The sequence below is a fragment of the Pseudomonas sp. SWRI111 genome, from assembly GCF_014268555.1.
GTDB classification, from domain to species: domain Bacteria; phylum Pseudomonadota; class Gammaproteobacteria; order Pseudomonadales; family Pseudomonadaceae; genus Aquipseudomonas; species Aquipseudomonas hamedanensis.
Genome location: NZ_JABWQQ010000028.1, coordinates 1 through 57,671 on the forward strand (window position 1 = coordinate 1; position 57,671 = coordinate 57,671).

Annotated in this window: 48 protein-coding genes and 1 tRNA gene; 23 read left to right on the forward strand and 26 right to left on the reverse strand. The window is 58.9% G+C overall.

Translation table 11 applies throughout. From position 1 onward, the window contains the following. Positions 1 to 348: 348 nt before the first annotated feature. Positions 349 to 972: a hypothetical protein gene (locus HU755_RS23980; protein WP_186637236.1), complete on the reverse strand. Its 624-nt coding sequence runs from the start codon at positions 970 to 972 to the stop codon at positions 349 to 351. Between the two features lie 6 nt (positions 973 to 978). Next, positions 979 to 2,016: an ImmA/IrrE family metallo-endopeptidase gene (locus HU755_RS23985; protein ID WP_186637243.1), complete on the reverse strand. Its 1,038-nt coding sequence runs from the start codon at positions 2,014 to 2,016 to the stop codon at positions 979 to 981. Positions 2,017 to 2,501: 485 nt separating this feature from the next. Here HU755_RS23985 and HU755_RS23995 point away from each other — a divergent pair, with 485 nt between their 5' ends. Further along, positions 2,502 to 3,065, forward strand: a complete 564-nt coding sequence (locus HU755_RS23995) for a sce7726 family protein (RefSeq protein ID WP_186637249.1) — start codon at positions 2,502 to 2,504, stop codon at positions 3,063 to 3,065. Here the strand turns inward: HU755_RS23995 and HU755_RS24000 are convergent. From HU755_RS24000 to HU755_RS24015, 4 genes are all read right to left on the reverse strand, one after another. After that, positions 3,046 to 4,071 carry a hypothetical protein gene (locus HU755_RS24000; protein WP_186637251.1) on the reverse strand — a complete coding sequence of 342 codons (1,026 nt, stop codon included), beginning with the start codon at positions 4,069 to 4,071 and terminating at the stop codon, positions 3,046 to 3,048. The two genes, HU755_RS23995 and HU755_RS24000, sit on opposite strands and share 20 nt — an antisense overlap. A gap of 354 nt (positions 4,072 to 4,425) precedes the next feature. After that, positions 4,426 to 5,271: a hypothetical protein gene (locus HU755_RS24005; RefSeq protein WP_186637255.1), complete on the reverse strand. Its 846-nt coding sequence runs from the start codon at positions 5,269 to 5,271 to the stop codon at positions 4,426 to 4,428. A gap of 358 nt (positions 5,272 to 5,629) precedes the next feature. Continuing rightward, entirely contained in the window at positions 5,630 to 5,842 is a 213-nt protein-coding gene (locus HU755_RS24010) for a hypothetical protein (RefSeq protein WP_039590745.1), read from the reverse strand. A gap of 23 nt (positions 5,843 to 5,865) precedes the next feature. Continuing rightward, positions 5,866 to 6,387 carry a hypothetical protein gene (locus HU755_RS24015; RefSeq protein WP_186637257.1) on the reverse strand — a complete coding sequence of 174 codons (522 nt, stop codon included), beginning with the start codon at positions 6,385 to 6,387 and terminating at the stop codon, positions 5,866 to 5,868. Positions 6,388 to 7,447: 1,060 nt separating this feature from the next. On the opposite strand from HU755_RS24015, the gene HU755_RS24025 reads away from it, so the two are divergent. Beyond that, positions 7,448 to 8,431, forward strand: a complete 984-nt coding sequence (locus HU755_RS24025; protein WP_186637263.1) for an SH3 domain-containing protein — start codon at positions 7,448 to 7,450, stop codon at positions 8,429 to 8,431. A 110-nt stretch (positions 8,432 to 8,541) separates the two neighbouring features. On the opposite strand, the gene HU755_RS24030 is transcribed toward HU755_RS24025, so the two are convergent. The 5 genes from HU755_RS24030 to rpsU form a co-directional block, all read right to left on the reverse strand. Continuing rightward, positions 8,542 to 8,618: transfer RNA gene (locus HU755_RS24030), tRNA-Ile, on the reverse strand. Between the two features lie 15 nt (positions 8,619 to 8,633). Continuing rightward, entirely contained in the window at positions 8,634 to 12,380 is a 3,747-nt protein-coding gene (locus tag HU755_RS24035; RefSeq protein ID WP_186637266.1) for a bifunctional diguanylate cyclase/phosphodiesterase, read from the reverse strand. Positions 12,381 to 12,506: 126 nt separating this feature from the next. Next, complete coding sequence (gene rpoD, locus HU755_RS24040; protein WP_186550898.1) at positions 12,507 to 14,351, reverse strand: RNA polymerase sigma factor RpoD; 1,845 nt, start codon at positions 14,349 to 14,351, stop codon at positions 12,507 to 12,509. 67 nt (positions 14,352 to 14,418) lie between these two features. Next, positions 14,419 to 16,383, reverse strand: a complete 1,965-nt coding sequence (gene dnaG, locus HU755_RS24045; protein ID WP_186637365.1) for a DNA primase — start codon at positions 16,381 to 16,383, stop codon at positions 14,419 to 14,421. A gap of 486 nt (positions 16,384 to 16,869) precedes the next feature. Then, the gene (gene rpsU, locus HU755_RS24050) at positions 16,870 to 17,085 is read right to left on the reverse strand and encodes a 30S ribosomal protein S21 (protein WP_002551877.1); all 216 of its coding nucleotides are present in this window, start codon (positions 17,083 to 17,085) and stop codon (positions 16,870 to 16,872) included. A gap of 199 nt (positions 17,086 to 17,284) precedes the next feature. On the opposite strand from rpsU, the gene tsaD reads away from it, so the two are divergent. Continuing rightward, entirely contained in the window at positions 17,285 to 18,310 is a 1,026-nt protein-coding gene (gene tsaD / locus HU755_RS24055) for a tRNA (adenosine(37)-N6)-threonylcarbamoyltransferase complex transferase subunit TsaD (protein ID WP_186550900.1), read from the forward strand. A gap of 23 nt (positions 18,311 to 18,333) precedes the next feature. Here the strand turns inward: tsaD and plsY are convergent, their stop codons facing one another. Beyond that, positions 18,334 to 18,903 carry a glycerol-3-phosphate 1-O-acyltransferase PlsY gene (plsY, locus tag HU755_RS24060; RefSeq protein ID WP_186550902.1) on the reverse strand — a complete coding sequence of 190 codons (570 nt, stop codon included), beginning with the start codon at positions 18,901 to 18,903 and terminating at the stop codon, positions 18,334 to 18,336. A gap of 74 nt (positions 18,904 to 18,977) precedes the next feature. Here plsY and folB point away from each other — a divergent pair, with 74 nt between their 5' ends. Together folB and folK are read left to right on the forward strand one after the other, a co-directional pair. After that, complete coding sequence (gene folB, locus HU755_RS24065) at positions 18,978 to 19,334, forward strand: dihydroneopterin aldolase (RefSeq protein ID WP_186550904.1); 357 nt, start codon at positions 18,978 to 18,980, stop codon at positions 19,332 to 19,334. Continuing rightward, a complete protein-coding gene (gene folK / locus HU755_RS24070; RefSeq protein ID WP_186550906.1) occupies positions 19,325 to 19,843 on the forward strand; it encodes a 2-amino-4-hydroxy-6-hydroxymethyldihydropteridine diphosphokinase in 519 nt (172 codons plus the stop codon). The genes folB and folK overlap by 10 nt, the downstream gene beginning before the upstream one ends. Before the next feature lie 84 nt (positions 19,844 to 19,927). Here folK and HU755_RS24075 read toward each other — a convergent pair whose 3' ends face one another. The 11 genes from HU755_RS24075 to HU755_RS24125 form a co-directional block, all read right to left on the reverse strand. Continuing rightward, positions 19,928 to 21,157, reverse strand: coding sequence for a multifunctional CCA addition/repair protein (locus HU755_RS24075; protein WP_186637281.1), 1,230 nt, complete (start codon positions 21,155 to 21,157; stop codon positions 19,928 to 19,930). 63 nt (positions 21,158 to 21,220) lie between these two features. Continuing rightward, complete coding sequence (locus HU755_RS24080) at positions 21,221 to 22,783, reverse strand: SpoVR family protein (protein WP_186621009.1); 1,563 nt, start codon at positions 22,781 to 22,783, stop codon at positions 21,221 to 21,223. Next, a complete protein-coding gene (locus HU755_RS24085) occupies positions 22,780 to 24,051 on the reverse strand; it encodes a YeaH/YhbH family protein (RefSeq protein ID WP_039757709.1) in 1,272 nt (423 codons plus the stop codon). Before HU755_RS24085 ends, HU755_RS24080 begins: the two co-directional genes overlap by 4 nt. 120 nt (positions 24,052 to 24,171) lie before the next feature. Next, positions 24,172 to 26,094, reverse strand: coding sequence for a PrkA family serine protein kinase (locus HU755_RS24090; RefSeq protein WP_186621008.1), 1,923 nt, complete (start codon positions 26,092 to 26,094; stop codon positions 24,172 to 24,174). A gap of 296 nt (positions 26,095 to 26,390) precedes the next feature. Beyond that, on the reverse strand, positions 26,391 to 26,720 hold the full coding sequence (gene glpE, locus HU755_RS24095; protein ID WP_186637288.1) for a thiosulfate sulfurtransferase GlpE: 330 nt from the start codon (positions 26,718 to 26,720) through the stop codon (positions 26,391 to 26,393). 33 nt (positions 26,721 to 26,753) lie between these two features. Further along, entirely contained in the window at positions 26,754 to 27,635 is an 882-nt protein-coding gene (locus HU755_RS24100; protein ID WP_186637289.1) for a symmetrical bis(5'-nucleosyl)-tetraphosphatase, read from the reverse strand. Then, a complete protein-coding gene (gene apaG / locus HU755_RS24105) occupies positions 27,635 to 28,015 on the reverse strand; it encodes a Co2+/Mg2+ efflux protein ApaG (protein WP_186637296.1) in 381 nt (126 codons plus the stop codon). Before apaG ends, HU755_RS24100 begins: the two co-directional genes overlap by 1 nt. Before the next feature lie 112 nt (positions 28,016 to 28,127). Beyond that, complete coding sequence (rsmA, locus tag HU755_RS24110) at positions 28,128 to 28,946, reverse strand: 16S rRNA (adenine(1518)-N(6)/adenine(1519)-N(6))-dimethyltransferase RsmA (RefSeq protein ID WP_186637297.1); 819 nt, start codon at positions 28,944 to 28,946, stop codon at positions 28,128 to 28,130. After that, the gene (pdxA, locus tag HU755_RS24115; RefSeq protein WP_186637305.1) at positions 28,943 to 29,932 is read right to left on the reverse strand and encodes a 4-hydroxythreonine-4-phosphate dehydrogenase PdxA; all 990 of its coding nucleotides are present in this window, start codon (positions 29,930 to 29,932) and stop codon (positions 28,943 to 28,945) included. Before pdxA ends, rsmA begins: the two co-directional genes overlap by 4 nt. Continuing rightward, positions 29,929 to 31,251: a peptidylprolyl isomerase SurA gene (surA, locus tag HU755_RS24120; protein WP_186550920.1), complete on the reverse strand. Its 1,323-nt coding sequence runs from the start codon at positions 31,249 to 31,251 to the stop codon at positions 29,929 to 29,931. The genes pdxA and surA overlap by 4 nt, the downstream gene beginning before the upstream one ends. Further along, on the reverse strand, positions 31,226 to 34,027 hold the full coding sequence (locus tag HU755_RS24125; protein ID WP_186637308.1) for an LPS-assembly protein LptD: 2,802 nt from the start codon (positions 34,025 to 34,027) through the stop codon (positions 31,226 to 31,228). The genes surA and HU755_RS24125 overlap by 26 nt, the downstream gene beginning before the upstream one ends. A 130-nt stretch (positions 34,028 to 34,157) precedes the next feature. On the opposite strand from HU755_RS24125, the gene HU755_RS24130 reads away from it, so the two are divergent. The 3 genes from HU755_RS24130 to HU755_RS24140 are packed head-to-tail and all read left to right on the forward strand — an operon-like array spanning position 34,158 to position 36,614. Continuing rightward, entirely contained in the window at positions 34,158 to 35,177 is a 1,020-nt protein-coding gene (locus HU755_RS24130; protein WP_186637311.1) for an aminoglycoside phosphotransferase family protein, read from the forward strand. Further along, entirely contained in the window at positions 35,174 to 35,845 is a 672-nt protein-coding gene (gene murU, locus HU755_RS24135; RefSeq protein ID WP_186637312.1) for an N-acetylmuramate alpha-1-phosphate uridylyltransferase MurU, read from the forward strand. The genes HU755_RS24130 and murU overlap by 4 nt, the downstream gene beginning before the upstream one ends. A gap of 1 nt (position 35,846) precedes the next feature. Beyond that, entirely contained in the window at positions 35,847 to 36,614 is a 768-nt protein-coding gene (locus HU755_RS24140) for a TerB family tellurite resistance protein (protein WP_186637313.1), read from the forward strand. A 123-nt stretch (positions 36,615 to 36,737) separates the two neighbouring features. Here HU755_RS24140 and HU755_RS24145 read toward each other — a convergent pair whose 3' ends face one another. Continuing rightward, a complete protein-coding gene (locus HU755_RS24145) occupies positions 36,738 to 37,727 on the reverse strand; it encodes an alpha/beta hydrolase family protein (protein WP_186550925.1) in 990 nt (329 codons plus the stop codon). Between the two features lie 74 nt (positions 37,728 to 37,801). Here HU755_RS24145 and HU755_RS24150 point away from each other — a divergent pair, with 74 nt between their 5' ends. The 10 genes from HU755_RS24150 (at position 37,802) to trpE (ending at position 50,338) form a co-directional block, all read left to right on the forward strand. Further along, the gene (locus HU755_RS24150) at positions 37,802 to 40,198 is read left to right on the forward strand and encodes a transporter substrate-binding domain-containing protein (RefSeq protein WP_186637314.1); all 2,397 of its coding nucleotides are present in this window, start codon (positions 37,802 to 37,804) and stop codon (positions 40,196 to 40,198) included. Between the two features lie 84 nt (positions 40,199 to 40,282). Further along, positions 40,283 to 40,912, forward strand: a complete 630-nt coding sequence (locus HU755_RS24155) for a response regulator transcription factor (protein WP_116028308.1) — start codon at positions 40,283 to 40,285, stop codon at positions 40,910 to 40,912. A gap of 338 nt (positions 40,913 to 41,250) precedes the next feature. Then, complete coding sequence (locus tag HU755_RS24160; protein ID WP_186637315.1) at positions 41,251 to 42,375, forward strand: ABC transporter ATP-binding protein; 1,125 nt, start codon at positions 41,251 to 41,253, stop codon at positions 42,373 to 42,375. 48 nt (positions 42,376 to 42,423) lie between these two features. Next, complete coding sequence (locus tag HU755_RS24165; protein WP_186550928.1) at positions 42,424 to 43,467, forward strand: ABC transporter substrate-binding protein; 1,044 nt, start codon at positions 42,424 to 42,426, stop codon at positions 43,465 to 43,467. A 259-nt stretch (positions 43,468 to 43,726) separates the two neighbouring features. After that, positions 43,727 to 44,974: an ABC transporter permease gene (locus tag HU755_RS24170; RefSeq protein WP_186620993.1), complete on the forward strand. Its 1,248-nt coding sequence runs from the start codon at positions 43,727 to 43,729 to the stop codon at positions 44,972 to 44,974. A 12-nt stretch (positions 44,975 to 44,986) separates the two neighbouring features. Beyond that, positions 44,987 to 45,811 carry an ABC transporter permease gene (locus HU755_RS24175; RefSeq protein ID WP_186550930.1) on the forward strand — a complete coding sequence of 275 codons (825 nt, stop codon included), beginning with the start codon at positions 44,987 to 44,989 and terminating at the stop codon, positions 45,809 to 45,811. Positions 45,812 to 46,034: 223 nt separating this feature from the next. Continuing rightward, a complete protein-coding gene (locus HU755_RS24180) occupies positions 46,035 to 47,183 on the forward strand; it encodes an iron-containing alcohol dehydrogenase (protein ID WP_186637316.1) in 1,149 nt (382 codons plus the stop codon). 114 nt (positions 47,184 to 47,297) lie between these two features. Beyond that, positions 47,298 to 47,972, forward strand: coding sequence for a ribulose-phosphate 3-epimerase (rpe, locus tag HU755_RS24185; RefSeq protein ID WP_007918813.1), 675 nt, complete (start codon positions 47,298 to 47,300; stop codon positions 47,970 to 47,972). Continuing rightward, the gene (locus HU755_RS24190; protein ID WP_186637319.1) at positions 47,969 to 48,787 is read left to right on the forward strand and encodes a phosphoglycolate phosphatase; all 819 of its coding nucleotides are present in this window, start codon (positions 47,969 to 47,971) and stop codon (positions 48,785 to 48,787) included. Before rpe ends, HU755_RS24190 begins: the two co-directional genes overlap by 4 nt. Positions 48,788 to 48,856: 69 nt before the next feature. After that, entirely contained in the window at positions 48,857 to 50,338 is a 1,482-nt protein-coding gene (gene trpE / locus HU755_RS24195) for an anthranilate synthase component I (protein WP_186637323.1), read from the forward strand. Between the two features lie 171 nt (positions 50,339 to 50,509). Here the strand turns inward: trpE and estP are convergent, their stop codons facing one another. Further along, complete coding sequence (gene estP, locus HU755_RS24200) at positions 50,510 to 52,417, reverse strand: esterase EstP (RefSeq protein ID WP_186637333.1); 1,908 nt, start codon at positions 52,415 to 52,417, stop codon at positions 50,510 to 50,512. A 408-nt stretch (positions 52,418 to 52,825) separates the two neighbouring features. On the opposite strand from estP, the gene HU755_RS24205 reads away from it, so the two are divergent. The 4 genes from HU755_RS24205 (at position 52,826) to HU755_RS24220 (ending at position 56,137) form a co-directional block, all read left to right on the forward strand. Beyond that, positions 52,826 to 53,419, forward strand: a complete 594-nt coding sequence (locus HU755_RS24205) for an aminodeoxychorismate/anthranilate synthase component II (RefSeq protein WP_186637337.1) — start codon at positions 52,826 to 52,828, stop codon at positions 53,417 to 53,419. A gap of 9 nt (positions 53,420 to 53,428) precedes the next feature. Next, positions 53,429 to 54,478, forward strand: a complete 1,050-nt coding sequence (gene trpD, locus HU755_RS24210) for an anthranilate phosphoribosyltransferase (protein WP_186637340.1) — start codon at positions 53,429 to 53,431, stop codon at positions 54,476 to 54,478. Then, positions 54,475 to 55,314 carry an indole-3-glycerol phosphate synthase TrpC gene (gene trpC / locus HU755_RS24215; RefSeq protein ID WP_186620985.1) on the forward strand — a complete coding sequence of 280 codons (840 nt, stop codon included), beginning with the start codon at positions 54,475 to 54,477 and terminating at the stop codon, positions 55,312 to 55,314. The genes trpD and trpC overlap by 4 nt, the downstream gene beginning before the upstream one ends. 121 nt (positions 55,315 to 55,435) lie before the next feature. Continuing rightward, entirely contained in the window at positions 55,436 to 56,137 is a 702-nt protein-coding gene (locus HU755_RS24220) for a lipoate--protein ligase family protein (RefSeq protein WP_186637342.1), read from the forward strand. Here the strand turns inward: HU755_RS24220 and crp are convergent. Then, on the reverse strand, positions 56,134 to 56,778 hold the full coding sequence (gene crp, locus HU755_RS24225) for a cAMP-activated global transcriptional regulator CRP (RefSeq protein ID WP_186550939.1): 645 nt from the start codon (positions 56,776 to 56,778) through the stop codon (positions 56,134 to 56,136). The genes HU755_RS24220 and crp overlap by 4 nt on opposite strands. A 237-nt stretch (positions 56,779 to 57,015) precedes the next feature. Between crp and HU755_RS24230 the strand changes: the two genes are divergently transcribed. Continuing rightward, a complete protein-coding gene (locus HU755_RS24230; protein ID WP_186620984.1) occupies positions 57,016 to 57,438 on the forward strand; it encodes an OsmC family protein in 423 nt (140 codons plus the stop codon). Positions 57,439 to 57,671 lie beyond the last annotated feature (233 nt).

Genomic DNA, 57,671 nt, shown 5'->3' on the forward strand with positions numbered 1-57,671 from the left:
AGAAAAATGCCCGTATCTTGCGATACGGGCATTTTCTTTAACCGGCCAGCAGAATGCTAGGTTTTCACACAGTCTGATTCAGCGCGGCTTTTAATTTGGTGGGCCCACACGGACTCGAACCGTGGACCAAAGGATTATGAGTTGCTGGACGAGCAGTTATGCCTAGAGAAATCGTTCGAATGTGAACGTAGGTTGGCATAGCTGGAGAGCCCGTGGTTACTGATGTAGAACGTAATTTTGAGAAGGTTGCGCAAGCTGGGCACTGTACTGTGATTGTACTGCGTGCGTATCTCCAAAGCCCAGTTCGGCCGCTGAGCATCAGCTTTTCATTACATCTCTGGTGCTGACTTATGGCAAAACATATTTTCCGTTTGTCGACCGCTTAAGGGCGGCCATATAGCTTTGCAGTGCGTCGAGCACGTTAGGTTGGGTCGATGGTGTACTACGACCAAACGAGTTGCTAGCCGAGATGTCAACGTCGGGCCTGCTGCGGACCTTTTGGGAGACAATATGGAAATCACCGTCGCGTACCATCAGATAAAGCGACTCTTCCAGGCAAATTAGGCGCCCCCAAAGGGCATCGATCACCGCGACCCCGTCCACCTTGGAGAGCGCGACGAAAGCCCGCTTGTCGCCGCTTATGAGCTCCGATTCCGCATCCTCCCAAAGCGCGGCGAAGAGGATGGCTTCCCCGGTATCGATGTCCGGTCGATTTAGCTCCAGCAGCGGGTTTGCTGTCGCCGCAGACACTTCCACTTCATGAGCGGATGCAATAAGCCGTTTCGCCAGCTCAACCGCATTGATGGACCCCAACCTTGCAAGCGACTTGGTATGGTCAGCAAGCTGAAGTTGAAACTTCAACTGTGGAAGCACTCCGAGCTCGTGCATCGAACAGCCGAGCGCCGCGACCAGTTCATTGAGCAGTTCGTATTGGCAAAGCTTCCGTGCGGCGTCGCTATCAAGCAAGTACAAGTACGATCATTCCGGCAAGCCCTGCATGGTCAGGAGGTGCTCAGCGCTTTCCGCACCGATCGTATTCAGATCAACATTTGTTATAAATTTTTCACGCACCAGCTCGACTGCGCTAACACGTTGCTCAATGAAGTTCAGCGCCTGCGTGGCCTTGATCCAGTCATCGTGATCTTTTGCGTACGAAAGTATTAGGTGACCCGGATCTATACCGGTTGCGCGCCCCAATCCCATCGCCTGGGCTGCCAATGTCGCGGAGGACATCTGCCTCGGTACACGACGGACGATGTCCAAATCGCCGTTACGAATTAGCGCTAGGGCGAATTCGTCTGCCTCGTTTTCCTGTGCATCACGCGACAGCTGAGCGCGGCCCTCTAGACCTTCAGCAACCTGGCTGATCTCCTCATCGATGAGAGCACCATTGTCTCGTACGTGTCGACAGACTATGTGGGCAAGTTCATGTGCCAGAACGAAAAGCTGCTTCGAGTGTTGAGCATACTCGTACCCCAGCAGAATGGCCGGGCGACCGTCGACCATAACTGCCATCCCGGTCATGCGCTTTTTTTTCTTCGGTATATCTTTGAGGAACAGTACCGGGATCCCGTGCGACCAGCAAACGTCAAGCAACCCTTCAAAGTTCATGCAGCTTCCACTGCCAGCCTCCCGAGCCATGGCATGAATGGCCATGGGGTCACTTGGTAACTCTCGGTACGAGTTGAGAGCTGCGCGCACCGCAATGCGTGCCAGCGCAATGCCAAGCGTCGCTGCGACATTGAGCTCAGCGGCATTCGTGTCCGCTCGATGTTTGAAGTTGGTGTGTGGGGAGTGAGTGTTTATCGAAAGATTGCCGTCCTGGCCGAAGAAGACGTCGAGCCCCAAGCGCTGCTTGACAATGAGAGCAAACTGAAGGGCGCCTGCGCTGGTTTTCAACAGGCTATTGTCCCACCACTCGGGCAGCATGCGATTCACGAAAGTCTTCGGATAGCCAGCGGCCTGTAGACACTCATAAGCAGCTTTAACGGTTATTGGAGTCTTTGCGTCTTGCATGTGCAGCCTCCTATAACGTTTCTTCCGGTGGCTATCTTCTCATGCCGGCGCGGCTATGCGCAAAAAGTAGATCAGCAAGCCGACATGCATGTTCCTCGCTTCCATCCCAGACCGCCGCCAATGCCTCCATGAGTACCACGCTTTTGCGAGGGTCCAGTGTGGTTTCAAATGTTGAAATATTGGCATATTTGCATAAGAATATTAGCGTTTTAGACAGCCGTTTCGGCTTTCCGAACAGGTTACGGTGGATCTGAGACTGGTTTATTCCCGTCGCTTCAGCGATGGAAATGGTAGTAAGCATGCCTCTGCTAACGAAGAATTTCCGTAGCTCTGACGTGACCTGGTGGGTTGGCTTGGTAGCGGTCATACGCAATTTTAAGCATAATTGCATAAAAAAGATAGATCCTAATTTATTACATGGCGTCGGAAGGGCAACGCAATGAAGCCGCCTTTGAGGCATAATCAAGAACTCTTAGGTATCAAGCATGCTCGAATCCGAAATTAAACTGGCCCTCACTGACCACCTCTCCAAGGCGGCGACCGTCCCTTTGCATTTTCTCGAAGAAGTCGAAATCAACGGCGGTGAAATTCGAGCCGACTTGGTGCAGGTTTCGGATATGCACTGCTACGAGATTAAAAGTGAATTTGACTCGCTGAAGCGCTTGGTCGGCCAAGGGTCGCGCTACGGCCGAGCGTTTGATCAGGTCACTCTTGTGACTGCAGAGTGCCACCTAGACAAAGCAATGCCGATGCTCCCTCTGTGGTGGGGCGTAATTGTTGTGCCAAAGGAGAAGGGGCGCGCGCTTCGCCAAGTCCGCAAAGCCAAACTCAATAGAACACATGAGTCCGAGGTCTTGGTTACCTTGCTGAAGCGTGAGGAAGCCCTGAGCATCCTTGAAGAGCAGGGCATCACGCGAGGCTTCAAGAGCAAAAGCCTCTACGTGATCCATGCGAAGATTGCCGAATTACTGCCACTCAAGCCCCTACGGGAGCAAGTGAGACTTCGCCTGATCCAGAGGGCGTCGGGCGTTATAGATATTGCTCTTTGAGCACGTAGGCTACGTGGTGGCTCCATCCCTCGGTGATGTGGTAGTGCCCACACTTTTTCAGCTTTTGAGGTACGTTCGGATCAGCGCGTTGCTCGAGTAGGTCATCTCCGAACGAATATCCTTTACCCTTGAAGTCTGCGTAGGTGTTCACCAAGATCTGAGAAAGCGCGACAGAGTCCGGGGCGGTTTTCCCAGGTGCGCGGAGGATTAGCCAGTTGTCATCGCGTGTATATCTTATTGCGAGACTGTTGCTACGAAGCTCTAAAGCCTTCTCTGTCCATTCCGGTGATAGGGTCCCATAATCCCCGTAACCGATTTTCACGTCTGGCACGCTCGCTGTCACATCCTTCCAAAATCCCCAATCCTTTCGATCAAACTTGCCAGAGCCTGTTTTTACCGATGCAAGGCTTGCCGGAAATGCACCCGAGATCAGATGCACAGTCGCGAATCCAATGCTGCACAGTGCTCTCATGCTTTGTCCGAAAACCGTTACTTCTGCCGCCGTCCAGGTCTTTGGGCTAACTCCTAGGTCTACGAAAAGCTCAGCCTTGCGTCCAGCGGCTTGGAGCGTAGTGAAACTGCCAGTGACTAGCTGCAGAGTCTGTGGCGTTATTGCAAGCGATCCCAGTCGAACGCGAATTGCAATCGAGGGTAACGATGCAGTTGCCTGCAGGAAAGGCTGCCCGAGAGTCGCAAGAAATGTCGGGCCAATAACCGGGGAGACGGGCAGCTGCGCTGCAATGGCAGTTTGCAGAAACGCCATCAGCTCTGCTTGACGCGGTACGGTCAAGTCCCCACTCGGGTTGGCGTAGTCAACGTAAACCTCATGTGGCCAAACTGTTTTTAGATTTTTGGTCAGGTTTAAATGCTGTTTTGAGGTCCGCACCTCAATGCACGGCTTCACACGAGGCAGCAGCACAGCATCAACTTTTTCGAGCGCGCGCTGCTCGTAAGCCTGCCATTTGATGATAGGGATATAGTGAGGATGTGTTGCGTAGTCGCTCATGGCGCCTCCTGGCCTGGTGGGAATCCTTGATGGCATTTAGCCAACTTTGCAGGCGATGCTACTCCGATTGGTCTCCAAACAAAAATAATACTTTAGGTGGTGGTCAGGTCTGGGAGAGGTCTTCAGATCGAAGGAACGAGCTATTGTTAGCGTCATGCGCTTTAAGGGCGGTTTGCAGTCGCACCACGAGCATCATTGTCAGATTGTCCTGCGCTTGAAGCGTTTGTCATCAGGCTGTCCGCATGAGCCTTTTTGTCAAGGCCCCTCTGTTTCTGAAAGCGTAAGGCCGCTCGGGAGTGGAGAGATTAAGATTTTTATATGCTAAAGCCCTCCGGTTTATGTTCGATTTACGGCCTATCTAAGGTCATTCATGACGCCGCTGATGGCGCCTACGTAAGTTTTTATGCCGTTTTCTTCCAAAAAATGCGCGCACTGTGCGTAGGTGTAGCCCTCTTGACGCAGCCGCGTAAGTTCGGGAATGAATGGTTGTAACCTGTCTCGAAGTGTTGCTTTTCGCTCAGGCGGCTTTACATTTTGCATGAACTGCTCAGCAGTGATCCGTAGAGTTTCTTCCTCTTTACCGTCATTCTCGCTTTCTACGTTTGCTTGGTAGATAGAGTAGTGTTGTTGAAAAATATAAGGCTGTACATCGAATAGTGCGGTCACCTGTTGTGCCAGATGGCGGACTGCTGATGCTACAGAGTCGAGCGCATCTCTTTCACCGTCTTCCAAATCATATGAAGCTCTAATGCTCGCAACCACATCTGCTACGCCTGTCAATAGTTCGCTTTGAAGAGTTTGGCCTATTTTGTCTAGATCGCTACAAACTTCCATGCAAACGCTATTGATTAGTTCTGTTCCAGATACCTCTGATGGGCTTTTCTTAATTTTGCTATCGGATAAAGAAAGTCTTAAAGCAACTCTCAACGCCTTCGAGTCACCGTCAGCTACTAGCATTTCATGCCCGAACATCTTGCAGGCAATGAGAAAACGTCCAATAAGCTGTCGTTGGGTGGGATTGAATTCTTTGCGTGTGATATCTAATAAACTAACGGCTGCATCGAGCTCTTCAAACACCGTGGCGCACATGCCGGTTGATGCCTTGGTTGGAAATTTTATTTCTGGGAAAAATTTGCCCACTGCATCACCTCTATCATGATATGCGTTTTTGAGCCAGTTTCCAGCGGCTGAGGCTGGCATTCTGGAGCTCGGAAACTATTTCGGTATGTTTATATATATAGGTTAGGTTTGAAAAGAAGGGGAGGCTACACTGCGCGCGCCTAGCGGCTTACCCAAAGGGGCGCTGCCCCTCTGGACTCCTGCCCTCGCCGGGAGGCAGGAGTGCAGGGGAAAGAGCTCCCTGCACCACTGCAATGAGGGTAATAACCTGCCTCAGCGTCAAGGGTCCGCTTCGCCGGAATCCTCGCCCGGTCCCGGGGCTTCGCTCCGGGCTGCGGCCTCCGGTTCCGCCCTTGACGCCGATTAAATCCAGAAAGCATTAGAAACGGCCACCCTGACATGCCCTGCGTCAGCCCAAGGGGCTCGAACAGGACATCACTTAATGTGCCTGACCCAATCTTTGCACCGCCTCTCTCAAGTCATCCAAGAACCGAATGGTCATTCCTGGGCCAACCTGGCTAACCGAAAATTGGACGACTAATTCTCCAAGTCCTGCCATCAATACCTGCGCGGGAATGCCGGGATTCTCGTTTGCAAAGCGCTCCATTACGTCAACCATTTGATTTCGCAGTGCAGTGGCTTTGTCGCGCATCGCGAGTGAGTCCGTTGATGATGTCACGAGTTTTCCCCCAACTGATCGAAAGGAAGGTACGCGTTACCATCGAACCCGGAGTCGTCACCTGGAACGATCTGTATGGTCTGGTAGTCGCCGTTCTGATCGACGTAACCCACGCCAAAAGCGTGGGATAGTGACCTGGCAGCCATGTACGCTGCAGTAGCCTTCCCCACAACGGCGTAGTCGTGTCCTTGGAAAACTCTTGCAAGAATCCCGAGTGCAGCGCTGTTACGGTCGTTCTCCGAGCGCAAGAAGCTGATGAACTCAGCTTGTTTCAGCGCCGCATCTGGTCGGATATGGCGATCAACGCCATCCTGGGATTCGATGCCCGCCAGGAAAGCCAGCTCTCCCGGTTTCTCGATGAATAGAACATCCGTAAAAACCTTATTCAGAACACCATGGCGCACTGCCTTGATGTCGGCTGACCAGTACTCCTCTACTCCATTTGGCAAGGTGGCGATGAGCTGACAATTTTTAGCAGCAAAAGCAATGGGTGGGGTGGCGCTGAAATTGTTCTGCATGGCGGGTCCTAAGTCTATTTCGAGAATTGCAGCCCTGCATGGGCATCCCTTCGTTTGCGAATCTAGATTAGCTCGCATCTTGGAGTTTGCCCTGATGACTATGTGCCTTGAGGACAGCAAGAGCCGCGTTTATCCGCTCCCCGAAAATTTCGTCATGACGAAATTTTTTAATAGGTAAAGAGTAGAATTCACAGCATCTGGATTTGAAGGTAGGGACGGCAGATGGACAAAATCATCATCCCCAAATCTCTGATACTGAACGGCGGCGTAGAGAGAAAGCGGTTAACTACGCACGTTCATCCGTTGGTTTAGAGGGCTTCTATCTCAGCAAGAACGACGAGAAACACGCAAGGTGTTTCATCAATGGAGAAATTGATTTGACTGAGTTCGTGATACGTCGCGATGGGGCACGCTAGGAACTGTAGTGTGGGTTTTGATCGTGCGCCGGAATCGGCGTCAAGGGCGGGGCGAGGGTGCCGAGGGCAAGGATTCGCGACCCGAAACAGGGAAAGCCCGGCCGCCCAATCAGCGCGAATATGCTAACGAAGCAGAGATGGCGTATTTGAACGGTGAGCAGATTGATCATCTGCTGACCCATCTAGCCACGCTGGAGGGCGTTACGCTGTTGATCTCTGAGGTGTGCTTGGCGGCTGGTGCGCGCTTGGGGGAGTCGGAGGCGCTGCAGTCACGCTAGGTGCGCAATCGGTAGATTTACTACAGTAAGACGAAGTCGAGTAAGAATCGGACGATTCTGATCTCTGAAGCGCTTGAGAAGCGGTTGAAGAAGGCGTTGCCGTTCAAGCCATCCTACGATGCCTATCGGCGGGCAGTGGTCGCGATTAATCTGGATCTGCCAGCGGGGCAGTTGACGCACGTTTTAAGGCATGCGTTTGCTAGTCATTACATGATGAATGGCGGGGATATTATTACGCTGCAGAATGTTTGGGGCATGCGACGCTGGCGATGGCGCAGAGGTATGCGCATTTTAGTCCGGGGCATATGGCGGGGGTGGTGGAGTTGAAACCGTTGGCAAGAATCCATGCTAAGAAGGGAGGTGCCTATGAGTGAGGACCGTAAAAATTCTTCGTCAATTGGGGCGATCCAAGCAAATTATGCGATTGGGGCGGCCGTAAAAGAGTTAACTGTTTCGAGAGAAATTTATCAGCTCGGCGCTGCTGTAAAGTCCATTCTTGGTATCACTCAAACGGTGTTGGGTAATAAAGAGTTTCTCAAGTTTACAGAAATAGTGGGTCGGGTGCGTTTTAACGTGGTTCGAGAACTTGCTACTCCCAACTCTGAAATTGGGAAAACATTCAAAGCAATCAATGAACTAAATTTGGCACTGAATCATGCCGCCGTGTGGCCTGACTCCGATTTGAACAAGGCGCTAATGTCAATCGGTAAGATTGGCGAAGCGTGGAAAGCTACTGCTCCGAAAGTAATGAGTAATCTGATTAAAGAACATTATGAGCTGTATGGCTTAATTCGTTCTGGTCAGATTTCCCTAGATCAAATTTCTTCGGGAGTCGAGGAGGCAATTTCTAGGGGTGAAGCATTAGACGTAAATGACGGTCCGGTAACTGAGGAGCATCGCTCTGACGCGTTGAAAGAAATTATTACTGCATTTTTGAGCGCAGGAAGTCTTAAAGGGAACTCTTCGCCGTCGTTACAGTTTTTTATTGCTTTTGTGATTGTTTTGACTTGGGTTTTCGCGGCGCTCAATCAAGGATTCGAACTTCAGAAAAATTTCAGTGACAATTTTACTTCCGCAAAGACACCGGCTGAAGCTCGATCTCTTGCGAGACATCCGCCTGTTGGCGTCGATAAAGAGAAACTCGTTGGGTTTCGCGTTCTGGTTGGGGATCGCGTCTCCTTGAGGGAGGGACCAAGTCAAAAGTATTTGTCTACAAAGCAGCTTCCAATTGGGGCATTGCTGCAGGTCCTAGACGCTTCTGAAAAGTCGTGGCTCATGGTTTCCGTGGTCGAGGATGGGGAGATCTACGAGGGTTGGGTGCTGCGCGGGTACACAAAACCGATCCGCTGAGGAAATCAGGGTGGACATTTTGTGAATACTTTTGATATTAGAAGGGGGTAGAAGGGAGAGGGGCGGAGGGTATAGATAAGCAAAAGCCACGTAATACGTGGCTTTCAATTTGGTGGGCCCACACGGACTCGAACCGTGGACCAAAGGATTATGAGTCCTCTGCTCTAACCAACTGAGCTATAGGCCCTCAGTAGGCCGCGGATTATAGCGACGGTTTCGCGGCTGTGCTATCCGAAAAATCCGATACGGTTACTTGCAGAAACGTGGCGGCGAATTCGTCCGGTGGTAGCGGCAGGCTGACGATGTAGCCTTGGATCTGTTCACAGCCCTCAGTGGCGAGGAATTGTTGTTGCGCCTGGGTTTCGACGCCTTCGGCAATGACGGTGAATTGCATGCTCCGTCCCAGCGCAATGATGGCGCGCACAATCGCTGCGTCGTGGGGGTCGTCGGGCAGGCCACGGACGAAGGACTGGTCGATTTTGAGGATGTCCAGGGGCAGGCGCTTGAGGTAACTCAACGAGGAGTAGCCGGTGCCGAAGTCGTCGATTGCCAGTTGTACGCCGAGGCGTTTGAGTTGATGCAGGACCGCCAGTGCCTCTTCGGCCTGACTCATGATGAAATTCTCGGTAATTTCCAGTTGCAGTAATTCCGGCTGCAGGCGGTTGTCGCTGAGCAGTTGCTCGATGCGCCCGAGCAAGTTCGGCTGGCGCAATTGCGCACCCGCGAGATTCACCGAGAGCGGGCCGAGACTGTCGTAGACCTGGTTCCACTCAAACATCTGCCGGCACGCGGTTTCGAGGACCCAGTCGCCGATCTGCATGATCATGCCGTTTTCTTCGGCCAACGCAATGAAGTGCTCCGGCGGGACCTCGCCGAACGTTGGATGCCGCCAGCGGATCAAGGCTTCGGCGCCGACCAGGCGGTGGTCGATGAGGCTGATTTTTGGCTGGTAATAGAGGAACAGTTCATCACGCTCGATTGCCCGGCGCAGTTCGTGTTCCAGGGCGACGCGTTCACTGGCCTGGGCGGTGAGGTCGCGGGTGTAGCTTTCGACGCGGTTACGGCCCTTGGCTTTGGAGCGGTACATCGCCGCGTCAGCGTTCTTCACCAGGGTAGCGACATCGCAGCCATCGCGAGGATAGAGGCTGGTGCCAATGCTGGCGCTGATGAAAAACTCATGTTCACCGGCCTGGAACGGTGCGCTGAAGCAATTGAGCAGTTTGGTCGCGATGTTGTCGGCATCGCTGGCCTGTTGCAGACCGGGCAGCAGGATGATGAATTCGTCGCCGCCCAGTCGAGCGACCGTGTCGATGTCACGCAATTGCTCTTTCAAGCGCACCGCGATGCCTTTGAGCAGCAGGTCGCCGACCGGATGGCCAAGGCTGTCATTGATGTGCTTGAAACGGTCCAGATCCAGAAACAGCACGGCACCCAGGCTGCCGTTTTCCTGTTGACTGTTCAGTGCCGCCAACAAGCGGCTTTCAAACAGCGTACGGTTCGGCAGGCCGGTGAGCGGGTCATGGTGGGCCTGATAGTCGAGCCTGGCCTGGGCGTGTTTGAGGCTGGAGATGTCGGCGAACACCGCGACAAAGTGAGTGATGAACTTGTCACGGTTGCGCACGGCGCTGATGGTCAGCCAGCTAGGGTACAGCTCGCCGTTCTTGCGTCGGTTGGAAATCTCGCCCTGCCAGTGACCCTCGTCGGTCAATTGATGCCACATCGCAGCGTAAAACGCGCTGTCATGCAGGCCTGAGGCGAGCAGGCGGGGTGTATGTCCAAGCGCTTCGCTTTCGCTGTAGCCGGTAATTTCGGTAAACGCCCGGTTGACCGCGCTGATGTGTTGCTGGGTGTCGGTAATCAGCACGCCTTCGGCGGTGCTCTCGAACACGGTGGCGGCCTGTTGCAGTTTTTCCTGCATCAAATGGCGTTCAGTGATATCGCGAGCGATGGTCAGCATGCAGTCTTCGTCGCCGATCGGCAGCGGGCGGCTGGAGACTTCGCACAGGCGAATCTGCCCGTCGCTGCGGCGGATATGGCAACTGAAGTCTCGAACGAAACCGTCGCGCTGCAGCAGGTCGAGCATCTGTTTGCGTTCGTTGAGGTTGACCCAGATGCCCAGGTCAAGCGTCGAGCGATCTACCGACATGGCGCTGTTGAACCCGGTGATGCGACTGAAACCTTCGTTGACCTCAAGCAGCAGGCCGTCACTCTGGCGCGACAGCAGCAAGCCGTCCGGTGACGCGTGGAAGGCCTTGGCGAACTTCTCTTCAGAGGTTTGCAGCTGTTGCTGGGTTTCCTTGAGTTGGCTGATGTCGCGCACCACAACCACTAGCGCCGGCGTGGTGTCGAGGTCGAATGGCTCGGCGGAAATCAGCCCGGTGAACAATTGGCCGTTGTTACGGCGAAAGGGCATTTCCAGATTGCGGATGCTGCCCGCCTGCAAGCGTTGCAACAGCCCCGGCCCGACACCGGGAATCCCCCAGATATTCAGGTTGGTGGCGGTTTGGCCTACCACTTGCTCAGCCGTGAGGCCGATCTGCTCTTCGAAGGCCTCGTTGACCTCCAGCAAACAGCCGTCGGACAAACGCGCGATGACCAGAATATCCGGACATTGCTGGAAGACCGAAGCGAACTTCTGCTCCGACAGTCGCAGAGCCTCCTCCGTGCGCTTGATTTCGCTGATGTCGATCATCAGCCCGCGCATCACCGGCTCGTGACCATGCTCGATCAGGCTGACGATGTCACGCACCCACAGGCAGCGGCCGTCGGCAGTGATGACGCGATAATCAACGATATGATCGCGCCCCTCGCTCAAGGCTTGCTTGCAGTAATTCTGTGTGCGGGTCAGGTCGGCCGGGTGGATGATGTCGTGCCAGAAGCCCGGAATCAGCCAATGGGATTGTGGATAACCAAGCAGATTTTCTGCGTGGGGCGAAACATAGCTGTAAGTGAAGTCGCTCATGCGCGCTTCCCAGGCGATGGCCGAGAGGCTCTCGACCAGGCCGCGATAGTGATACTCGCTGCTGCGCAATTCCTGTTCGAGGTCGATGCGTCGGGTTATTTCCGAGCTCAGACGACGGTTGATGCGAATCACCACGGCGAGGATGGTCATCAGCAGCAACAGACCCGGCAGGCCATAAATCAATAGATCCGACCAGAACGTACGGTGGTCGAGGACATTGCCGACCCAGTGCTCCTGAATACTGCTGATTTCGGCGGGGGTCATGTCGGCGAGAACTTTGTCGAGAATCCCCACCAGCACTTTGTTGTCGCGGGGCACGGCCATCGCCAGTTGATAGCGATACGGGGTTTCGCCGCTGACGTACAGCCCGTCGAGCTTGAGCTGGCGCAGGCTCCAGACGCTGGAGGCAAGGTCGCCGACGACAGCGTCCACTTCGTCGGTGGCCAGTGCCTGCAAGGCCGAGCTGACGTTGGGCATCGCTACCAGATTCAGATCCGGATGGTGCGTGCGCAGCAATTCGTGGGGTGCGTAGTTTTCCACCACGGCAATTTTCAAACCGTACAGATCATCGAGTTTGCGCGGCTGTGCCCCGCCGACATGGGCAAGGATGACGATCGGAAAGTCGAGATAGGGACGGGTAAACGCCAGGTAGTTCTGGCGCTCCGGGGTGGACATGATGCCGGGCAGCAAGTCGATCTTGCCTTTCTTGACCTGCTCCAGCACCACCGTCCAGCTCACCGGTTCGATAGGGGTGAGCCTGATCGCCAGGCGTTCGCGGATCACGTCGATGTAGTCGGCGGCCAGGCCTTGATAGCGATTCTGGTCATCACGGAACTCAAACGGTGGCCACGACGCGTCCACACCCAGGCGCAGGTCAGGATGGGCCGCCAGCCAGCTGCGTTCTTCATCGGTCAGAGTCAGCGCGTCAGCCGTTGCGGTCCAGATCATCAATGACAGCAGAAAAAGCGCAGGCGCCAGTCTGTGCATAACGCTCTCGTTATGGCTTTTGGAGGGTTGTTTCGAGTGTAGACGGGGTAATCGGCGGGGAGGGTGGTGCGCGGTATTTAATCTGCCACAAAACAAAACCCCCGGCCTGGGCCGGGGGTTCTGGGATCACTCGTCGAGGAAGGAGCGCAGATGCTCGCTTCGCGTCGGGTGGCGCAGCTTGCGCAGCGCCTTGGCTTCGATCTGACGGATCCGCTCACGCGTTACGTCAAACTGTTTGCCCACTTCTTCGAGTGTGTGGTCGGTGTTCATGTCGATGCCGAAACGCATGCGCAGTACCTTGGCTTCACGGGCAGTGAGGCCGGACAGCACTTCGCGAGTCGCTTCTTTCAGACTTTCTACCGTGGCGACATCGATTGGCGACTGCATGGTCGAGTCTTCGATGAAGTCGCCCAGATGGGAGTCTTCGTCATCACCAATCGGGGTTTCCATGGAGATCGGCTCTTTGGCGATCTTCAGTACCTTGCGGATCTTGTCCTCAGGCATTTCCATGCGCTCGCCCAGCTCTTCCGGGGTCGGTTCGCGACCCATTTCCTGCAGCATCTGCCGGGAAATACGGTTGAGCTTGTTGATCGTCTCGATCATGTGCACCGGAATACGGATGGTGCGGGCCTGGTCGGCGATCGAGCGAGTGATCGCCTGACGGATCCACCAGGTGGCATAAGTCGAGAACTTGTAACCACGACGGTATTCGAACTTGTCCACCGCTTTCATCAGGCCGATGTTGCCTTCCTGAATCAGGTCGAGGAACTGCAGGCCGCGGTTGGTGTACTTCTTGGCGATCGAGATCACCAGACGCAGGTTGGCTTCAACCATCTCTTTCTTCGCGCGGCGGGCCTTGGCCTCACCGATCGACATGCGACGGTTGATGTCCTTGATTTCTGCGATGGTCAGGCCGGTCTCGGTTTCCAGCGCGATCAGTTTCTGCTGGCAACGGATGATGTCCGGCTGCACGCGACCGATGGCTTCGGCGTACTTGCTCTTGCCTTTGGCCAGGGCGTCGGACCAGCTTTCGTCGACTTCGTTGCCCGGGAACTGACGCAGGAAATCGGCGCGTGGCATACGTGCATCACGTACGCACAATTGCATGATCGCGCGCTCTTGCTGACGCAGACGATCCAGGGCACTGCGCACACGCTCGACCAGGGCTTCGAATTGCTTCGGCACCAGTTTGATCGGCATGAACAGCTCGGCCAGGGCCAGCAACTCGGCAACCGCTGCCTTGTTGTGACGACCGTGCTTTTTCAGGGCCTTGCGGGTGATTTCCATCTGGTCGGCCACGGCGCCGAAGCGCTGGGCAGCGATGACCGGGTCCGGACCGCTTTCGGCTTCTTCTTCGTCATCGGAAGATTCGGCTTCATCGTCTTCGGTTTCGTCGTCGGCTTTAGCGACTTTCGCTTCGACAGGCGGCGGCACTTCGGCAGGCGGCGCGATGCCGTCGTCCGGGTCGATATAACCGCTGAGGACGTCGGACAGGCGACCACCTTCGGTGGTGACGCGGGTGTACTCGGAGAGAATGTGGTCAACCGTGCCAGGGAAGTGCGCAATTGCGCTCATCACTTCACGAATGCCTTCTTCGATCCGCTTGGCGATTTCGATTTCGCCTTCACGGGTCAGAAGCTCGACCGTACCCATTTCACGCATGTACATGCGCACCGGGTCAGTGGTGCGACCGATATCGGTCTCCACCGCCGCCAACGCAGCGGCTGCTTCTTCCGCAGCGGCCTCGTCGGTATCGGCGTCGGCCAACATAAGGGCGTCCGCATCCGGAGCACTCTCGTGTACGGGGATCCCCATGTCGTTAATCATGCGGATGATGTCTTCCACCTGCTCAGGATCTGAAATATCCTCGGGCAGGTGGTCGTTGACCTCGGCGTAAGTCAGATACTTCTGCTCACGACCCAGTTTGATCAACTCAATAATACGAGACTGCTGTTGCGCTTTTCCGGACATAACACCCTATCCACTGAAGGTCTTGGCGGGCAAAAAACAAGCCGAGGATTATACCTGAGCTATGACCTCACGCGCCAGTTGAGGTCGGGTTTGATGCGGAAACATTGCGACTTAAAAGGTCGCGCAGTTGATTTTTCTCTTCCAGGCTCAGTTCGCTTTGTCGCGCTTTCCTGAGCAACTGTTCCAGATTTCGCTCGCGTTGGCGGGCTGACAAGCTAGTAATGGTGTCGAAAAACTGTTGTTCAAGGTTATCTCCGTCAATCAGCCACTCCTTTTCTGCCAGTGCCTTGAGCAAGCGACCCTGTTCGGTGCCGTGCCATCGTGCGATCAACTGAAATGAGTTTAGCTGGGGATTCTTCTGTACGGCTTCCAGCAGCGCCACAAGCAACTGGGCGTTGGTCTGATTTTCATCGGCAATGTGCCCGGCGTCTTCGACGCGCCTGGCCAGCTGCGGGTGATGAAGCAATGTTCTCAGGGCTGTCAGGGTCGGCGATTCGACGCCGATCGGCGTGCGCGGGCGTTGCTGATCGCGATCGCCGCCACGCTTGCCATTCTTGTCCCAGGGTTTTTTGTCCCACTTCTTGCCGCCGGCGCCGGGTTTCTTCGGTGTCCATTCCTGCTGCGGCACATACATGTCCTGTGCCTGCGGCTGATGGTAGTCGCCATAATCCGGCATGGCATCGTAATTGATGCCCGGATCGTAGGCGGGCGGCGCTTCCTGCGGCGCACTCTGGGCAAGCTGGCTGACGGTCTCGCTGCTCAGGCCGGTGATTTCGGTCAGGCGCTGGCGCATCAGGATACGCAGGTTCGCCCCGGGTACCTTGTCGATCAGCGGCGCCGCGAGGGTGGCCATGTGGGCCTTGCCTTCGAGCGAACGCGGATCGGCTTCTTCGGTCAGTTGCTGGAAAAAATAATCGGCCAGCGGTTGCGCATGTTGATTGATGCGCGCCTTGAAGGCATCGGTGCCTTCGGCACGAACCAGCGTGTCCGGGTCTTCGCCCTCGGGCAGGAACAGGAATCGAGCGCGGCGCCCGTCCTGAAGGCACGGCAGTGTCGCTTCCAGCGCACGCCACGCGGCATTGCGGCCGGCCTGGTCGCCGTCGAAGCAGAACAACACGTTGGGCACGACGCGAAACAGGCGCTTCAAATGTTCTTCGCTGGTCGCGGTGCCCAGCGTGGCGACGGCATTCTTCAAGCCTTGCTGGGCGAGGGCGATGACGTCCATATAGCCCTCGACGACAATGATTTCGTCGAGGTTGCGGTTGTTCTTGCGCGCTTCATAAAGGCCATAGAGTTCCTGGCCTTTATGGAATACCGGAGTTTCCGGTGAGTTCAGGTACTTGGGCTTGTCGTCGCCCAGTACGCGGCCACCGAAAGCGATGATGCGCCCCCGGGTGTCGCGGATCGGGAACATTACTCGATCACGAAAGCGGTCGTAGCGCTTGCCGGTTTCGGCGTTCTCGATCAGCAGGCCGGCCTCGATCATCGCCTTCTGCTGCAGTGTATCGCTGCTCAGATGCTTGAGCAGGTTGTCCCAGCCCGGTGGCGCAAAACCCAGGCCGAAATCCCGGGCGATCTCGCCGGTCAGGCCGCGACCCTTGAGGTAATCCACCGCGGCCTTGCGCGACGGATGGCTCTTGAGTGCCTGCCGGTAAAAGTCGGCGGCGGCGGTAAGCAGCGGATACAGCGGCGAGTCGGTCGGCTGGCGTGGCTTGCGCTCGCGGCCGCTTTCTTCGCGGGGGATTTCCATGCCGGCGGCTTTCGCCAGGTCTTCGACAGCCTGGGGGAAGTCCAGGTTGTCGTGATCCATGAGAAAGCCGAGGGCGTTGCCGCCAGCGCCGCAGCCGAAGCAGTAGTAGAACTGCTTGTCCGGGCTGACGCTGAAGGACGGGGTTTTCTCTTTATGGAACGGGCAACAGGCGGTGTAGTTCTTGCCGGCCTTCTTCAATTGCACGCGCGAGCTGACCACGTCGACGATGTCGGTGCGGTTCAGCAGGTCGTCAATGAAGCTCTGGGGAATCAGCCCGGCCATGGCGTTCTCGTCGTCTGCGCTGCAATAAGTCCGTTGCGACAGGCTGTAGGACGCGGGCGATTGTTGGAAACGCACAAAAAGTGCGGCTCGACCGGTGTCGTCTGCGTGATCGCTGTCGGGAAGTGTATCTGCCGAAAATCCACTGACGTTAGTACCTATCAGTCTTCGACTATTTGAAAGTGTTGCGCTGAATCCGCTGACGGCCGGTTGCAGGCCTCGGATAGCTCAATAAAACGGGCACGCATGCAGGTGCCTTGGGCTGATCGTCGTAAGAGGAATCAGTGGGTGTGCTCGTCAGTAGCCTTGAAAGGCTCGTCAGAAAAGACGTGCACCGCTGGCAAAAGAGCCAGGCCTGACGCGGTGAAGCAGATTTGTCTCGGTCGCATCGGCGGCTTCGACGGTGAAGCATCAAGCGTTTTACGCAAATGCCATTAGCCCGGCTGAGGGCCGGGCTTAGGCAAGAAGCTTGCTACGAACGTCTGTGTATTAGTACAGACGAACGGCGCGGCGCTGTTCGCGCTGAACTTTCTTGGCGTGACGCTTGACAGCAGCTGCTGCCTTGCGCTTACGCTCAGAAGTTGGCTTCTCGTAAAATTCGCGGCTACGAACTTCAGCCAGTACACCGGCTTTTTCGCAGGAGCGCTTGAAACGACGCAGAGCTACGTCGAAGGGTTCGTTCTCTTTTACTTTGACGGCTGGCATCCAGAGCTACCTTCATTCATTACCGGGGTCAACATCCTCGCGGCAAAAGAGCACTTGAAGACGTCGGTTTTTAAGGGTTGCGGATGTTAACCCCTCATCGCTCGGAATGCAAAGCCTCTGATCGAAAACCGCTGGTCGGGGCATCACGTGGCGACTATTATGCGCGCCTTCGAATTCAGCCTAAACAAGGCGCAAACCCATGCTAGTACTGGGATTAGAAACCTCCTGCGACGAAACCGGCGTCGCATTATATGACAGTGAACGCGGCCTGCTGGCCGACGCGCTGTTCAGCCAGATCGACCTGCACCGCGTCTATGGCGGTGTGGTGCCGGAGCTGGCCTCGCGTGACCACGTCAAACGCATGCTGCCCTTGATCCGTCAGGTGTTGGCCGAGGCCGACTGCGTGCCGACCGAGATCGATGCGATCGCCTATACCGCCGGTCCCGGCCTGGTCGGCGCGCTGCTGGTCGGTGCGTCCTGCGCGCAGGCACTGGCGTTTGCCTGGGGGATCCCGGCGCTCGGTGTGCACCACATGGAAGGCCACTTGCTGGCGCCGATGCTTGAGCCGAAACCGCCCGAATTCCCGTTCGTCGCTTTGTTGGTTTCGGGTGGTCATACGCAGCTCGTTCAGGTCGATGGCATCGGTCAATACAGCCTGCTCGGCGAAACCCTTGACGACGCGGCCGGCGAAGCCTTCGACAAAACCGCGAAGATGATGGGCCTCAATTATCCGGGCGGGCCGGAAATCGCCAAACTGGCCGAGAAGGGCGTCGCTGGACGTTTCACCTTTCCGCGGCCGATGTGCGACCGTCCTGGTCTGGATTTCAGCTTCAGCGGCTTGAAAACCTTTGCCCTCAACACCTGGCAGCAATGTGTCAGCGCCGGGGACGACGGCGAACAAGCCCGTTGCGACATCGCGCTGGCGTTCCAGCAGGCCGTGGTGGAGACTTTGACCATCAAGTGCAAGCGCGCCCTGAAACAAGCGGGCATGAAGCGCCTGGTGATTGCTGGCGGCGTCAGCGCCAACAAGGCGCTGCGTGTGTCGCTGGAGAAAATGCTGGGCGATCTGAAAGGCGATGTGTTCTACGCGCGTCCCGAGTTCTGCACCGACAACGGCGCGATGATTGCCTTCGCCGGTTGCCAGCGTCTGCAGGCCGGTCAGCAGGAAAGCCTGGCGATCAGCGTGCAGGCGCGCTGGCCGATGGAGCAATTGTCGGCCTTGTAAAAGACGGCGCCCGTGAACGGTATTTAAAAATGCCGTTCGCGCCCGGCAAACAGGTCGCGTAGATTGCCGCGGTGGCGCCAGACGATCAGCAATGTCAGCGCGCTCATCGGCAACAGCGCCTCCGGTTCCTGCCAGGCCAGCAATGGCAGGGTCAGCGGCGTGGCGATCAATGCCGCCAGCGAGCTGGTCCGGGTCAGGTAGAACGTCAGCAGCCAGGCGCACACGGCCAGCAGCGCAGCGGGTGGATACAGGCCCAGCAGCATGCCGGCGGCGGTGGCAACGCCCTTGCCGCCACGAAAGCGGAAGTACAGCGGGAACAGGTGACCGATCACGGCGCATACGCCGATCCAGGCCTGATCCTGCAACGAAAGGCCCGCGGCTGCGGCGATCAGCACCGGCAGCAGGCCTTTGCACAAATCACCGAGCAGGGTCAGGATCGCCAGTTTGCGACCGGCCAGGCGCAGCATGTTGGTGGCGCCGGCATTACCCGAGCCACTCATTCGCGGATCCGGATGTCCGGTCAGGCGGCTGAGCAAAATGGCGAAGGACAGCGAGCCGAGCAGGTAGGCGAGAGTCGCCAGTAACCAAAACATGCTAACTATTCCGGGCGAGGACGCCCTGATTCTAACGGCGCATTGCGCCCTTGTCGTGCAGCGGAGAGAAGTGCTTGGACAGAGTGTTTATCGAGGGCCTGGAAGTCGACACCGTGATCGGTGCCTACGACTGGGAGCGCGACATCCGACAGTGCCTGCGTCTTGATCTGAGCTTCGCCTGGGACAATCGCCCGGCCGCGGCCGGTGACGACCTGACACTGGCGCTCGATTACGCCAGTGTCTCCATGCGTATCCAGGCGTTTGCCGAACAGGCCCGGTTTCAACTGGTCGAGACGTTTGCCGAGCGTCTGGTTGAAGTGCTGATGAGTGAGTTCAAGATCACCTGGGTGCGCCTGAAACTGACCAAGCCCGGTGCCGTGCCGGCTGCGAAGGGCGGCGTGGGTGTGGAGATCGAGCGCGGATGTCGCTGACTCAGGTCTATCTCGGGCTCGGTAGCAATATCGAGCGCGAAACCCATTTGCGCGCCGGTCTCGATGCGCTGGCCACGTTTCTGGTGGATATCCGCTGTTCGGCGGTATTTGAAAGCCAGCCGGTGGGGATCAAGAGCGGGCCGTTCTTCAATTTCGTGGTCTCGGCGTACACCGACCTGCCGTTGATGGAGCTGGATCGGCGGCTTAAATTCATCGAGGCGGATAACGGTCGTTACGCGCCGGACCGCAAGGGCTTGCCGCTGGATATCGACGTGCTGCTGTACGGCGATCTGGTGGGAAACTTCGATGGATTGATTTTGCCGCGGGCGGAAATCCTGAAGAACGCTTTTGTCTTGTGGCCGCTGTCGTTGATCGCGCCGGATCGGGTGCATCCGGGCGTGGGAAAGAGCTTCGCGACATTATGGGCCGAGGCGAAGATCGATCAGGTGTTGGCGCCGGTTGCATTCGAATGGCGGGGTGTGCAACTGACACCTTTGGATTCGCGGTGATATCCAGGGCGCCATCGCGAGCAGGCTCACTCCTACATTTGGAATGCATTCCCCTGTAGGAGTGAGCCTGCTCGCGATGCTTTTTTAAATCGACGCCGCTTCTTTGTAAGCCTTCAAAGCCTTGAGCCGTTCACGCTTCAGCGCTTCACCCAGCTCAGGCCCCTTGAATCCCTTTTCCAGTAACGGCTGCACCGCAACCCCGCGCGCTGCGACGGCGGCTCCGCGCAAATAATCCGCCTGTGGATAACTGCGCTGCTCCAAGCCCTTACGGCCACGAGCGTCCATCTCGCACGCGGCGATAAATTCCTCGAAGCGCTGCGGCCGACGATAGACATCGAAACTCTGCAGCAACTCCAGCAACGTCGAGGCCTTCAATTCCAGCGCCCGATGACCGTGGGTGTGATATTTCCCGACCAGCAGCGCCAGTTCCTGACAATCCTTGGGCGCCTTGAAGCGTTCGTTGACCGCTTTGATCAGCTTCAATCCGGTGTGTTCATGGGCGATATGCCGCGGCCATTGTTCTTCGGGTGTCAGGCCTTTACCCAAGTCATGCAGAAGGCAGGCCCAGCGCACCGTCAGTGGCTGCTTGTGCAAGGCGGACTGCTCCAGCACGCTCAACGTATGCAGGCCCGTGTCGATTTCCGGGTGATGCGTCTCCGGCTGCGGCACACCGAACAAGGCGTCGACTTCCGGCATCAGCACTTTTAACGCACCACAGTCGCGCAACACCTCGACGAACACTTGCGGATGATTTTCCATCAGTGCCCGGGAAATTTCCTTCCAACTGCGTTCGGCAGTCAGCGCTTGCAGTTCGCCGGACTCGCTGAGCTGGCGCATCAGTTCCATTGTCTCGTCGGCGACCGTAAAGCCCAGCCCGGCGTAACGCGCTGCGAAGCGGGCAACGCGCAACACCCGCAAGGGATCTTCGGCGAACGCCGGAGAAACGTGGCGCAGGATGCGAGCTTCCAGATCGCGCTGGCCATGGTACGGATCGGTCAGGTTGAGCGCATCGTCCTCGGCCATGGCGTTGATGGTCAGGTCGCGGCGGATCAGGTCTTCTTCCAGCGTGACTTCCGGGCTGGCGTAAAAAGTGAAACCACCGTAGCCGCGACCGCTTTTGCGCTCCGTGCGGGCGAGGGCGTACTCCTCTCCGGTTTTTGGGTGCAGAAACACCGGGAAGTCTGCGCCGACCGGACGATATCCCTGGGCGAGCATTTCTTCCGTGGTGGCGCCGACCACGACCCGGTCCACGTCAGTGACCGGTAATCCCAACAGACGGTCACGTACCGCGCCGCCAACCTTGTAAACCTGCATAAAAAACCTCCGTCAGTCCGACAGGATAACCCTTGCGTCAGACTTTCGGAGGCTGAAACCTGCTCAAAGATGAATCACGGCGAGGTCGAGCCGGCCGTAATCCCCCTCGCTGTGTTCACTGCGCGGCGGCACGTGATGGGTTTTCATGATCTGGTCGCCCTGCAGGGTTTCCAGGTGAATGTCGAAACCCCACAAGCGGTGCAGGTGTTTGAGTACCTCGTCAGTGGAGTCGCCCAACGGCTTGCGGTCGTGCTGCTGGTGCCGCAAGGTCAAGGAGCGGTCGCCGCGCCGGTCGATGCTGTAGATCTGCACGTTCGGCTCACGATTGCCGAGGTTGTATTGCGCCGCGAGGGTTTCGCGGATGATCCGGTAGCCGGTTTCATCATGGATTGCCGGCACCAGCAGGTCATCTTTCTGGTCGTCGTCGAGAATGCTGAACAGCTTCAGGTCGCGAATCACTTTGGGCGACAGGTACTGCAGGATGAAGCTTTCATCCTTGAAGCTGCTCATGGCGAACTTGATGGTCGACAGCCAGTCGGAACCGGCGATGTCGGGGAACCAGTGGCGGTCTTCCTCGGTGGGCGCTTCGCACATGCGCCGAATGTCGCGGTACATGGCAAAGCCCAGCGCGTAGGGGTTGATGCCGCTGTAGTAAGGGCTGTCGAACCCCGGCTGGAACACCACGCTGGTGTGCGACGTGAGGAACTCCATCATGAAGCCGTCAGTGACCAGGCCCTCGTCATACAGGTCATTCATCAGCGTGTAGTGCCAGAACGTTGCCCAGCCTTCGTTCATCACCTGGGTCTGGCGCTGTGGATAGAAATACTGGGCGATCTTGCGCACGATCCGCACGATCTCGCGCTGCCACGGCTCCAGCAGCGGAGCGTGCTTTTCGATAAAGTACAGGATGTTTTCCTGCGGCTCGGCCGGGAAACGGGCGTTGTCCTTGTCGCTGTATTTGTCGGCGCCCTTGGGAATGGTGCGCCACAGATCATTGATCTGCTTCTGCAGATGTTCCTCGCGATCCTTTTGCCGCCGACGTTCTTCCTCGGCGGAGATCGGATACGGCCGCTTGTAACGGTCGACGCCGTAATTCATCAGGGCATGGCAGGAGTCGAGCAGGTCTTCCACCGCGTCAATGCCGTGGCGCTCTTCGCACTGCATGATGTACTGCTTGGCAAACACCAGGTAGTCGATGATCGAGCTGGCGTCCGTCCAGGTGCGGAACAGGTAATTACCCTTGAAAAAGCTGTTATGGCCATAGCAGGCGTGGGCCACCACCAGCGCCTGCATGCAGATGGTGTTTTCCTCCATCAGGTAGGCGATGCACGGATCGGAGTTGATCACGATTTCGTACGCCAGCCCCATCTGTCCGCGACTATAGGATTTTTCGGTGCTGAGGAAGTGCTTGCCGTAGGACCAGTGGTGATAACCCAGCGGCATGCCCACCGAGGCGTAGGCGTCCATCATTTGCTCGGCGGTGATCACTTCGATCTGGTTGGGATAGGTATCCAGCGCATAACGGGCCGCGATACGGGCAATTTCACGGTCGTAGGTCTGGATCAGCTCGAATGTCCATTCGGAGCCGGTGGAAATGGGTTGGCGCTTCTGCTCTTTGGCGGTCATGTCACTAACCTGCGCTGGAAGAGTTCACGGAAGACCGGATAGATATCTCCGGCCGAGACCAGTTGCTGCTGGGCAAAAGTGTCAGAGAAGGCTTCGGCGATGCGTTCGTATTCGTACCACAACGCCTGGTGTTCGCGCGGGGTAATCTCCACGTAAGTGTAGTACTGCACAAACGGCATGATCTGGTTGATGAGGATATCGCGGCAGATCGGCGAGTCGTCGTTCCAGTTGTCGCCGTCGGAGGCCTGCGCGGCGTAGATGTTCCACTCGTTGCTCGGGTAGCGCTCGGCCATGATCTCCTGCATCAGCTTCAGGGCACTGGAAACGATGGTGCCGCCGGTCTCCCGCGAGTAGAAGAATTCCTCTTCGTCGACTTCCCGGGCGCTGGTGTGGTGGCGGATGAATACCACGTCGATCTTGTCGTAATTGCGCTTGAGGAACAGGTACAACAGGATGAAAAAACGCTTGGCGATGTCTTTGGTCGCCTGGGTCATCGAGCCGGAAACGTCCATCAGGCAGAACATCACCGCTTTGGAGCTGGGATTGGGCTGCTTGACCAACAGGTTGTATTTCAGATCGAAGGTGTCGAGAAACGGCACCCGGTGAATGCGCGCGCTGAGTTTTTCTATTTCAGCTTCCAGTTCCTGAATATCGCCGAAGTTGTCTGGCTCTTCGCGTTTGAGGCGCGCCAGTTCTTCCTTGGCTTCACGCAGTTTTGCCCGGCTGCTGCCGGACAGGGCGATACGGCGCGCGTGGGCGGAACGCAAGGTGCGGATGATATTGATACGAGACGGGTTGCCCTCGTTGCTGATCCCGGCACGCACGGTCTTGAAGGTGTCCGTTCCGGTGAGGTTGCGTTTGACCAGATTCGGCAGTTCCAGGTCCTCGAACATGAATTCGAGAAACTCTTCCTGGGTGATCTGGAAGACGAACTCGTCCATGCCTTCGCCGGAATTGCCGGCCTTGCCCGGACCTCGCCCGCCGCCGCCACCCGGTGGCCGCGCGATGTGTTCGCCGGCAGTGAATTCCTTGTTGCCGGGATGAACCACGGTCTGCTTGCCGCCGCGGCCATGGTGCAGCACCGGCTCGTCGATGTCGCGACCGGGGATGCTGATCTGTTCACCGTGTTCCATGTCGGTAATGGAGCGCCGGCTGACCGCCTCTTCGACGGCCTTCTTGATGTGGTCACGATAACGCCGCAGGAAACGCTGGCGGTTCACCGTGCTCTTGTTCTTGCCATTGAGGCGTCGGTCGATCACATAGCTCATAGGTGGCCCTCCGGGCAGCTTCAAGTTGTGAGCTGCAAGCTGCAAGTAGAAGCGAATCCCGCTGAATCCGGGGTCGAGCGCTTGTTTCTTGCAGCTTGTGGCTTATAGCTTGCAGCTGCCTCACTGCGACTTGCGGACCCGCAGGTACCATTCGGACAGAAGTCGTACCTGTTTGTCGGTGTAGCCACGTTCGACCATGCGTGTAACGAAGTCGTTGTGCTTCTGCTGATCCTCTTTGCTGGCCTTGGCGTTGAAGCTGATGACTGGCAGCAGGTCCTCGGTGTTCGAGAACATTTTCTTCTCGATGACCACCCGCAGTTTTTCGTAGCTGAGCCAGGTCGGATTCTTGCCGTTGTTGTTGGCCCGGGCACGCAGCACGAAGTTGACGATTTCGTTGCGGAAATCCTTCGGATTGCTGATACCGGCCGGTTTTTCGATTTTTTCCAGTTCTTCGTTCAGGGCCACGCGGTTGAGGATTTCGCCGGTTTCCGGATCGCGGTATTCCTGATCCTGAATCCAGAAGTCTGCGTACAGTACGTAACGGTCGAAGATGTTCTGACCGTACTCGCTGTAGGATTCCAGGTACGCCGTCTGGATTTCCTTGCCGATGAACTCGATGTAGCGCGGCGCCAGGTATTCTTTCAGATAGCGCAGATAACGTTCGCGGGTCTCGGCCTGGAATTGCTCCTGTTCAATCTGCTGTTCCAGTACATAGAGCAGATGCACCGGGTTGGCGGCGATTTCGTGTGGGTCAAAGTTGAAGACCTTGGACAGAATCTTGAAGGCGAAGCGGGTCGACAGACCGTTCATGCCCTCGTCGACGCCGGCCGAGTCGCGGTATTCCTGAATCGACTTGGCTTTCGGATCGGTGTCCTTGAGGTTTTCGCCGTCGTAGACGCGCATCTTCGAATAGATGTTGGAGTTTTCCGGCTCCTTGAGGCGTGACAGCACGGTGAACTGCGCCAGCATCTTCAGGGTGTCCGGCGCGCAATGGGCTTTGGACAGCGAGCTGTTGAAGAGCAGTTTGTCGTAGATCTTCACTTCATCGCTGACGCGCAGGCAGTACGGCACCTTGACGATGTAGATCCGGTCGATGAACGCCTCGTTGTTCTTGTTGTTGCGAAAGGTGTGCCACTCCGATTCGTTGGAGTGAGCCAGCAGGATCCCGGTGAACGGTATCGCACCGAGGCCCTCGGTACTGTTGTAGTTGCCCTCCTGAGTGGCGGTCAGCAGCGGGTGCAGCACCTTGATCGGTGCCTTGAACATTTCGACGAACTCCATCAGGCCCTGGTTGGCCCGGCACAGCGCACCGGAGTAGCTGTAGGCGTCGGCGTCGTTCTGTGGGAATTCCTCGAGTTTACGAATATCGACCTTGCCGACCAGCGCCGAGATGTCCTGGTTGTTCTCGTCGCCCGGCTCGGTCTTGGCCACGGCAATCTGGTTCAGGATTGACGGATACAGCTTGACCACGCGGAACTGGCTGATGTCGCCGCCGAATTCGGCCAGGCGCTTGGTCGCCCAGGGCGACATGATGGTATTGAGATAGCGCCGGGGAATGCCGAAGTCTTCCTCGAGGATCGCGCCATCTTCGGTGGCGTTGAACAGACCCAGGGGCGACTCGAAGACCGGCGAGCCCTTGATCGCGTAGAAGGGCACTTTTTCCATCAGTTGTTTCAGCTTCTCGGCCAGGGACGATTTACCGCCACCGACGGGGCCGAGCAGATAAAGAATCTGTTTCTTCTCTTCCAGGCCCTGTGCGGCGTGGCGGAAATACGAGACGATCTGGTCGATGCATTCTTCCATCCCGTGGAAGTCTTCAAAGGCCGGATAGCGGCGGATCACCTTGTTGGAGAAGATGCGCGACAGCCTCGAGTTGGTCGAAGTGTCGAGCAGTTCCGGCTCGCCGATCGCCATCAATAGACGTTCGGCGGCGGAAACGTAGGCGCTGCGATCCTTTTTGCACAGTTCCAGGTACTCCTGCAGGGAGAATTCTTCCTGGCGTGTGGATTCGAAGCGTTGTTGGAAGTGGCTAAAGATACTCATGACGTCACCTCGCTCGATACGTGGAGCCGACGCCGGATCAGTCAGTCGATGCTGGCAGCAGTCGTTATGGCAACTGCTGTTTACCCCCCAGAATTCTCCCACGGTCGACAAACCGCGAAAGCTACTCCCGATGACCCGTGCGCCGGTGTACCGGCTCTCCCCTGATTTGGATGGCCTGCGCTTAAGGATAGTTGGGAATTTGAGAGGTAAAGGCGAGATACGTAATTAGTTGTGGCAGACCGTTCGTCTGCCGCGCGCAGGGCCACGGGAGCCGGGGCCTGCGCGTGACAAAAAAATTATTCGGCAGCTTCTTGCGCGGTTTCCGACGGATAAATCGTACGCCACAGCTCGAAGCCGCCGTCCATGCTGTAGACGTCGGTGAAGCCTTGGCTGATCAGGTAGCCGGCAGCGCTCTGGCTGGAGTTGCCGTGATAGCAGACCACTACCACCGGTGCATCAAGGTCGGCGTTGCGGATAAAGTCGGCGATCGAATGGTTGTCCAGGTGGTGAGATCCGGGAATGTGATTCGCGGCATAGGTCTGAGGGTCACGAACGTCAACTACCACAGCCCCATTCTCACGCAGGGCCTGGGCCTGTTCTGGAGGGATTCGTTTGAATTCGGTCATTGCGTATTCCTGTTGCTCAACTGAAAGTGCAGTCTAACGCGGCGCGCCGACTGGCGAAGATTCGGGGATAAGCGGCACGACCGAGGGTGCAAGCCCGCCGTGTTCATCGCATTTGCATGACAGGCGTTCGCCGCTGTCGACGTTCATCAAGGTAAGGCTGCCACCCCAGACGCATCCGGTGTCCAGCGCCGAAATGCCCGGCTCGTGAATATTGCCCTCGAGCGCTGCCCAGTGACCGAAGATGATGCGCAGGCCGCGGGTCTTGCGCTCCTTGTGCTGAAACCACGGTTTGTAGCCGGGCGGGGCGCTGTCGAGGCCTTCCTTGCTTTTGAGGTCAAGCTTGCCCTCGGCGGTGCAGAAGCGCATGCGCGTGAAGTAATTGGTGATTACGCGCAGGCGCTCGATGCCTTTGAGGTCGTTGTCCCATTTCGTCGGCTCGTTGCCGTACATGCCATCAAGGTAGGCAGGAAACAGATTGTCATCGCGCAAGGCCGCTTCGACTTCGGCGGCGCACTTCAGCGCCCGGCGCAGCGACCATTGCGGTGGGATGCCAGCGTGGACCATGGCGACATCGCGCATTTCGTCGTAATGCATCAGCTTTTGCTGGCGCAGCCATTCCATCAGCACCGGGCCGTCGGGCGCCTCGATGATCTCGCGCAAAGTGTCGCTTTTTTTCAAGCGCTCGATGTTCTTCGCTGCGGCCAGCAGGTGCAGGTCGTGGTTGCCGAGCACGCACACCAGAGACCCGCGCATGCCATAGAGGAAGCGCAGGGTTTCCAGCGACTGCGGGCCACGGTTGACCAGGTCGCCGACCAGCCACAGCCGATCGAGCGCCGGGTCGAAGGCGACTTGCTTGAGCAGGCACTTGAGCGGTTCGAGGCAGCCCTGCAGGTCACCGACGGCGTACGTCGCCATCAGTGCAGGGCCCCAGGCACAGCGAGGCGAAACGGTTTGATGACTGCATCGAAACGTTTGCCGTCGTCGGCGAGCATTTGATAGGTGCCTTGCATGGTGCCGACCTTGGAGGTCATCACCGTGCCGCTGGTATACGTGTGGCTTCCGCCAGCGGCGATCAGCGGTTGCTGACCGACGACACCTTCACCGCGTACTTCTTCGACATGGCCGTCACCATCGGTAATCACCCAATGCCGCGACAACAGCTTGGCCGGGAGCTGGCCGTTGTTCTGCACGGTGATGGTGTAGGCGAAGGCGAAGCGGCTGTGCTCGGGTTGCGATTGTTCGGTCAGATAGCGGGTAACGACGCTGACATCGACCTGGTAACGGGAATCGGACATGCAAAAGGCCTTAACGAAGCGGAACGCGGGGCGTAGCTGATGGGGAATCAGTCTAGGCAAGTATCGGGCAGTAAACCAGAGTGGCGTCCTGCCCGATAGCGTTCATCGTCTGTCAGCCGGCGGCAGGGGCAGCCGGGACTTGTATCGCGAGCTGGTCGGCCAGGCGCACGAATGCGGCCAGATCCAGTTGCTCCGGACGCAGGCTGCCATCGACGCCGGCGGCCTCGATCTCGGCATTGCTGAGCAATTGCTTGAGGGTGTTGCGCAGGGTTTTGCGCCGCTGGTTGAACGCCTCGCGCACAACGCGCTCCAGCAACTTGTGATCCTTGGCCGGGTGCGGCAGCACGGCGTGCGGCACCAGGCGGACGATGGCCGAGTCGACCTTCGGCGGCGGGTTGAATGCGCCCGGCCCGACGTTGAACAGATGCTCAACGCGGCAATGGTACTGAACCATGATCGACAGGCGACCCCAGTCACCGCCACCCGGGCCTGCGGCCAGCCGCTCGACCACTTCTTTCTGCAGCATGAAGTGCATGTCGCGGATGATCCCGGCGTTGTTCAGCAGATGGAAAATCAGCGGCGTGGAAATGTTGTACGGCAGGTTGCCCACCACGCGCAGGCTGTTCGGTGCGGCGTTGAGCGTGTTGAAGTCAAACTTCAGTGCATCGCCCTGATGCAGGTTGAAGTTGTTCATGCCGGCAAATTGCTGATTGAGGATCGGGATTAGATCCTTGTCCAGTTCCACCACGTCAAGTTGTGCGCCGGAGCCGAGCAAGCCTTGGGTCAGTGCGCCCTGGCCTGGACCGATTTCCAGCAGGCGGTCGTCAGGCCTGGCGTGGATGGAGCGCAGGATGCGGTCGATTACGCCGGCATCGTGCAGGAAATTCTGGCCAAAGCGTTTGCGCGCCTTGTGTTGGTATTGCTCGGTCATAAACGGGTCTCGGCCATCTGATAGGCGGTTTCCAGGGCGACTTGCAGGCTGCCGGTGTCGATCTTGCCGCTGCCGGCCAGATCCAGGGCAGTGCCATGGTCGACGGACGTGCGGATGATCGGCAGGCCCAGCGTCACGTTGACCGCAGCGCCGAAGCCTTTGTACTTGAGCACGGGCAAGCCCTGGTCGTGGTACATCGCCAGCACTGCGTCGCAGTGCTCCAGATATTTGGGGGTAAACAGAGTGTCGGCAGGCAGCGGGCCACGGAGGTCCATGCCCTCGCCGCGCAGGCGCTCTAATGTCGGTTCGATGATGTCGATTTCTTCATGGCCCAGGTGTCCGCCTTCACCGGCGTGCGGGTTGAGGCCGCAGACCAGAATGCGGGGCCGGGCGATGCCGAATTTGTCTTGCAGGTCGGCGTGCAGGATTCGCGTGACTCGTTCCAGTCGCTCTGGCGTGATCGCGTCGGCAATCTCGCGCAAGGGCAGGTGGGTGGTGACCAGGGCCACGCGCAAACCGCGGGTCGCAAGCATCATCACCACTTGGGCGGTGTGGGTCAGGTCAGCGAGAAACTCGGTGTGACCGGAGAAGGCGATGCCGGACTCGTTGATCACGCCTTTATGGACGGGCGCGGTGATCATCCCGGCGAAGTCGCCGTTCAGGCAGCCATTGCCGGCACGGGTCAGGGTCTCGAGGACGAAAGCCGCGTTGGCCTTGTCCAATTGACCGGCGACCACCGGTGCGCTGAGCAATGTATCCCAGACGTACAGACTGTTGGCCTGCGCCGGAGCGTTCGGCCAGCGGTCCGGCCCGACATCCAGCAAGTTGACGGCCAGCCCCAGCTGCGCGGCCCGCTCAAGGAGCAGGTCGCGGCTGGTGATGGCAATCAGGGGATGAGGCTGGGCTTGCGAGGCGAGCAGCAGGCACAGGTCGGGACCGATGCCGGCGGGCTCGCCGGGTGTCAGCGCGAAACGCTTGGGTTTCACTGCGCTGCCTGGTCTGCACCAGGGAGTTTGATCTCTACGTACGCTTCGTCACGGATCTGACGCAGCCAGGTTTGCAGCTCTTCGTCGTATTTGCGGTTACGCAGTACGGTCATTGCCTGCTGCTCACGGGCCTGTTCGGTGCTGTCGGTGGCGCGACGGCCAAGGACTTCCAGCACGTGCCAGCCGTATTGGGTCTGGAAGGGCCTGGACAGCTGACCTTGCGGGGTCGAGGCCATCACTTCGCGGAATTCCGGCACCAGCACGTTCGGGTCGATCCAGTTCAGGTCGCCGCCGTTGAGGGCAGAACCCGGATCTTCCGAGTAGTTTTTCGCCAGCTCGGCAAAATCTTCACCAGCGGTGATGCGGTCATACAGCGACTGAACCAGCGCCTTGGTCTTGGCTTCATCGCGAATCGGACTTGGCTTGACCAGGATGTGGCGTACATGCACTTCATCGCGCATCTGCGCTTCACCGCCACGCTTGCCCAGCAGCTTCAGAATGATGAAACCGCCCGGCGTACGCGCAGGCTGAGTGATGTCGCCAACGGCCATGCTGCTCAGCTCGCGATCGAACGGCGGTGGCAGTTGTGCGGCTTTGCGCCAGCCCATGTCGCCGCCTTCCAGCGCATTGTCGCTGCCGGATTTGGCAACGGCCATCTGACCGAAGTCGGCGCCTTGCTTGAGCTGCTGGTAAACCTCCATGGCCTGACGCGCGGCGCTCTGAATGGCATCAGAGTTGGCGCTTTCCGGTGTCGGGATCAGGATGTTGGCCAGGTGCAGTTCTTCGGACAGTTGCATCTTGCCCAGGTCGGAGGCGAGGAAGTTTTTCACTTCCTGCTCGGAGACCTGAATGCGTTCTGCCACGCGGCGCTGACGCACACGGCTGATGATCATTTCGCGCTTTATCTGGTCGCGGGCGTCGTCATAGTTCAGGCCATCGCGAGCCAGCGCAGCACGAAACTGATCAACCGTCATGTTGTTGCGCTGAGCGATGGTGCCGACAGCCTGGTTCAGTTCTTCATCGGTGATGCGAATGCCGGAACGTTCGCCGATCTGCAGTTGCAGGTTTTCGACGATCAGGCGCTCGAGCACCTGCTGATCCAGCACGCCCGGTGGCGGCAAGCCGCCACCGCGCTTGGCGATGGTTTGCTGAACTTCATGAACGCGCTGGTCCAGTTGGCTCTGCATGACCACGTCGTTGTCGACGATCGCTACCACTTTGTCGATGGACTGTACGGCGGCGTTGGCCGCCGTACCCAGGAACAGCGCGCCCAGCAGCACCGGGCGCAGACAATCAGAAAGCTTGGTCTTCACGTTCACGATAACCTTGAATGCCTTTGTCGAGGAAGCTCTCTACCTTGGCGCCAGTCAGGCCGCCGAGTCCCTTCAGAACAATTTGGAGGAAGACGCCATGGTCGCCTTTTTCGTTTTGCGGAGCTTCCTGGCTGAACTCGTCATAGGAAACCCAGTAACGGTTGATCAGGCGCAGTTTCCAGCAGCAGTTGTCGTACTCGAAACCACCGAAGGCTTCCAGGGTACGGTTGCGGTTGTAGTCGTACTGCCAGCGGCTGATTGCGTTCCACTGCGGAACGATCGGCCAGATGACCGAGAAATCATGCTGCTTGATCTTGTAGTAGTCCTTGACGTAGCCAGGGGTGCCCGGGGTTCCGTAATCACCGCCGCCCACACTCCATTTACCGGTGTTCTGGTCGAAACGGACCTGGTCATTGCGATAGCGATAGCCGGCGTTGATAACCTTGTTCGGGTTGTCTTCCGGTTGGTAGTGGAACATCGCGCTGCCGGAACGCGGGCTGTGGCTGTCCGGGTCCCAGTTGTAGTCGGCGGTGGTGCGCCAGTCGCGGTTCCAGCGGTACTCGTATTCAAGCGCATAAGGCGAGACGTTGGATTTCGCGTCATCACGATCCTTGAAAGCGATACCAGGCAATTGAACTTCGCGGTCCTTGAAGTAAAGAGCCTGACCGACACTGATGCGTTGACGCTCGAAACCGTTGTCTTCGATCCAGCGGCTGGTCACACCCAGCGACAATTTGTTCTCGTCGCCGACACGGTCTGCGCCGGAGAAGCGGTTGTCGCGGAACAACGAGGCGTAGTTGAAGGTGTACTCGCTGGTGTCGAATACCGGAATGTCTTCCTGGTCGACCTCAGGTACGTAGAGATAGAAGAGGCGTGGTTCCAGAGTCTGGCGGTAGTTCTTGCCGAAATACGAGGTATTGCGGTCGAAGTACAGGCCACCATCGATGCTGGCGATCGGTACGCCGCGGTTCTGGTTGCTGTCGAATTCGCCGTTGAGCTTTTTCTGCTCTGCGGTCATCACATCGATCTGCGATTTACCGGTGTTGTCCAGGTCAAGCTGGTACTGAGTGTACTGATACTTCAAGGATGGCTTGAGGAAACCATACGTCCAGTTCATCGGCAGGCTTACACCCGGTTTCAGATTCAAACGGTCGCCATTGGCGCGAGCGAGGCCTTGAATATTATTGTCCAGGCGCGGCTCGGTGGTGATGCCGTCTTCCTGTACAAACGTGCCGCTGCGCAGGTCACGGTCGAAACGTACCAGCTCGGTCTCGTAATCGAAATTCAGACCTTCCGGGTGATACGGCAGTTGACCATTGAAGGTGATCTGCGGCAAACGACCATAAGGCGTGATGTTCGAAACAGTCGCCAGTTGGTACTGCTGAGCATTCAGGCGTGCGGTATAGCTGTCACCACGGTAGGTGACCGCGCCCTGCTGATTCACATAGTCAGAACTTTTCACACCAATCTGATCGGTCTGCAAATCCTGGAAGTAATACGGATCGCTGATCTTGGTGTAATCGACTTCGGTCAGCAAGCGGGAGTCGAGACCGCCCTTGTGCTGCCAGTTGTACATGTAGCGAGTCTCGCTGTAATCGGACTGGCGCTTGCGATCGTCGTTCTCGTCGTTGAGGTACGCCGCACCAAACTGACCTTCACTCGACTTGGTCAGGTAACGGAACTCGCCTTCCACCAACATGCCGCGCTTGCTCATGTAACGCGGATACAACGTGGCGTCATAGTTCGGCGCCAGGTTGAAGTAGTACGGCGTGACCAGCATGAAGCCGGTGTCGCTGCCCGAACCGATGGTCGGCGGCAGGAAGCCCGACTGGCGACGGTCGTCGATCGGGAAGTAAATGTATGGCGTGTACAGAATCGGAATGTCTTTGACGCGCAAGGTCACGTTGGTCGCGGTACCGAAACCGGTGGCCGGGTTCAACGTGATGTTGTTGCCTTTGAGCTGCCACGCATTGCTGTTCGGTTCGCACGTGGTGTACGTGCCGTCCTTCAAGCGGATGATCGCGTTTTCGGCGCGCTTGGCGTACAGCGCGCTACCGCGGATGCGCGATTTGTGCATCACGTATTCGGCGTTGTCGACCTTGGCTTCACCGGTGTCGAGCTGGACATCGGCGTGGTCGCCGACGATCAGCGCGCCGTTGTCGCGGATGCGCACGTCACCGTTGAGCTCGGCGCGGCTCTCGGCCTGGTACAGGCTGGCCTCGTCGGATTCGACCTGCATGCTGCCCTGACGCAGGACGACATCACCAGCCAGCGTGCCGACTTGATCATCGGTGTTATAGCGCGAGGCTTTTGCGCCGATAAAGGTCGGAGCATCGCTTTTGTTCGTCTTGTCATTCATGCCAGGACGAACCGGTTCGATATAGGCACCGGAGCAATAAGGACCGGTCTCGGCCAGTTGGGCGGCGGTGAGCTTCTCGCGCGGAACCCAGTCGAGGTGACTGTAGTCTTCGCTACGGGATTTCAGGCCACGGCCCTTGGCTTCGGTGACCAGCGCCGTTTTCGGCCCTGTGTCGGCAACCGAGCCGCTGTCGGCTGGAGCCTCGCCAGTGGAACTGATGGCACTGCCGTCATGCACCGGACGCGGCGGCAACGCCGCGGCGGGTGATTTGGGTGCACAGTCCCAGCCACCCGTCGCCGAGACGGAGCAGTCATACTGCTCGGCGGCAACAACGAATGGACTGGCCAGAGGTTGCATAGCCAGCAGACTGCCGGTTACCAACAACGGAAATTTTTTACGAAACGCGGGGGATTTCAATGCCATCTTATTAGTCCGGGCTTCCTGCGTGCCATCTGCCCGCGGTGTGGGCCGCACGCCTCTCGATGGTCTGAAAAAGATGCTGGATAATAAAGCATGACCCGCTTGACGGCTAGCGCCGTCGGAGACCCTTGCAATGCCTGACCAAGATGTACGCTTGCAACACCTGAAAGTTTGGCTCGATGAGCAGTTGGCAAAGTTGTTTGCCGAGCAGGGCTGGGGCCCCGTGCCCCCGGCCACGTTGACCGCGGCCAGCAGCGACGCGAGTTTCCGCCGCTACTTCCGCTGGGAGGGCGACGGTCGCAGCTTCGTCGTGATGGACGCGCCGCCACCGCAGGAAAACTGCAAACCGTTCGTGGATATCGCCTTTTTGCTGGCGAAATCCGGAATTAATGTGCCGAAAATTTACGCCGAAGACCTCGAACGCGGATTTCTTTTGCTCAACGACTTGGGCAACAAGACGTATCTGGACGTGATCGACGGCGAAAATGCCGACGCGTTATTTCACGATGCCCTGCAAGCGCTGTTGGCTTTTCAGCAATTGCCGATGGTGGCGCCGCTGCCCGGTTATGACGTTGCCTTGCTGCGTCGCGAGCTGGAGTTGTTTCCCGAGTGGTACGTCAAGCGCGAGCTGGGCGTCGAGTTCGATGCGACCCAACAGCAACAGTGGCAGCGCATCAGTGAGCTGTTGATCAACAGCGCCCTGGCGCAGCCCAAAGTGCTGGTGCACCGCGACTACATGCCGCGCAACCTGATGATCAGCGAGCCGAATCCTGGCGTGCTGGATTTTCAGGACGCGGTCTATGGTCCGGTGACTTATGACGTGACCTGCCTGTTCAAGGACGCCTTCCTCAGTTGGCCTGAAGAACGTGTGCGCGGCTGGCTGGAAAGTTATTGGCAGCAAGCGTCGGCGCTGGATATTCCCGTGCAGGCGGATTTCGAAGACTTCCTGCGCGCCAGCGATTTGATGGGCGTGCAGCGCCATCTGAAAGTCATCGGTATCTTCGCGCGCATCTGCCACCGCGACGGCAAGCCACGCTATCTGGCGGACGTGCCGCGCTTCTTCTCTTATATAGACGCGGTGATCGCCCGGCGTCCCGAACTGGCGGAACTGCAAGCGTTGTTCAGCAGCTTGCGTGCTGGAGCGACGGCATGAAGGCAATGATTCTGGCGGCGGGCAAAGGCGAGCGCATGCGCCCGCTGACCCTGACCACGCCGAAACCCCTGGTGCGTGCCGGTGGCGTGCCGTTGATTGAATATCACCTGCGGGCTCTCGCGGCCGCAGGCTTCAACGACATCGTGATCAACCACGCCTGGCTGGGTCAGCAGATCGAGGATTACCTCGGTGATGGCTCGCGGTTTGGCCTGAGCATTCAGTACTCACCCGAAGGCGAGCCGCTGGAAACCGGCGGTGGAATCTTCCGGGCGCTGCCGTTGCTCGGTGACGATGCGTTTGTGGTGGTCAACGGCGACATCTGGACCGATTACGACTTCAGCGTGTTGCACCAGCCGATCAACAGCCTGGCGCATCTGGTGCTGGCGGACAATCCGGCGCATCACCCGAACGGTGATTTCACGCTGATCGACGGCAAAGTGCAGGACGGCGAGCCTGATGCACAGACCCTGACCTACAGCGGCATCGCCGTGCTCCACCCGCAGTTGTTCGATGGCTGCAGCGAGGGCGCTTTCAAACTCGCGCCTTTATTGCGCAAGGCCATGGCCGACGGCGAAGTGACAGGCGAGCGGCTGAAAGGTCACTGGGTGGATGTCGGTACCCATGAGCGTCTGGCCGAAGCCGAAGCCTTGATAGAAGCGAGTCGCTGACATGTTGTGGCCAGGGACTCTGATTGGAGCCGGAGCGGGTTTTGCCATTGCCAGCATTCCGGGGGCCATGCTTGGGGCATTGTTGGGGCAGGCGCTGGACCGGCGCCTGCACCTGCAGAGCTGGGGGCATTTGCGAGAAAGACTCGGCGGTCGGCCGATGCTGCGCAACGACGAATTGCTGTTCGTGTTACTTGGGCGACTCGCCAAGAGCGACGGACGCGTCACCGATGGGCACATTCAGCAGGCACGCAATGAGATGCGCGCGCTGGAAATGAGCGAGCCGGCGACACGTCGGGCGATCGCCGCGTTCAATCGTGGCAAGTCAGGCAGCGATCATTTGCGAGGTTATCTGCGCCGCCTGAGTGCACAGCCCCACGCGGCGGAAGGCGTGTTGCGCGCTTGTTGGCGGATGGTCTGGGCCGACGGTCGTGCCGGGGTCAGCGAGCGGGAGTTGCTGGCGCAGTGGGGCAAGTGGCTGGGCTGGACGCCGCAGCAGGTGCAAGCGCTGGCCAGCGATTACGAGCCGGGCAAACGGCCAATTGTCAGCGCGGCAGTGAGCTATCAGGAGGCGCTGAAACTGCTCGGGGTCTCGGCGGGCAGTGAGCCGGCGCAGATCAAGCGTGCTTATCGGCGTTTGCTCAGTCGTCATCATCCGGACAAGATTGCCGGCAGTGGCGCGACGCCGGCGCAGGTGCGTGAGGCGACGGAGCGTACGCGCGAGTTGCATAGCGCCTATACGCTGATTCGGGAGCGGCGGGATTTTCGTTAGGCGGTAGATGGATATCGTTTGTGCTGGCCCCTTCGCGAGCAAGCTCGCTCCCACATTGGATCTATGTACACAATTCAATGTGGGAGCGAGCTTGCTCGCGAAGCAGGCGACTCGGTCTGAAAGTCAGTCAACAGCCTGAGGACTTAACCAGCCCCGCACCCGCCGAAACAATTGCTCCTGCTCAGCGTTCTTGTCCGGCAACACCTTCAGCGCCACCTGGCTGAACGCCGAGGTCTTCAAGCGCTTGCTCGCCTGCATGCGCTCCAGCGCCGCGTTGCGATCCAGCGCTTTGTCCATGTAGAAAATATCCACCGTCGGCAGCTTCAATGTCGGTGTCAGTTCCGCCAGCGGCGGCAGGGCCTTGGCCGGCGTCTGTGCATCGACCATGACCAGCTTTTCCACCTGCGCAGTTTGTCGTTCGCTCAGAAAACGCGCCGCCCAATAGGCGCCGGTGCCATGACCGAGCACGACGATGCTGCGCGCACTCTGCTGTTCGGCGTAGGCGATGGCCGCATCGATCCGCGCAAAAATGCGCTCGGCATCGGCTTTGGCGTGTTCCTCGACAGTTTCGGCCACCACCTGTTCGGCGACTTCCGCTTCACCGCCAGCGGCTTGTTCGATCGGCTGCGCGGTGGTGGCGTCCTTGCTTGCGGTTTCCGGGGCTTTCGGCGCGGCGGCGGGTTCGACCACGCGCGGGGCGATGGCGTCGCCTTGCACGTCAGGCAGGGTGATGCTCAGGCTGCTCCACTGCGCGTTCGGCAGTTTTTGCCGCAACGGGCCGATAGCCTGCGGCCAGTCAGCGGTTTCGCCGGCACCGGGGACGATAATCACCGCGCCTTTCGGTTCGGCGGTGTTGGCCTGCTTCCACAGGGCCAGAAATGTCTCGCTGCCTGCTTGCAGTTGTTGCTGTTCCTGCGCCGGCACCTTACGTTGCAGTGCCGCCGCTTCTTCCTGACTACGCTCAAGCAGTGGCTGACGTTCGACGGGTTGTTCTTCGGCGGGTTTTTCCGCCGCGGGGGCAGGTGCCGGGTCAGCGGCGCTGACGGAAAACGCACAAGGCAGGATCAGCGACAGGCACAATGCTGGCATTGCCAGGCGATAGACAGAGGGCATCGGTTATTCCAGGCCAGAAATGTATCCCGGCAGCCTAATGGGTTGGTCAGAATTTGTCAGTGTACGAGACTTCAATGAAGCGATTTTGCTGCCTGTGGGTTATCGGCTGTTTGTGGCTTCCCTTGATGGGCTGGGCGGCGCCTGCGCCACCGGCACATGTCGCGCAACTGACGCCAGACCAGCAGCAATGGCTGGCGCAGCACCCTGAGTTGCGCGTCGGCCTGGTCTTGCAGGCGCCCTACGCGACTTACGATCGACGCTTGCAGCGATTGTCCGGGGCCAACGTCGAGCTGATGAAATTGCTCGCCAGAACCTTGGGCGTGGAACTGAGCTGGCGCAACTTTCAGGATCTCGGGCAGTTGGAGGCTGCTTTGCGCGAAGGCGAAATCGACATCGCCCCGGGTCTGAGCCAGACCCCGGGCGCGCTGCGCCTCTGGCAGTTTTCCGATCCGTACATGCGCGTGCCGCAACTGGTGGTCAGCGACCGCAAAAGCAGCGGCGCGGTCGATCTGGAAAAACTCGACAGCCAGACCCGCGTCGCCGTGCGCATGCCAAGCACCACCGCCGATTATCTGCGCAGCAACTATCCACATCTGAATCTGCAAGGTGTGCCGCTGGAACGCCAGGCGTTGCAATTGCTGTTGAGTCAGCAGGCGGCGTACGCGGTGGTCGACGAAGCGCAGTTGGGGCGCCTGTCGGTAGAGCCGGAATTCGCCGAACTGGTGGTGGTCGGTGATATCGGCCTGCCGCAATTGCTGCGTGTGGCCTCGCGGCGCGACTGGCCGGAGTTGGTCGGCATCGTCCAGAGTGCCTTGCGCGCAATCCCGGCCAAGGATCTGGAGCAACTGCATAACCAATGGCTACAGCCGAAATACCCACGGCTCGCCGAATCACCGGGATTCTGGCAAAACCTCAGCCTGTTGTTCGCGGTGATGCTGCTCAGTTGCGTGGCGATCGTGTTCTGGCAGCGGCGCCAGCAGCACAGCCTCGAACAGCGCTTGCTCAGTGCACGCGAAGACATTGCGCTACGGGCGGCCAGCGAAGAGGCGTTGCGGCTGACGCAGTTTTCCATCGATCAAAGCACTGTCGGCATCCTTTGGGTCAACTGGGACAGTCATGTGCGCTACGCCAATCGGGCGGCGGAAAACATGCTTGGTTATCCCTCGGGCGGGTTGATCGAACGGCCGCTGATTGACTTCGAACCCGGCCTGCACATGGACCGCTGGCTCAATCTGTGGAAGCGTGCGCGGGCCAGTGAAGAGGGGCCGCTGAGCTTCGAAACCAGTTGCCTGCGCGCCGATGGCAGCGTATTGCCAGCGGACGTATCCCTGAGCTTTCTGCGCTTTCGCGACAGCGAATATCTGGTGGTCTACCTCACCGACGTCACCGACCGCCGCCGTGCACTTGCCGCGTTGCAGGAAAGTGAGGCGCGGCTGCAAGGCATCGCCGCCAACGTCCCCGGCCTGGTGTTTCGACTGGAGCGGGCGCCGGTCACCGGACAGATCGATTTTGCCTACATCAGCGAAGGCAGCGAAAGTCTGGTCGGCTACGCGCCCGCAGTCATCGCCCATCGTGACATGGGCCTGCGCAGTCTGGTGCACCCCGACGACAAGGCCAGTTATCACCGCACCCAGGATCAGGCACTGGACACCGACAGCGACTGGTCGTGGCAGGGCCGCATCGTCACGCGCCATGGCGAACAGCGCTGGGCGGAGATCAAGGCAATCACCCGACAACTGGAAGATGGCGCTTACGTGTGGGACGGCATCGTCTGGGACATCAGCGAAAGCAAACGCATCGAACTGGAGCTGGCCGCCTCGCGCGAGCAATTGCGCGAGCTGTCGGCGCACCTTGAGAGCGTGCGTGAAGAAGAGAAGGCGCGTATCGCTCGTGAGGTCCATGATGAACTGGGGCAGATGCTGACCGTGCTGAAACTGGAAACGTCGATGTGCGAACTGGCTTATGCGCAACTCGATCCGGGTCTGAACGAACGGCTCAACAGCATGAAGCGCCTGATCGCGCAGCTGTTTCAGTTGGTTCGTGATGTAGCAACCGCGCTGCGGCCACCGATTCTGGACGCCGGGATTGCCTCGGCAATCGAGTGGCAGGCGCGACGTTTTGAAGCGCGCACGCAGATTCCGTGTCTGGTGCGGGTGCCGGATAACCTGCCGGCGCTTAGCGATGCCAAAGCGGTGGGGCTGTTCCGGATTCTGCAGGAGGCGCTGACCAATGTGATGCGTCATGCCCAGGCGCATACCGTGGAATTGACGCTGGAGCTTGCGGGCGATGAATTGTGCCTGACGGTCAGCGACGATGGCGTAGGATTTGTCGTTGCCGAGGGGCGGCCGACGTCGTTTGGATTGGTTGGCATGCGTGAGCGGGTGCTGATCATGGGCGGGCGGCTGGAGCTTGTGAGTGAGCCGGGGGAGGGCACCAGTCTGGTGGTGCGGGTGCCGGTGAGTGAGGTCTGAAAGTCTGTGGTGTTTGGGCTGACGCTATCGCGAGCAGGCTCACTCCTACAGGAATGGGTGTGTACCTGAAATCTGGAGAAAACTGTGATCCGTGTACTGGTAGCCGAAGACCACACCATCGTTCGCGAGGGCATCAAGCAATTGATCGGCCTGGCCAAGGACCTGCAAGTGGTGGGTGAGGCGAGCAATGGTGAGCAACTGCTCGAAACCCTGCGCAGCGTGCCCTGTGAAGTGGTGTTGCTGGACATCTCAATGCCCGGGGTCAATGGCCTGGAAGCGATCCCGCGTATCCGCGCACTGAACAACCCGCCGGCGATTCTGGTGTTGTCGATGCACGACGAAGCGCAGATGGCCGCCCGCGCACTGAAGGTCGGCGCGGCCGGGTATGCGACCAAGGACAGCGATCCGGCGCTGTTGCTCACAGCCATTCGTAAAGTGGCGGCGGGCGGGCGTTACATCGATCCGGATCTGGCCGATCGCATGGTCTTCGAAGTCGGGTTGACTGACGCGCGCCCCCTGCATTCTTTGCTGTCCGAGCGCGAGTTCTCGGTGTTCGAACGACTGGCCCAGGGCGCCAACGTCAATGACATCGCCCAGCAACTGGCCCTGAGCAGCAAGACCATCAGCACGCACAAGGCAAGGCTGATGCAGAAGCTCAACATCACTTCATTGGCTGAGCTGGTGAAATATGCGATGGAACATAAACTCCTCTGAGCATCACCGCGATCAAACTGTAGGAGTGAGCCTGCTCGCGATAGCGTCCTTTCTGAAAACAATTCAGCGACTGACCTACCGCTATCGCGAGCAGGCTCACTCCTACAGGGGATTTGCGTGCGGGCATATCCATTCACGACAGACGCTTTTGCCCTTGCTTGCGGCTTGCAGCTCGCCACTTGCCACTGCCTTATCCATTAGCGCCATCCTTGTAGGGCAATCCCTACCCCCAATCTTCCATCGCGCTTAAGCGATTCTCTCCTGCGCCCCGATTTGCGTGGCCGCTGCCAGCCACTAGGCTTGATGAACAAGCAGTCATCAACAACAAAGGTGCGGGTATGAGCCAGGTCGATTCAAACGCAGGGGCCGGTGATGTGCTGGTCAGCTTTCGTGGAGTGCAGAAGAGCTACGACGGCGAGAACCTGATCGTCAAAGACCTTAACCTGGACATTCGCAAAGGCGAGTTCCTTACCCTGCTCGGGCCGTCCGGTTCCGGCAAGACCACCAGCCTGATGATGCTCGCCGGTTTCGAGACGCCGACTGCCGGAGAAATCCTCCTGGCCGGGCGCTCGATCAACAACGTGCCACCGCACAAGCGCGACATCGGCATGGTGTTTCAGAACTACGCACTGTTCCCGCACATGACCGTGGCCGAGAACCTCGCCTTCCCGCTGACCGTCCGTGGCCTGAACAAAAGCGACGTCAGCGACCGGGTGAAGAAAGTCCTCAGCATGGTCCAGCTCGACGCGTTCGCTTCGCGCTATCCGGCGCAGTTGTCCGGTGGGCAGCAGCAACGTGTGGCGCTGGCCCGTGCGCTGGTGTTCGAACCGCAACTGGTGTTGATGGACGAACCGCTGGGCGCGCTCGACAAACAACTGCGCGAACACATGCAGATGGAGATCAAACACCTGCACCAGCGCCTCGGCGTGACCGTGGTCTATGTGACCCACGACCAGGGTGAAGCGCTGACCATGTCTGATCGTGTCGCGGTGTTCCATCAGGGCGAGATCCAGCAGATTGCGCCGCCGCGCACGCTTTACGAAGAACCGAAAAACACCTTCGTCGCCAATTTTATCGGCGAGAACAACCGCCTCAACGGGCGCCTGCTCAGCCAGAGCGGCGAGCGCTGCGTGGTCGAGTTGGGCCGCGGCGAAAAGGTCGAGGCGCTGGCGGTCAACGTCGGCCAGACCGGTGAGCCAGTCACGCTGTCGATTCGTCCTGAACGCGTCAGCCTCAACGGCTCCAGCGATCAATGTGTCAACCGCTTCTCAGGGAGGGTGGCGGAATTCATCTATCTGGGCGACCACGTCCGGGTGCGCCTGGAAGTCTGCGGCAAGACCGACTTCTTCGTGAAACAACCGATTGCCGAGCTCGATCCAGCGCTCAGCGTCGGTGACGTGGTACCGCTTGGCTGGCAGGTCGAGCACGTTCGCGCGCTCGATCCTCTTTTAGAGGCGCACTAAGCGCCCCGGCAATACCAACACCAACCCTGCACGTGGAGAGAACAATAAATGTTGAGATCCCTGAAGTTCACCGCCCTGACTCTGGGCCTGATGGGTGCGACCGGCGCGATGGCCGCCGGCCCGGATTTGACCGTGGTGTCGTTTGGCGGGGCGAACAAGGCGGCGCAAGTCAAAGCCTTCTATGCCCCGTGGGAAGCGGCGGGCAATGGCAAGATTGTTGCCGGCGAGTACAACGGCGAAATGGCCAAGGTCAAAGCCATGGTCGACACCAAGAGCGTGTCATGGGACCTGGTAGAAGTTGAATCGCCAGAGCTGTCCCGTGGTTGCGACGAAGACATGTTCGAGCAACTTGACCCGGCCCTGTTCGGCAAAACCGAAGACTACGTCAAAGGCGCCATTCAGCCGTGCGGCGTCGGTTTCTTCGTCTGGTCGACTGTGCTTGCTTACAACGCCGACAAGCTGAAAACCGCACCGACCAGTTGGGCGGATTTCTGGGACACCAAGCAATTCCCGGGCAAGCGTGGCCTGCGTAAAGGCGCCAAGTACACCCTTGAATTCGCGTTGATGGCCGATGGCGTGGCGCCAAAAGACGTCTACAAGGTGCTGGCCGGCAAGGACGGTCAGGATCGCGCATTCAAAAAACTCGATGAGCTCAAGCCAAGCATTCAGTGGTGGGAAGCCGGCGCGCAACCGCCGCAATACCTCGCTTCTGGTGATGTGGTCATGAGTTCGGCCTACAACGGTCGTATCGCCGCCGTGCAGAAAGAATCCAACCTGAAAGTGGTGTGGAACGGCGGCATCTACGACTTCGACGCCTGGGCGATCCCTAAAGGCCTGGACGCCAAGCGCGCCGAAGCGGCGAAGAAATTCATCGCCTTCTCGGTGCAGCCGCAGCAGCAGAAGACCTACTCGGAAAACATCGCCTACGGCCCGGCCAACACCCAGGCAGTGCCGCTGCTGGCCAAGGATGTCCTGAAAGACATGCCGACCACCCCGGAAAACATCGCCAACCAGGTGCAGATCGACGTCAGCTTCTGGGCTGACAACGGCGAGCAGCTGGAACAGCGCTTTAATTCCTGGGCGGCGAAATAACCACTTTCTTACCTGTACGGGAAATGGCAAGGGTGAATGTGTGGCGAGGGGATTTATCCCCGTTGGGTTGCGAAGCAGCCCCAAAGCCATATCCGCTCGGTGGGTCAGATAAACCGCATTCTCAGGTTTTACGACTGCTGCGCAGCCGAACGGGGATAAATCCCCTCGCCACAAGGCTCGCTCCCACAGGTTGCTGTGTTTCAACTCAACAGAGGTGGTTCGCCACCTCTGTAACGATCAAAGATTTGCGGAGTACGTCATGGCCATCGCCGTTCCCCTGAACGAGGGCGCCAGCCCCACCTTGAAGCAGAAGCTCAAGCACGCCGAGCGGGTCAACCGCTGGAAAGCGCAGGCGCTGATTGCGCCGCTGGTGCTGTTTCTGTTGCTGGTGTTTCTGGTGCCGATCGTGGCGCTGCTCTATAAAAGCGTCGGCAACCCGGAAGTGGTCGGCGGCATGCCGCGCACCGTTACGGCCATCGCGGGTTGGGACGGCCGCGGTCTGCCCGCCGAACCGGTCTACAAGGCTGCCAGCGAAGACCTCGCCGAAGCGCGCAAAAACCAGACGCTGGGCGATCTGTCCAAGCGCTTGAACATGGAGTTGGCCGGCTACCGCAGCCTGCTGACCAAAACCGCCCGGGCGCTGCCGTTTGCCAGCGAACCGGCCTCCTATAAAGAAGCGCTCGAAGCGCTGGACGAGCGTTGGGGCGATCCGGCCTACTGGCAAGCGGTGAAACGCAACACCAGTAGCATCACCCCGTATTACTTGCTCGCAGCGGTCGACCACCGAATCGATGACCTCGGCGAGCTCGCCCCGGCAACCCCGGATCAGGCGATCTACCTCGACATCTTTGCCCGCACCTTCTGGATGGGCTTGGTCATCACTGTGATCTGCCTGTTGCTGGCTTATCCATTGGCGTACCTGCTGGCGAACCTGCCATCGCGGCAGAGCAACCTGCTGATGATTCTGGTGCTGCTGCCGTTCTGGACGTCGATTCTGGTACGCGTTGCCGCGTGGATCGTGCTGCTGCAATCCGGCGGGCTGATCAACAGCGCATTGCTGGCGATGGGCATCATTGATAAGCCGCTGGAGTTGGTGTTCAACCGTACCGGCGTGTACATCTCGATGGTGCACATTTTGTTGCCGTTCATGATTCTGCCGATCTACAGCGTGATGAAAGGCATCTCGCCGACCTACATGCGTGCGGCGATTTCCCTCGGCTGCCATCCGTTCGCCAGTTTCTGGCGGGTGTACTTCCCGCAGACCTACGCCGGCGTCGGCGCCGGGTGCCTGTTGGTGTTCATCCTCGCCATCGGCTACTACATCACCCCGGCGCTGCTCGGCAGCCCGAACGACCAAATGGTCAGCTACTTCGTCGCCTTCTACACCAACACCAGCATCAACTGGGGCATGGCCACCGCGCTGGGCGGTCTGCTCTTGCTGGCGACCGTGGTGCTTTATCTGATCTACAGCTGGCTGGTGGGCGCCAGTCGCCTGCGCCTGAGCTAAGGGGAATTTGCGATGCTGAGTCCTTACATGTCGCCCGTTGAACGGGTGTGGTTCTACAGCCTGCGGATCCTCTGCGGCCTGATCCTGTTGTTCCTGATTCTGCCGGTGCTGGTGATCGTGCCGCTGTCGTTCAATTCGGGAAGTTTTCTGGTCTACCCACTGCAGGGTTTTTCGCTGCAGTGGTACCACGACTTCTTCGCCTCGGCGGAATGGATGCGCGCCCTGAAGAACAGCATCATCGTTGCTCCGGCCGCGACCGTGCTGGCGATGATTTTCGGCACCCTGGCGGCCATCGGCCTGACCCGCGGCGACTTCCCGGGCAAATCGCTGGTGATGGCGCTGGTGATTTCGCCGATGGTGGTGCCGGTGGTGATCATCGGTGTGGCGAGTTATCTGTTCTTTGCGCCGCTGGGTCTGGGTAACAGCTTCTTCTCCCTGATCGTCGTGCACGCGGTGCTCGGTGTGCCGTTTGTGATCATTACCGTGTCGGCGACTTTGCAGGGCTTTAATCACAATCTGGTGCGAGCGGCTGCCAGCCTGGGGGCTTCGCCGTTGACCGCGTTTCGCCGGGTGACCTTGCCGCTGATCGCGCCGGGGGTGATTTCCGGGGCGCTGTTTGCATTTGCCACTTCGTTTGATGAAGTGGTGGTGACGCTGTTTCTGGCAGGGCCAGAGCAGGCAACCTTGCCTCGGCAGATGTTCAGCGGGATTCGCGAGAACCTCAGTCCGACTATCGCCGCTGCCGCGACGTTGCTGATTGCCTTCTCGGTGATCTTGCTGCTGACCCTGGAATGGCTGCGCGGGCGCAGCGAGAAACTGCGTACCGCCCAAATCTGACGCCGCACTCGGTCAAAAATGTGGGAGGGGGCTTGCCCCCGAAAGCGGTGGGTCAGTCGACATTGTTTCAACTGATCCACCGCTTTCGGGAGCAAGCCCCCTCCCACAAGGGGATTTGTGTTGTATGCACAGTTCTTGGTCATTCACACCCTGAATAGCAGACAACCCCAAATCCCCAGCTAATCTTGTGCCCAGCTCCCCTATCTATAAGAGGCTGCGCACCATGAGTCTGTCCCAGTTCAAAATCGCTCACAAACTGATCACCGGCGCCGCAGCCATCGAACAACTGGCGGCAGAACTCACCCGGCTGGACATCGACAACCCGCTGATCGTCACCGACGCCGCGCTGGTCAAGTCCGGCACCGTCGAGCTGGCGCTGGTACAACTCGGCGGGCGCGAGTACGAGATTTTCGACCGCGTCCTGCCCGACCCGGAGATTGCCATCGTCGAAGACTGCATGCGCGCCTACCGCGAAGGCGGGCATGACGGTTTGATCGGCCTCGGTGGCGGCAGCGCCATCGACATCGCCAAAAGTGTCGCCGCGTACGCTGGATATCACGGCGCACTTGAGGACCTGTTCGGCGTCGATCAGGTGCCGCGCAAAGGCCCGCCGCTGATCGCCATCCCGACCACGGCCGGTACCGGCTCGGAGGTGACCAACGTCGCGATCCTCTCGGACAAGGTAGCTCAGCTGAAGAAAGGCATCGTCAGCGATTACCTGCTGCCGGACGTCGCACTGGTCAGTCCGCAAATGACCCTGACCTGTCCGCGCAGCGTTACCGCGGCCAGTGGCGTCGATGCGCTGGTGCACGCCATCGAATCCTATCTGTCGGTGAATGCCTCGCCGATCACCGATTCCCTCGCCATCGGCGCGATCAAACTGATTGCCAGCGCCTTGCCCAAGGCCTACGCCAACGGCGCCAACCTGCAAGCGCGCGAAGACATGGCCACCGCCAGCCTGATGGCCGGCATGGCGTTCGGCAACGCCGGGGTGGGTGCAGTGCATGCGTTGGCCTATCCGCTGGGCGGGCGTTTCAACATTGCCCACGGCGTCAGTAACGCCTTGTTGCTGCCCTATGTGATGACCTGGAACAAAATGGCCTGCGTCGAACGCATGCAGGATATTGCCGAAGCCATGGGCGTGAAGACCGCTCATCTGAGCGCGAACGAGGCAGCGGACAAAGCCGTGCAGGCGATGACGGACTTGTGCGCGGCGGTGGAAATTCCCGCCGGGCTGCGCAGCTTCGGTGTGCCGGAAGAGGCGATCCCGGCGATGGCCGTGGAAGCCGCCGGGATCGAGCGCCTGATGCGCAACAATCCGCGCAAGCTCAGCGCCGTCGACATCGAGAAGATCTACCGCGCGGCGTACTGAGGCACAGTCGCTCAGGGCTCATGGCACAACCCAATCATCGCGGTCACGGTGCGTGCGCACAAACTTGAGGTATACAATGCGCGCCATCGTGATTTAGCTCAGCACAGGTGCGTCATGCAGCCCTTCGTAATTGCTCCGTCGATCCTCTCCGCCGACTTCGCCCGCCTCGGCGAGGAAGTGGACAACGTTCTCGCCGCCGGCGCCGACTTCGTCCATTTCGACGTCATGGACAACCACTACGTGCCGAACCTGACCATCGGCCCGATGGTCTGCGCCGCATTGCGCAAGTACGGCGTCACCGCGCCGATCGACGCGCACCTGATGGTCAGCCCGGTGGACCGCATCGTTGGCGATTTCATCGAAGCCGGCGCGACGTACATCACCTTTCACCCGGAAGCCACGCTGCACGTCGACCGCTCGCTGCAACTGATCCGTGAAGGCGGCTGCAAGTCCGGCCTGGTGTTCAACCCGGCGACCCCGCTGGACGTGCTCAAGTACGTGATCGACAAGGTCGACATGGTTTTGCTGATGAGCGTCAACCCGGGCTTCGGCGGGCAGAAATTCATTCCCGGCACCCTCGACAAACTGCGTGAAGCGCGGGCGATCATCGACGCTTCGGGCCGTGACATCCGCCTGGAAATCGACGGCGGCGTCAACGTCAACAACATCCGCGAAATCGCTGCCGCTGGCGCTGACACCTTTGTCGCCGGTTCGGCCATTTTCAACGCGCCGAACTATCAGGAAGTCATCGACAAGATGCGTTCCGAACTGGCACTGGCGCGGCCATGAGCGGTTTTGAGCAGTTGTTCCCAGGGCAACTGCCACGGTTGGTGATGTTCGATCTGGATGGCACGCTGATCGATTCGGTTCCCGACCTGGCGGTGGCGGTGGATCGCATGCTGCTCACCCTCGGCCGCCCGCCTGCGGGCATCGAGGCGGTGCGCGAATGGGTTGGCAATGGTGCACCGGTGCTGGTGCGCCGGGCGTTGGCCGGCAGCATTGATCACTCGGCAGTGGATGACGCCGAGGCCGAGCGCGCGCTGGAAATCTTCATGGAGGCCTACGGCGCCAGCCATGAGCTGACAGTGGTGTATCCCGGTGTGCGCGACACCCTCAAGTGGCTGCACAAACAAGGTGTGGCCATGGCGCTGATCACCAACAAGCCGGAGCGTTTCGTCGCGCCGCTGCTGGATCAGATGAAAATCGGCCGTTACTTCAAGTGGATCATCGGCGGCGACACCCTGCCGCAGAAGAAACCTGACCCGGCGGCGCTGTTCTTCGTGATGAAAATGGCCAACATCCCGGCCTCGCAATCGTTGTTCGTCGGTGACTCGCGCAGTGACGTGCTGGCGGCGAAAGCGGCGGGGGTCAAGTGTGTGGCACTGAGTTACGGCTATAACCATGGTCGGCCGATCGCCGAGGAATCGCCGGCACTGGTGATCGACGATCTGCGCAAACTAATTCCCGGTTGCCTCGTCACGGCCGCTGAGATAACGTTGCCCGACGCTGCTCAACCCCCTTCTGGAAACGCCATCGTGGTGGTCACCCGCAAACTCTGGATGAAAGTCATCAAGGCCCTGGCCCGCTGGCGTTGGCGCGCCTGACTGATTCTGGCCGGCCTGCCGGCGCGTTTGCCTGACTGACTGATTGCACCTCACACCACGAGGCACCTTATGATCCGCGAAGAATTCCTGCGTCTGGCCGCTGACGGCTACAACCGCATCCCGCTGGCCTGCGAAACCCTGGCCGACTTCGACACGCCGCTGTCGATCTACCTGAAACTGGCCGACCAGCCCAACTCCTACCTGCTCGAATCGGTGCAGGGCGGCGAGAAGTGGGGCCGTTACTCGATCATCGGTTTGCCGTGCCGCACCGTGCTGCGGGTCCACGACCATCACGTGAGCATCACCGTTGATGGCGTCGAGACCGAAAGCCACGATGTCGATGATCCGCTGGCCTTTGTCGAAACCTTCAAGGCACGCTACAACGTGCCGACTATCGCCGGTCTGCCGCGCTTCAATGGTGGTCTGGTCGGTTACTTCGGTTACGACTGCGTGCGGTATGTCGAGAAGCGCCTGGGCAAGTGCCCGAACCCGGATCCGCTGGGCGTTCCGGATATTCTGCTCATGGTGTCCGACGCGGTCGTGGTGTTCGACAACCTCGCCGGCAAGATGCACGCAATCGTCCTCGCCGACCCGGCCCAGGCCGATGCCTTCGAACAGGGGCAGGCGCAACTGCAGACGCTGTTGGAAAAACTGCGCCAGCCGATCACCCCGCGTCGTGGCCTGGATTTCAGCAAGCAGCAGTCGGCCGATCCGGTGTTTCGTTCGAGTTTTACTCAAGACGATTACGAAAAAGCCGTCGACACCATCAAGGAATACATCCTTGCCGGTGACTGCATGCAGGTGGTGCCGTCGCAGCGCATGTCGATCGATTTCAAGGCAGCGCCGATCGATCTGTACCGTGCCCTGCGTTGCTTCAACCCGACGCCATACATGTACTTCTTCAACTTCGGCGACTTCCACGTCGTCGGCAGTTCGCCGGAAGTGCTGGTGCGGGTCGAAGACAACCTGATCACCGTGCGCCCGATTGCCGGTACGCGCCCGCGTGGCGCCACCGAAGAAGCCGATGTGGCGCTGGAACAAGACTTGCTGTCGGACGACAAAGAGATCGCCGAGCATTTGATGCTGATCGACCTGGGCCGCAACGACACCGGGCGCGTCTCGGAAATCGGCTCGGTGAAACTCACCGAGAAAATGGTCATCGAGCGTTATTCCAACGTGATGCACATCGTCTCCAACGTTACCGGCCAGTTGAAGGCCGGCCTGACTGCGATGGACGCGCTGCGGGCGATTCTGCCGGCGGGCACTTTGTCCGGCGCGCCGAAGATTCGCGCAATGGAGATCATCGACGAACTCGAGCCGGTCAAGCGTGGTGTGTATGGCGGCGCAGTCGGTTACTTCGCCTGGAACGGCAACATGGACACGGCCATTGCGATCCGCACGGCGGTGATCAAGAACGGCGAACTGCACGTGCAGGCCGGCGGCGGCATCGTCGCCGACTCGGTGCCGGCGCTGGAATGGGAAGAAACCCTGAACAAGCGCCGCGCGATGTTCCGCGCCGTGGCCCTTGCCGAACAAACCCCGGAAGCCTGAGCCAACACACAACCCTTGTAGGAGTGAGCCTGCTCGCGATCGCGGACTAATATTCAACATATTCGTTGACTGACCCACCGCAATCGCGAGCAGGCTCACTCCTACATTTGGATTGTGTCGGGGCATAAAAAAGCGGCGCCTGTGAAGGCGCCGCTTTTTTGCATCCATGACTCAGAAATCCAGCACAACCCCGACATTCAAGCCCTGCTGCTTGAAGTCATCGTCCTTGCGCAGCGTATAACCAGCGCGCAACGCCAGATCCATCGTCAGCTTGTGACTGACTCCCAGGCTCAAGCGGTTCAGGTGGCTCGCCGGTGTGTAGCCTTCAAGCGTGAAGTCATTGCCCGGCAGAGTGTTGAGCGCAATATTGACCTTCTGCACGTCATCTTCGTACTCCCGCTCATGCGCATATTCGCCGTATACCTGGGTTTGCGCGGTGAAGTTGTACTTGCCCTGAATACCCAGGCCCAGGCGTTTCGAATCGCGGCTCTGGTCATCGAAGGTCAGCGCGGTGGCGCGATTGCTCTTTTCCGAGTAACCGTCGACATCGACGCTGGCGTAGTCGGCGCTGACGAACGGCGACAGGTGCCATTCGCTGCCCGGCTGGGCGATGTCATAACCGATACGGGTGCTGAACGCCCACAGGCTGCCGTCGGTATCGCCTTTCTCCGCACCCTCGCTGGCGCCGAGGTCAAACTTGCGCTTGAGGTTGTCGTAGTCGAGTTTGCCGCCGGTCAGTGCGGCATCAGCCCACCAGCGATTCTGCTGAAACTGGGCGAATGCGGTGCCCATGTAGCTGTTGAGTTTGTAGTCCGAGTCGTTATGCCCGGCCTCCAGGTTCTGCCGGTAGAAACCTGCTGCCACGCCCACACGCCAGGCATCGTTGACGCGATAGCTGCCGCCGACGTTGAGGTTATAACCGCTGCCATCGGCGCTGGCGCCGCTGCTTTGGCTGTCGACATCCAGGTGCTGGCCGCCTGCCGAGACAAGGGCGCGCCATTGGCCGACCGCTTGCCAGTTCTCCCAGTCTGCCTGCCACTGGTTACGCAATTCATCCTGATGTGCACGCACGGTGCCGTGGGCCATTTCCGTCAGCAGGCTCAATTCCCACGGTGCTGCCAGCAAGGAATAAGCGTAATCGGCGATCAGTTTCTGCCCGGACTCGGTTGGGTGCACGCCGTCGTTGTAAATCAACTTGGTCGGATCCGGCGTGGCACTGTTGATCCCGTAACGGGCGTTTTCGGGGCAGCCGTTGCCGCTGAAGCAGGTCGCGGTGAGGTTCTGGTCAGTGGCCAGGCCAAAGCGTCCCGGATCGGCAAAAGCCTCCGAGAGCAGCGCTGGAATATTCAACGGGATGATTTCGGCGTCGATGCCTTGCAGACGCGTCACCAACTGGCTGTTGAACTGGTTGGCGAGGGTACTGCTGAAGGCCTGCAGCGGCGTGCCGTTCAGGGCCGGGGTCAAGCCAACGTCGGGCAACAGCCAGACCATCACGTATTTGGCGCCGGCGGTTTGCAGGGTTTGCACGCTGTCAGCCAGGCGATCGGCAGCGGCACTGGCCTGGGGCAGACTGAGGACACGGCCTTGCAGGAAGTCGTTGCCGCCGCCGGAGATGTAATAGAGGGCGTTCGGGTCGGCACGCAAACCGTTCGACGGCAAGTAGCCGGCGCGGGTACGTTCGCCCGTGGCCGATTGCGTGGTGATCGAGTCGAGAATCTGGTCGGTGCGATAACCGCCGACCGCCCAGTTGCTGCCGTCGACCTGGCCGTTGTCGGCGCGCACGGCCGAACTCGACGACGCTGTCTGATCTGCCGAAAAACCCAGGCGGCCGCCCAGCAGTTGGGTGGAATTCAACGAATACAGTTCGCCGCTGCCATCCTGATACAGCGGCCCGGTGCGGTTGGTGTAACGCTCGGTGGCGCCTGCCGGCCCGCCGCTGTCGGCGAACGTCCCGGCGTCGTTGAGGCTGTCGCCAAACACAATGAAGTTCGAATAGGGGTTGGGCGCCGCATTCGCCTGGGCGCAGGCCAGCGCGAGCAGGCAGCCGGCCATGGGTGCAAACAACGTCTTTTTATTCATGAGCAAGTCCGTTTATTTATTGTTGTAGGTGAACGAAACGACAGTACCAAAAACTTCCGGCCTTTTGCCATCGATCGCCAATCCCTGTCTGGTTTTATCCCTTGCAGCCAAGGTCATATTGCACGCTCTGCCCAGCTAAGTTACTGTGCCGGAACGTATGAACGAGACCTTCCCCGTGTTGATCACCAGCAAACTTCTGGATCAAGTCATCAAGGCACACGCCCGCTGGCGTTGGCGCGCCTGAATCTTTTCCGCCGGCCCCGCCGGATCTGTATCGCTTTGCCTTCCTTGTCTGTTTGAAATGCCGCTGTGTCGCCGTCTGTTCTGGCGTCCGACATCGTGCAGCGCCCTGCGGGCAAGTCATCTGAAGGCTGTCTCCAAGTCAGAATTCAAGAGGTTCGAAACGCCATGTTGCTGATGATCGACAACTACGACTCCTTTACTTACAACGTTGTGCAATACCTCGGCGAGCTGGGTGCCGAGGTCAAAGTCGTGCGCAACGATGAATTGACGATTGCTCAGATCGAAGCGCTCAACCCTGAGCGCATCGTGGTGTCCCCCGGTCCTTGCACACCGACCGAAGCCGGCGTCTCCATCGACGCCATCAAGCACTTCGCCGGCAAATTGCCGATTCTCGGCGTCTGCCTGGGTCATCAGTCGATCGGCCAGGCCTTTGGTGGCGATGTCGTACGCGCGCGTCAAGTGATGCACGGTAAGACTAGCCCGGTATTCCACGAGGACAAGGGCGTTTTTGCCGGCCTCAATCATCCGCTGACCGTCACCCGCTACCACTCGCTGATCGTCAAGCACCAGACTTTGCCCGATTGCCTGGAGCTGACCGCGTGGACGCAACACGACGACGGCTCGGTCGATGAGATCATGGGCCTGCGTCACAAAACCCTGAACATCGAGGGCGTACAGTTTCATCCCGAGTCGATCCTCACCGAGCAGGGCCATGAACTGTTTGCCAATTTCCTCAAACAAACCGGCGGCACGCGCTAAGGACTTTTCATGAATATCAAGACAGCCCTGAGCCGTATCGTCGATCACCTCGACCTCAGCACCGATGAAATGCGCGACGTGATGCGCGAAATCATGACCGGCCAATGCAGCGACGCGCAGATCGGCGCGTTCATGATGGCCATGCGCATGAAGAGCGAGAGCATCGACGAAATCGTCGGCGCCGTGTCGGTGATGCGCGAGCTGGCCGATCAGGTCGAGCTGAAAACCCTCGACGGCGTGGTCGACGTGGTCGGGACCGGCGGCGACGGCGCGAACATCTTCAACGTCTCGACCGCTTCCTCTTTTGTTGTCGCTGCGGCCGGTTGCACCGTGGCCAAGCACGGCAACCGCGCAGTCTCCGGCAAGAGCGGCAGTGCCGACCTGCTGGAAGCCGCCGGCATCTACCTGAACCTGACCCCGGTTCAGGTTGCCCGTTGTATCGACAACGTCGGCATCGGTTTCATGTTCGCCCAGACCCATCACAAAGCCATGAAGTACGCCGCCGGCCCGCGCCGCGACCTGGGCCTGCGGACACTGTTCAACATGCTTGGCCCGCTTACGAATCCGGCCGGTGTGAAACATCAGGTGGTGGGCGTGTTCACCCAGGCGCTGTGCCGGCCATTGGCCGAAGTCTTGCAACGACTGGGCAGCAAACATGTGCTGGTGGTGCACTCCAAGGACGGTCTGGACGAGTTCAGCCTCGCCGCGCCAACCTTCGTCGCCGAGCTGAAGAATAACGAGATCACTGAATATTGGGTCGAGCCGGAAGATCTGGGCATGAAAAGCCAGAGCCTGCATGGCCTGTCGGTCGAAGGCCCGGAAGCGTCGCTGGCGTTGATCCGCGATGCGCTGGGCAAGCGCAAGACCGAAAACGGCCAGAAAGCGGCCGAGATGATTGTGCTTAACGCCGGTGCCGCGCTGTATGCCGCCGACGTGGCGAACAGTTTGAAACAGGGCGTAGAGCTTGCGCACGATGCCCTGCACACCGGCCTCGCTCGGGAAAAACTCGAGGAGCTGGGTGCCTTTACCGCGGTATTCAAAGTGGAGAATGAGGGATGAGCGTACCGACGGTTCTGGAGAAGATCCTTGCGCGCAAAGTCGAGGAAGTTGCTGAGCGCAGTGCCCGTGTAAGCCTCAGCGAACTGGAAAACCTGGCCCGGGCGGCCGATGCGCCCCGTGGCTTTGCTCAGGCATTGCTGGCGCAGGCGAAGAAAAAACAGCCCGCGGTGATTGCCGAAATCAAAAAGGCCTCACCGAGCAAAGGCGTGATCCGCGAGGACTTCGTACCCGCCGACCTCGCCAAAAGCTACGAGAAGGGCGGGGCGACCTGCCTGTCCGTGCTGACCGACGTCGATTACTTCCAGGGCGCCGATGCTTACCTGCAACAGGCCCGTGCGGCGTGCAAATTGCCGGTCATCCGCAAGGATTTCATGATCGATCCGTACCAGATCGTTGAAGCCCGAGCCTTGGGCGCCGATTGCGTGCTGTTGATCGTCTCCGCACTCGACGATGTGAAAATGGCCGAGCTGGCAGCCGTGGCCAAAGGCGTCGGTCTCGATGTGCTGGTGGAAGTGCACGACGGCGACGAACTTGAGCGCGCGTTGAAAACCCTCGACACGCCGCTGGTCGGGGTTAACAACCGTAATCTGCATACCTTCGACGTCAGCCTGGAAACCACCCTCGACCTGCTGCCGCGCATTCCGCGGGATCGATTGGTAATCACCGAAAGCGGCATTCTCAATCGCGCCGATGTCGAGTTGATGGAAATCAGCGACGTGTACGCGTTCCTGGTCGGCGAAGCGTTTATGCGCGCGGAAAACCCGGGCATTGAATTGCAGCGCTTGTTCTTCCCGGAGCGTGGCGGTCCGGTGATAAGCGGGTCGACCCTCGACTGAGTCGACGCCATCGCGAGCAGGCTCACTCCTACATTTGAAACGCGTTCCCCCTGTAGGAGTGAGCCTGCTCGCGATGGGGCCCTCGAATCCGCTAAAGAGACTCGACTTGCCGGAGCCCTCCATGTCGCTGCCAACCCCCCTGACCATCGAATCCGGCCTGCAAGCCGAACAAGACTTGTTGGCCTCGATCTGCGCCGGCGACGCCGAATTCGGCCTGCTGTTCTGGCAACCCACCGATCGCGCGCTGGTCATGCCGCGCCGCCTCAATCGTCTCCCTGAATTCGACCACGCCTGCGAAGTCTCCGCCGCCGCCGGTTGGCCGGTATTGTTGCGCGAAACTGGCGGTGAGCCGGTGCCGCAATCCGCTTCAACCATCAATATTGCCTTGGTGTATGCGCCGCCGCGCAGCGAAGGCGACTTGAATCGCATCGAAACCGGCTACCGCCGTCTGTGCGATCCGATCTGTCAGTTGCTGGATGAGTTGGGTGGCACCTCATCGGTGGGCGAAGTCGACGGCGCCTTTTGCGACGGTCGTTTCAACGTCAATCTGGACGGGCGCAAGATGGTCGGCACCGCCCAGCGCTGGCGCCAGAGTCAGGGCGGGCAGCGCCCGGTCGGGCTGGTGCACGGTGCGATGTTGATCGATGACGAGCGCCAGGCAATGGTCGCAGCGGTCAATCGCTTCAATGAGGCCTGCAGTCTGGAGCAGCGAGTGAGGGCTGAAAGCCACATCGCCCTGCGTGAGAAATTCAACGCGCCACAGGCCTTGGCGCGTCTGGATGAACTGTTTCGCTTGATGCTGGCGCGGATCTACAGCGCTTAGCGTGTCCCGTAGACCACCATGGTCTTGCCTTTCACATCGACCAGGTTACGTTCCTCAAGATCCTTGAGCACGCGACCGACCATCTCTCGCGAACAACCGACAATTCGACCGATTTCCTGACGGGTCACCTTGATCTGCATGCCGTCCGGGTGAGTCATGGCGTCCGGCTGTTTGCACAGTTCCAGCAGGCAGCGAGCGACTCGACCGGTGACGTCGAAGAATGCCAGATCGCCGACCTTGCGCGTGGTGTTGCGCAGGCGCTGTGCGATTTGTCCGCTGAGGACGTAAAGAATGTCTGGATCCTGCTGCGACAGCTCGCGGAACTTGGTGTAACTGATTTCCGCCGTTTCGCATTCGACCTTGGCCCGTACCCAGGCACTGCGTTGTTGTTCCTGGCCCGCCTGTTCGAACAGGCCCAGCTCACCGAAGAAATCACCGGCGTTCAGGTACGCAATGATCATTTCGCGGCCATCGTCGTCTTCGATCAGGATGGTGACCGAGCCCTTGATAATGAAGTACAGCGTATCGGAGCGGTCACCGGCGCAGATAATGTTGCTCTTGGCCGCATGGCGACGGCGCTGGCAATGCATCAACAGCTTGTCGAGATTCTTGATTTTGGATGTAGGGGTAATAGCAACCATGGTTGTATCCCGAAAAAACTGCACGGTGATGTTTGATTTTTTTATGAGGCGCCGTAGGCGGTCTTGACGCTGACTGATTGGACGCGCCAGCGAATTGGCGCCAGCTTACCAGACACTTCGTCGGAAATTCGAGAAATTACCTACAGCTTAGAGGTAGCGGTCCTAGGACGTCGGTCGCTGTCAGGCCAAACCGCTGTGCTAAGCTGGCGACCCTTTTTTTACAGTGGAGTCTGGGCGATGAAGGCACGCATCCAATGGGCTGGCGAAGCCATGTTCCTCGGCGAATCCGGTAGCGGTCATGTCGTGGTGATGGATGGTCCGCCGGACGCCGGTGGCCGAAACCTTGGGGTTCGGCCGATGGAAATGCTGTTGCTGGGTGTCGGTGGCTGCAGCAACTTCGACGTGGTCAGCATTCTGAAGAAGTCCCGCCAAGCCGTTGAAAGCTGTGAAGCCTTCCTCGAAGCCGAGCGTGCGACTGAAGATCCGAAGGTGTTTACCAGGATCCACATGCACTTCGTGGTCAAGGGCCGTGGTCTGAAAGAAGCTCAGGTCAAACGCGCCATCGAGCTGTCCGCCGAGAAGTATTGCTCGGCCTCGATCATGCTCGGCGCGGCTGGCGTGGCGATCACCCACGACTACGAAATCGTCGAACTCGGTTGATCCGACATTCAACTATCATAAAAGCAGTGCAGACTCTGGCGATCCCCCGCTGACGTCTGCATAATGCGCCACTTTTTTCAGGGCAGTGATCGGTCAGCCGACGGGTCATTCGCCTGAACAGATAACCAAAATCGCCATCGCGAAGAGGTGTTAACCGTCCTACGCAGGTGCGTTGTTCGCATTTGACGGGCATGCTTGATCACGCGGCCGCGCCGCATACATAGAGAGTTTTT

What these genes read in the sequence shown, in the direction of transcription:
- HU755_RS24140 (WP_186637313.1), top strand. Translation starts at nt 35,847, where the DNA reads ATGTTGTGGCCAGGGACTCTGATTGGAGCCGGAGCGGGTTTTGCCATT.
- HU755_RS24025 (WP_186637263.1), top strand. Translation starts at nt 7,448, where the DNA reads ATGAGTGAGGACCGTAAAAATTCTTCGTCAATTGGGGCGATCCAAGCA.
- crp (WP_186550939.1), bottom strand. Translation starts at nt 56,778, where the DNA reads ATGGTTGCTATTACCCCTACATCCAAAATCAAGAATCTCGACAAGCTG.
- HU755_RS24085 (WP_039757709.1), bottom strand. Translation starts at nt 24,051, where the DNA reads ATGAGCTATGTGATCGACCGACGCCTCAATGGCAAGAACAAGAGCACG.
- HU755_RS24000 (WP_186637251.1), bottom strand. Translation starts at nt 4,071, where the DNA reads ATGAGCGACTACGCAACACATCCTCACTATATCCCTATCATCAAATGG.
- HU755_RS24180 (WP_186637316.1), top strand. Translation starts at nt 46,035, where the DNA reads ATGAGTCTGTCCCAGTTCAAAATCGCTCACAAACTGATCACCGGCGCC.
- HU755_RS24205 (WP_186637337.1), top strand. Translation starts at nt 52,826, where the DNA reads ATGTTGCTGATGATCGACAACTACGACTCCTTTACTTACAACGTTGTG.
- HU755_RS24230 (WP_186620984.1), top strand. Translation starts at nt 57,016, where the DNA reads ATGAAGGCACGCATCCAATGGGCTGGCGAAGCCATGTTCCTCGGCGAA.
- folK (WP_186550906.1), top strand. Translation starts at nt 19,325, where the DNA reads ATGTCGCTGACTCAGGTCTATCTCGGGCTCGGTAGCAATATCGAGCGC.
- estP (WP_186637333.1), bottom strand. Translation starts at nt 52,417, where the DNA reads ATGAATAAAAAGACGTTGTTTGCACCCATGGCCGGCTGCCTGCTCGCG.
- HU755_RS24150 (WP_186637314.1), top strand. Translation starts at nt 37,802, where the DNA reads ATGAAGCGATTTTGCTGCCTGTGGGTTATCGGCTGTTTGTGGCTTCCC.
- HU755_RS24010 (WP_039590745.1), bottom strand. Translation starts at nt 5,842, where the DNA reads ATGCGCGACAAAGCCACTGCACTGCGAAATCAAATGGTTGACGTAATG.
- apaG (WP_186637296.1), bottom strand. Translation starts at nt 28,015, where the DNA reads ATGTCCGATTCCCGTTACCAGGTCGATGTCAGCGTCGTTACCCGCTAT.
- HU755_RS24220 (WP_186637342.1), top strand. Translation starts at nt 55,436, where the DNA reads ATGTCGCTGCCAACCCCCCTGACCATCGAATCCGGCCTGCAAGCCGAA.
- plsY (WP_186550902.1), bottom strand. Translation starts at nt 18,903, where the DNA reads ATGTTTTGGTTACTGGCGACTCTCGCCTACCTGCTCGGCTCGCTGTCC.
- tsaD (WP_186550900.1), top strand. Translation starts at nt 17,285, where the DNA reads ATGCTAGTACTGGGATTAGAAACCTCCTGCGACGAAACCGGCGTCGCA.
- rsmA (WP_186637297.1), bottom strand. Translation starts at nt 28,946, where the DNA reads ATGACCGAGCAATACCAACACAAGGCGCGCAAACGCTTTGGCCAGAAT.
- rpoD (WP_186550898.1), bottom strand. Translation starts at nt 14,351, where the DNA reads ATGTCCGGAAAAGCGCAACAGCAGTCTCGTATTATTGAGTTGATCAAA.
- glpE (WP_186637288.1), bottom strand. Translation starts at nt 26,720, where the DNA reads ATGACCGAATTCAAACGAATCCCTCCAGAACAGGCCCAGGCCCTGCGT.
- trpD (WP_186637340.1), top strand. Translation starts at nt 53,429, where the DNA reads ATGAATATCAAGACAGCCCTGAGCCGTATCGTCGATCACCTCGACCTC.
- HU755_RS24170 (WP_186620993.1), top strand. Translation starts at nt 43,727, where the DNA reads ATGGCCATCGCCGTTCCCCTGAACGAGGGCGCCAGCCCCACCTTGAAG.
- HU755_RS24015 (WP_186637257.1), bottom strand. Translation starts at nt 6,387, where the DNA reads ATGCAGAACAATTTCAGCGCCACCCCACCCATTGCTTTTGCTGCTAAA.
- HU755_RS23995 (WP_186637249.1), top strand. Translation starts at nt 2,502, where the DNA reads ATGCTCGAATCCGAAATTAAACTGGCCCTCACTGACCACCTCTCCAAG.
- HU755_RS24100 (WP_186637289.1), bottom strand. Translation starts at nt 27,635, where the DNA reads ATGGCGACGTACGCCGTCGGTGACCTGCAGGGCTGCCTCGAACCGCTC.
- trpC (WP_186620985.1), top strand. Translation starts at nt 54,475, where the DNA reads ATGAGCGTACCGACGGTTCTGGAGAAGATCCTTGCGCGCAAAGTCGAG.
- HU755_RS24165 (WP_186550928.1), top strand. Translation starts at nt 42,424, where the DNA reads ATGTTGAGATCCCTGAAGTTCACCGCCCTGACTCTGGGCCTGATGGGT.
- murU (WP_186637312.1), top strand. Translation starts at nt 35,174, where the DNA reads ATGAAGGCAATGATTCTGGCGGCGGGCAAAGGCGAGCGCATGCGCCCG.
- HU755_RS24160 (WP_186637315.1), top strand. Translation starts at nt 41,251, where the DNA reads ATGAGCCAGGTCGATTCAAACGCAGGGGCCGGTGATGTGCTGGTCAGC.
- HU755_RS24080 (WP_186621009.1), bottom strand. Translation starts at nt 22,783, where the DNA reads ATGACCGCCAAAGAGCAGAAGCGCCAACCCATTTCCACCGGCTCCGAA.
- HU755_RS24190 (WP_186637319.1), top strand. Translation starts at nt 47,969, where the DNA reads ATGAGCGGTTTTGAGCAGTTGTTCCCAGGGCAACTGCCACGGTTGGTG.
- HU755_RS24090 (WP_186621008.1), bottom strand. Translation starts at nt 26,094, where the DNA reads ATGAGTATCTTTAGCCACTTCCAACAACGCTTCGAATCCACACGCCAG.
- HU755_RS24075 (WP_186637281.1), bottom strand. Translation starts at nt 21,157, where the DNA reads ATGCAGGTTTACAAGGTTGGCGGCGCGGTACGTGACCGTCTGTTGGGA.
- HU755_RS24005 (WP_186637255.1), bottom strand. Translation starts at nt 5,271, where the DNA reads ATGCCAGCCTCAGCCGCTGGAAACTGGCTCAAAAACGCATATCATGAT.
- HU755_RS23985 (WP_186637243.1), bottom strand. Translation starts at nt 2,016, where the DNA reads ATGCAAGACGCAAAGACTCCAATAACCGTTAAAGCTGCTTATGAGTGT.
- trpE (WP_186637323.1), top strand. Translation starts at nt 48,857, where the DNA reads ATGATCCGCGAAGAATTCCTGCGTCTGGCCGCTGACGGCTACAACCGC.
- rpsU (WP_002551877.1), bottom strand. Translation starts at nt 17,085, where the DNA reads ATGCCAGCCGTCAAAGTAAAAGAGAACGAACCCTTCGACGTAGCTCTG.
- rpe (WP_007918813.1), top strand. Translation starts at nt 47,298, where the DNA reads ATGCAGCCCTTCGTAATTGCTCCGTCGATCCTCTCCGCCGACTTCGCC.
- HU755_RS24125 (WP_186637308.1), bottom strand. Translation starts at nt 34,027, where the DNA reads ATGGCATTGAAATCCCCCGCGTTTCGTAAAAAATTTCCGTTGTTGGTA.
- HU755_RS24175 (WP_186550930.1), top strand. Translation starts at nt 44,987, where the DNA reads ATGCTGAGTCCTTACATGTCGCCCGTTGAACGGGTGTGGTTCTACAGC.
- dnaG (WP_186637365.1), bottom strand. Translation starts at nt 16,383, where the DNA reads ATGGCCGGGCTGATTCCCCAGAGCTTCATTGACGACCTGCTGAACCGC.
- HU755_RS24035 (WP_186637266.1), bottom strand. Translation starts at nt 12,380, where the DNA reads ATGCACAGACTGGCGCCTGCGCTTTTTCTGCTGTCATTGATGATCTGG.
- HU755_RS24130 (WP_186637311.1), top strand. Translation starts at nt 34,158, where the DNA reads ATGCCTGACCAAGATGTACGCTTGCAACACCTGAAAGTTTGGCTCGAT.
- HU755_RS24145 (WP_186550925.1), bottom strand. Translation starts at nt 37,727, where the DNA reads ATGCCCTCTGTCTATCGCCTGGCAATGCCAGCATTGTGCCTGTCGCTG.